This is a genomic window from Halomonas sp. GD1P12 (assembly GCF_025725645.1).
Classification (GTDB): domain Bacteria; phylum Pseudomonadota; class Gammaproteobacteria; order Pseudomonadales; family Halomonadaceae; genus Vreelandella.
The window spans coordinates 3,351,031-3,408,701 of sequence record NZ_CP107007.1; the positions used below are offsets into that span (position 1 = coordinate 3,351,031).

Genomic DNA, 57,671 nt, shown 5'->3' on the forward strand with positions numbered 1-57,671 from the left:
GCACTTCGCGAAAGCGTGGGAAGGCCCGATCGAGCCCGCTGTCGACCTTTTTATCGCCAGTATCGTTGCGGCTCAAAAACTCCGTATCCTTCAGCAGCTGCGAGAAAGCAAACAACCCAACGATCACCGCGAGCAAGCTTACGCCAGTTAACAGCGACATCTGACCAAACGTAAGGCGCAGTGTCCCTGTCACCTGATCAGCGCCCACGGTCGAGAGCAACATACCGATCAGACCCACGATGAGCCCCTTGATCAACGACTGCCCCGACAGTGACACGATGATCATCAGCCCCAGAATACTCAGGGAGAAATACTCCGCAGGGCCAAAGGTTAGCGCAATGGCGGCGATGAGCGGCGATACCAGAATCAGAATCACGCCACTGATGATGCCTCCTAAAAAGGAAGCCGCCACCGAAAGCCCTAGCGCCTTGCCAGCCTGGCCATTCTGGGCCATGGGGTAAGCATCGAAAGTGGTGGCGATCGACCCCGGCGTACCTGGCATGTTCAGTAGAATAGCGGGCACAGAGCCACCGGCTACAGCGCCACAAAAGGCGCCCAGCAACAAGCCGATACCAGCGACCGTATCCAGGGAGTACGTCAGCGGTAGCAACAGCGCCACCGCCATGGCAGCAGAAAGCCCTGGCAGCGCCCCCAGTATGATGCCGAGAACGGTCCCGACAAAAATCGCCACGAAAGCCATGGGGCTAAACATGGACACTACTTCCATCAAAGGAGACATAATTCCACCTATTTAGCTCATTAGAACCGCACGTTCAGCAGTTCCACGAAGACCCCGTACAAAAGCGCGGTGCTTGCACCCGACACAATCAGCGATATCACCAGTCTCCTAAGCGTCAGGTCGTGTCCCGTAATTAGCGAGATGGCCAGTGAAATGACAAACAGGTAAACGACCGTCGTAACCACAAACCCCAGCGTGGCGAGGGACATGACATAGACGATACTGGCGATCACGAAAGCTGACACGTTGAAGATACCGCGCAGCGACATGCCACTTTTGTCCGCCTCATCGACACTCTCTGCACTGCCGCTATGCTTACTGATCTGCCACCCACAGCGAAGCGTGTTGCCTAGTGCCAGTAAAACGATCAAGGCGGACAACACGCTGGGGAAAGCCCCGGGAGAAACGGATCGAACGACCATTCCTCCAATCTGCAGCGAAAAGTAAAAAACAGCGGCGGCAGAGAGGGTCAGAAAGGCACTAAACACCAGTTCTTGCTTGGTCCTCTGCATATCTCACCCTCTCCTGTTGATTACCGATTCATTTCCGCGACCTGTTGAGCCGCCGGAATGATCGTATCGGCCAGGCTGTCGACATATTCATCGAACTCGGGTCCGGCCATGAAATCCACTTCAAGACCAATGTTGTTGACTGCGTTGATAAAACGCGGATCTTCAGAGGCGATTCGCAATGCCTCGACCCACTGTTGCTTCGTTTCTTCATCCAACCCCGCAGGCGCGGCAATACCCCGCCAGTTGGAAACGGTTACATCAAAGCCTTTTTCTTTCATGGTGGGTACATCCGGTAGCGCGCCGCTGCGCTCGGCACTGGTTTGAACCAGCGGAGTGACGGCGCCGGATTCCAAAGGCCCTTTAAGATCCGTTGGGTCCATCACCATGCCGTCGATATGCCCCCCCATAACGGCCGCAATCGCATCCGGCGCACCGCTGTAAGCGACATATTCGAAGTTGGCATCCATTTCGGAGCCCACCAGTACGCTCATGATGTGCGTGGAGGAGCCGACACCCGCAAACGCAATTTTCAGGTTATCGCCGCTCTCCAGGGCTTCTTCCAGCGTATCGAAGCCAAGGTCGCTATTTAGAGCCAGCACGTAAGGAACCGAATACATCTGAGCGAGATAATCGAAGTCTTCATACTCAAAGTTCACGTTACCCAGACCCTGCTGAGTAAAGACCTTGTTGTCGATGGCCACCACGCTTTGACCATCGGGTCTGGCTTGCAACGCTCTCATGAAACCGATCGCCCCACCGCCTCCGGGCACGTATTGCGGAACGATACTGACATCGAAGGTTTCTTCGAGAGAGGGCTGAAGAGAGCGCACCAGGTAGTCGGACCCGCCGCCTGCGGTCGCCGGCACGAAGAAGCTGATATCGTCACTGGGAAAATTACTTTGGCCGTTTGAAGCGCCCGCCGCCATCGCCAGACTCAATGCAGAAACCCACAGCGTCACTTTTTTTCTGGTCATCATGGTTAACTCCTCATGTCTTTATAGATTTTATTTCATTGATATTGCTGCATAAAAATCAGCACATGCCAGCAAAAAACCAGATATTATGTAATACATCATACAAACAAAATAACGAGCGGCGGCAGTACTGACAACTCATAACATTGGAAACAAGACTAAAGTTTAAACCACCATGGTTTCATATATTGATCAACTAAAGTCTTATAGAAAGAAGATCAAAAATTCTCTATTAAAGCCAATTATTAACTTTTAAAAAATGAAAAATAATTACACCAATAGAAAAAAAGCGGATCTTCATACATTGAACAACTCAGATTAAAACCAAATAAAATAGAACTTATTGATTCACACTTAAGTAGTTAAGTTAATTTTTCCTGAAGCCTAAAACCTTTAAAATACTTTAATAAATATGTATTAAAACTAAACGCATGCAAAAAACTCAACCTCTACCATTTCTTTTAACTAAAAAGGCAGTTAGCGACAGTTAGCGACAGTTAGCGATCGAGTCTTACCTGATTGATTACTCGCTTAACGAATATTTCGGGATACCTTGGACTGCTACTTCTTCGTCACTACGACTCGCGACGAGTGATGAAACACTCTTTGCAACACACGATGACTGTATAACCAGGTTTGACGCTTGAACATGTGCTCCATGTCTTCGCCTGCGCCATAGCGCTAAATCACCACCGCATCGTCAATCGGGCTATTAGATTGTTGCCACGCACTGTTCATCGTCGGCTTTGCCGTTTGATAAGCCCATAATCAAAACCATAGGCCGGACATCTGGTGCCTGGGGTGGGCAGTTACCGAGCGTGAGCTCATCTACTTACAAGGAACTATCGGAAAAAGGCTGGTCTCTATCGGCCAGCATAAACTGATATATGAAGAGCGCCGCTCTTGCCACACGCCTATTGAACGCCTGCGCATTTTTCGTGAACTACTTACAGCGAACTACCAGACGAACCCGGTCTGTTGGACAATTGATGAAAACCCAATGATGTGTCGCCCGAAAGCTATTTACCGGGGTGGTCGACCGGCTCACCGTTGGCGTACTTGACCCAGGTTTTCCCCAAGTGGTTACGCAACTCGTCTCCGACTCGCTTGCCGTCGCGCGCCTCCAGCGCCGCCAGAATCGCTTCGTGCTCCTCCATGGCGGTTGCCCACTTTTCGTTTCTTTGATTCGACAGATAGCGAACACGGTACAGCTGACGACTCAAATTCGCGTGCATATCGATCAGTGTCGAGTTACCTGAAAGCGATACGATCCGGTTGTGGATATCCTGGTTCAAGCGAAAGTAGTTCTGCCGGTCCCGCCTCACGAACGCTGCTTTCATCTCGTAATGCAGCGCTTGAAATTCGGCAATGTCGTCATCGGTTGCCACCGCGCAAGTGAGTTCCGCCGCCGCTTGCTCCAGTACGCTCAAAACGTAGGCTTTCTCTTTCATGTCCGCCGCACTGACATCGGCCACCACGGCACCGCGGTTGGGCGAGATCACCACAAGACCCTCGGCCGCCAGGATTTTCAGCGCTTCGCGCAGCGGCGTACGCGACACATTCAGCTCGACGGCGAGTGTACGCTCGGGCAGGCGCTGACCCGGCTGAAAGTGATCCATCACGATGTGCTCGCGCAGGTAGTGAGCCACCTTCTCTACCAGGCCGGCATGAGTAGTCTGAGCGGTCTCTTCCATGGCGTTATTCACTTTTGTTAGGGATGAGCAAGATTGGCATACCAGACAAGTCCTTTCAAATTTAACCGACGACCAGATATCTTTTAAATATCTTTCTATTCATAAGCTTACACAAACAAAAAGCGACTCAATACTAAAGTAGTAGCCCTGCTTCATTGACCTCTCAAATGGTATACCACAACATTCCTTCAACCAAATCATCGTCTGATTTGCGGCCAAATAATCGATTCGCATTCGACCGCATATGAATTCTTCACTGCCCTGCCAGGAAATAATCTTTAACCATGAACTACTTGAACCATTTTGAAAGCAATAGAACAGTAGAAGCCTGTATTGCCGGGGCAGGCGACTTTGGCCGTGGCGTGCTGCGTCAAGCCCGCCAAATGAAGGCACTTTCCGCTCGTATCGCGATCGATATCAATCCCGAACGTGCGGCGCAAGCCTTCAAACAAGCGGGCATCGCCGATAGCGATATAATGGTATGCCATTCTCGTCATGAAGCTGAAATCGCGTGGTCGCAGGGCTTTTTCATTGCCACCTCGGCGTTCGATACGGTGCAAACGCTACCCTTCGACATCCTCGTCGAATCGACCGGCATTCCGGATGTGGGCGCACGGTATGCCGAGAGCGCGATTCTGGCGGGTAAACATGTCGGTATCGCCACCAAGGAAACCGAGTCGGTCGTCGGGCCGTATCTTACGCGATTGGCTCAACAGCACGGCGTGCTTTTCACTCCTCTCGATGGTGACCAGCCCAGCCTTTTGGTCGGTCTATTGACCTGGGCTGAAACGCTTGGGTTTGAAATTATTTCGGCTGGCAAGAGTAGCGAGTACGACTTCATCTGGGATGAAGCGAAAGCAACGGTCACCTGCAATGGAAACGAGTACAGCGCCGCCGACATGACCTCTCTTTGGGCACTGGATGAAAGCGATGCTCGCGCAACGGTCAGCGCACGCAGCGATGTGCTCTCGGACATTCCCCAAATCTCAGTGCCGGATCTATGCGAAATGGTCAACGTGGCCAACGCCACCGGCCTGCAGCCCGACCTACCCGAATTTCATGCCATGGTGCTGCGTACCATCGAAGTGCCCTCGCTGCTGGATACCGAGTCTCACGGCGGTGTCCTTCAAGGCAATCGACGTTTGGAGGTGTTCAACTGTCTGCGCCGCCCGGATGAGCTGAGCTTCGCCGGCGGTGTTTTCGTGGTGGTGCGCTGCGAGGACCCCCACGTCTGGCAACTGCTTCGCGACAAGGGCCACGTGTTGAGCCAAAGCGGCGATAGCGCCATGGTGTATCTGCCGCGCCACCTACTGGGTCTCGAAGCCCCCATTTCGCTTCTCGATGCGGTACTCAACGGCTTGCCCTCGGGCGGCGGTAATGCCACCACGCCCAAGTTCGATCTGACGGCGCGCGCCACTCAGGCCATCGCCGCCGGTCAGCTGCTCGAAATGAAGGGTCATCACCGCCACATCGAAGGTCTGCGCCCTGAAATTCATCCCGCCGAAGCGCTGGCCGGTAGTGCCAACGTACCGTTTTATCTGCTTCCCGGTGCAAAAATCATCCGTGATATCGATGCTGGCCAACCGATCACGCTGACCGATGTGGAGCTACCGGAGAGCAAGCTGAAGGAAATTCGCCTCAAGCAGGACGAGCTTTTTGCCGGATAACCTTCCGAATCGCCATCGGGGTAGCGATCCTTGCTGCCCTTGTTCCATGTAGATAACCGCTAAAAGCAACAATAACCGCTTTGGAGAAAAACATGCCGACTCAACTTCGTTTCAAGTACGCCGCCCTTGGCCTCGCGCTCGTGGGAACTGTCACTACCGTTCAGGCTGATGAAGTGGCAGAGGCCTATCCCAGCAAGGCCATCCAGTTTCTGGTGGCCGCCGGCGCCGGCGGCGGCACCGATAACTTCGCCCGCGTCGTTCGCCCCATGTTCGAAGAGGCGGTAGACGGTGCACGCATCACTGTCATCAACCTGCCAGCCGCCTCGGGTGCGCTTGCCCACCAGCGCGCGGCGAACGGTGACCCCGATGGCCATACGCTGGACTTTGCCTCGACAACGTTCATTACCTCTCTGGCGGCGGGTCAAAACCCGGTGGGTCTGGATCAATTGACCCCCGTTGCTCGTATGCAGTCCGATGTCATGGCCCTGTTCGTTAACCCGGAGCGGTTCGAGAGCTTCGAGGAATTCAAACAGTACGCCGAGGAAAATCCGGGCGAGGTCACGGTTGGCGGGACGCACACCGCAAGTCCCGATCACATGGCGTTTCTCTCGCTGGCGGATGCCTCGGGTCTGGACATGAACTTCATTCCCTACGACAGCACGGGCAATGCAACGGCCAACGTACTGGGCGGCAATATCGACGCCACCACGACATCGCTCAGCCCGCTTTTGAGCTATATCGATGCAGGTCAAATGGCCCCCATTCTGGTCTTCAGCGATGAGCGCCTCGAGGATTACCCGGACGTTCCGACCACGATGGAGCACAACTGGGATCTGACCGACGGCAACGACCGAGCGGTGTTCGTCAACGCTGAAACGCCACAGCCGATCGTTGCGCGTCTGGAAGAGATCCTCAAGGAGGTCTACGACTCCGAGGAATACCAGGAGTACGCCGAGCGGGTCAATCTCGACTATCGCGAAGGCTGGATGAACGGTGATGAGTACCGCGAGCGTCTGGAAAACAACTTCACGCTTTACTCGCGCCTGCTTGAAAACGAGTGATGCGCCCAGGCTTGCCTGACGCGCCACTCTTCATTCGCATCAAGGACCGGCCTTTCGAGGCCGGTCTTCCCATGTCCGCTCAGGATTTACCATGCACGCCAGAATCTCTATTTTTGCTCTGGGGATCGTGTTACTCGCAGTCGTGGGGCTCTACCCCACCCTGCAATTCCCAAGCTCTGCTCAAGTCTCTACCTTCATCGGCCCGCGGGTCTGGCCCCTGACGCTGCTTATCATTCTGTTCGTACTGGGTATCGCGCTGCTGGCGCTGACATGGCGCGACCGCGACCGCGCCCGTGCCCGTGCCAACGTCGATATTGAAGAAAAGTGTCCCAGCGATAATAGCGGTGCCTTCTCGATAGGACGTACGCGCCACTGGTGGTTCATCGCCGCCGCCGTCGGATACACCCTGTTGATGCAGGTCGCCGGCTTTTTGATTGCGAGCGTGGTGTTCACGCTCGCCGGCACGCTGCTGCTGGGCGCCCGCTCTTGGATCACCATTGCCATCACGCTGGTCGTGGCCGTCGTGTTGATGCAGGGCGTCTTCGTCTCCCTGCTCGGCATCCCCATGCCCTGAGACTGCTTCACTACCCCTTAATTGTTCCGGGAGTCGATCATGCTAGAAAATTTCCTGGCCGGGTTAGCCGTGGTGATGCAACCACTGAACCTGCTGCTGTTAACCTCCGCCGTTTTCATCGGCTTCATCGGCGGCGCGCTGCCGGGTATCAGCGGCGTAATTCTGGTCGTCATACTACTGCCGGTGACCTACGGCATGGAGCCGACCACCGCTTTCATGGTACTGACCGCGATCTATGGGGCTACGGTGTTCTCAGGACTGATCACCGCCATTCTCTACCGCGCGCCAGGCACGCCAGAAGCGGTCATGACCGCCTTCGATGGCTACCCGATGACCCAGCGCGGTGAAGCGGGCAAGTCGCTGGGGATCGGCGTGCTAAGCTCGGCCATTGGCGGCATCGTCGGCACCATCGCACTTATCATCTTTACGCCCCTTCTGGCGAACATGGCGATCAAGTTCTCGTCGCCGGAGTACTTTGCGCTGGCCGTGCTGGGTTTGACCGTCGTGGCATCATTAGGCGGACGCCTCATCTTTGGCTTGATCGGTGCGGCACTTGGGCTTTTCATCGCCACCATCGGCATCGACCCGCTCACCGGCACCAGCCGCTACACCTTTGGCAACCTCAACCTGGCGGAAGGCGTGGGCTTGATTCCGGTCATCGTGGGACTTTTTGCGGTGTCCGAAGTCATGAAGCGGACCCTGGATCACGAAAGCCACCAGCCGCTCACGAAAGTGAAGGTCAAAATCTTCGATATGCCCATTCTGCGCCAGATCGGCGCCACGCTGTCGCGCTCCTCGATCATCGGCGTCATCATCGGCATTCTGCCCGGCATCGGGGCGAGCACGGCGGCCATGGTCAGCTATAGCGAAACGGTGCGCTGGTCCAAGCATCCGGAAAAATTCGGCAAGGGTGCCCCGGAAGGTATCGCAGCCCCGGAATCCGCCAACAACGCGGCCGCCATGGGGGCTTTGGTGCCTCTTTTCGCACTGGGTATTCCCGGAAGCGGTACCACCGCCGTCATTCTGGGCGCCTTCATCATGCACGGCCTGCAGCCGGGGCCGATGTTCATGCTCACCAGTAGCGATTTGATCTACGCGGTATTCGCCGGGCTTTTCATCGTCAACTTCATGATCCTGCTTTTTTCCAAACCGTTCATCGTGTTGTTCACAAAACTTCTGAACGTACCCTACTCGGCACTCGGCCCGATTATCATCATGTGTTGCGTGGTGGGCACCTACTCGGTACGTAACTCCATGTTCGATGTCTGGCTAATGTTAGGCTTTGGGGTCATGGGTTATCTGCTCGAAAAGATCAACTTTCCCATGGTATCGATCATTCTGGGGCTGGTACTTGGCCCTATCGCCGAAAGCGAGCTGCGCCGGTCGCTATCGATGTCGCAAGGGAGCTTCGACATCTTTCTGGATCGTCCGATCAGTGCCACGCTGCTGGCGGTGGCACTGGTGCTGCTGACAGCTACGCTCGTCATGCCACTCATCAAACGCGCACGGCGCCGCACAGCGACTCAAGGAGAAGCAACATGACCATCGTACTGGGCGCCATCGCCGACGATTTTACCGGGGCGACCGACCTGGCCAACAACCTGGTTCGCGGCGGCATGCGCTGCGTGCAGGTAATCGGGGTGCCGGACTCGCTGCCTGATCTGTCCGATGTCGATGCCGTCGTAGTGGCGCTCAAATCGCGCTCCTGCGCCGCAGAGGAGGCCATCGCCGACTCCGTCGCCGCCCTGGATTGGCTGCGCGAACTGGGCGCGCGTCAGATTTTTTTCAAGTACTGCTCGACCTTCGATTCGACCGATCAGGGCAATATCGGCCCGGTGGCGGATGCCTTGCTCGATCATTTGGGCGCCGTGCAGACCATAATGGTGCCAGCGTTTCCGATCAACGGTCGTACGGTCTACCAGGGCCACCTGTTCGTCGGTGATCGTCTCTTGAACGACAGCGGCATGCAGCACCATCCGCTCACGCCCATGACTGATGCGGATCTCGTGCGCGTTCTCGCTCGCCAGACCCCGCACACAGTGGGTCTCATCAACCGCGCCGTACTGACCCAGGGCCCGGAAGCCACGCGCCAGCGCTTGGCTGACCTGAAAGCTGATGAAGTGCGTCACGTCATTTGCGATAGCGTGGACGAAAGCGACCTTGAAACGCTGGCCGGTGCCACCGTCGACTTGCCACTGGTCACAGGTGGCTCTGGGCTAGGTCAGGCCCTGCCCGCGCAGTATCGTCACAAGGGCTGGCTTGCAGATATTTCCAAGCCCGGCCGGCTCGAGCCTGCCTCCGGCAGTGCGCTGGTGCTGTCGGGAAGCTGCTCGCGCGCCACTTTGGCCCAGGTCGATGACTTTTTGACGCGTTCTCCAGAAGGCGGTTTTGCCATCGACCCGCTGGCGCTGTCACGGGATAACACTCACTGGCAAGATGCTCATGATTTTGCGCTGTCGCGTATCGAGCAAAACGCGCCGGTGCTGATTTACGCCTCCGCCGACCCGGAAAAAGTAAAGACTGCCCAGGCAAAACTCGGCGTGGCGAAGGCCGGCCACCTCGTTGAGCAAGCGCTCAGCCAGTTGGCCGTCTCGCTAGTCGACAAGGGCGTGGGGCGCCTGCTGGTCGCCGGGGGCGAAACCTCGGGGGCGGTGGTATCCGCGTTGGAAATTACCGCGCTTCGCATTGGCGAACAAATCGACCCGGGCGTGCCCTGGACCCAGGCACAGCTGGAAGGCCACGCCACGCCGCTTTCGCTTGCCTTGAAGTCGGGCAATTTCGGCGGCGTCGACTTTTTCACGCGCGCTTTCGAGGTGTTGCCATGAGTATTCACGAGCACAACCAGCTGCGCGAGCAGATCAGCATGCTGGGAAAATCGCTGTTCGACCGCGGCCTGACCATGGGCTCGAGCGGCAATATCAGCGTGCGCCTGGAAAGCGGCGGCTGGCTCATGACGCCGACCAACGCCTGCCTTGGCCGACTGGACCCGGCGCGCATATCGCACCTGGATCAAAACGGGCAGTTATTGAGCGGTGACAAGCCGACCAAGGAGCACTTCTTGCACACCGCCATGTACGACGAGCGCCCGCAGTCCGGTGCGATCGTCCACCTGCACTCCACTCATTCGGTCGCGGTCTCCTGCCTGCCCGGTATCGACCCTTGTGACTGCATTCCTCCCATCACCGCCTACTACGCCATGCGCGTAGGCAAACTGCCGCTGGTGCCCTACCACGTGCCGGGCGATGAAAAATTGGGGGATGCCGTGCGCGGCCTGGCGGGCCAGCATAGCGCCGTGCTGCTGGCCAATCACGGCCCGGTCGTGGCGGGAAAGAATCTGGAAGCGGCGGTCTACGCCACCGAGGAGCTCGAAGAAACCGCGAAGCTGTTTTTGCTGCTGCGCGGTGAAAATCCGCGCATTCTGACGCCAGAGCAGGTCGCCGAACTCGAAGCGCGCTATCCGCGCGACTAAAAAACTCATCGCTCAAACGCCTCGATCACAAGCCCTCTTTAAAAAGCGAAGCTGCACACTTCGCTTTTTTTGTTTTCAGGTACTTCTCTCTTCGCGCTCTCGTCATTCTCAGCATCCCATCACCCAAACCGTATGGCTTTCAAGCCGTTCGAGCCATAAACTGATGTGAATGCCATCCGCCCACGACGTGAGTGGCTTCCACCCGCCAGTGCCCAGGGAGGGACCCTATGGACGAGGAAGAAAAATACACCAACGCCGAGGAACAGCTGCTCTATCTGCAGCAGCGCCTCGACGATGATGACACCGAAGCGCTAAGCGCGCTGTTTAACGAGCTCGACGCGTGGGACATTGCGCGGCTGCTCGAGTCCTTTCCTGCCAAAACCCGCAATCTGTTATGGGCCTATATTCCCGAGGCGCTGCTCGGTGAGGTGCTGGCGAGTGTTGATGAGGACATTCGCGCCGACTACGTGGAAGACCTGTCGGTCAGCGATATCGAAAATCTCGTCCGGGGGCTGGATGCCCAGGACGTGGCCGAGGTGCTCGAGGTCGCCGACGAAGACGTCAAGACGACCGTTTATGCCAGCCTGGATGACAACATTCGCGCCCAGGTAGAGAACCTGCATGCCTACGAAGAGGACGTCGTGGGCCGCTACATGGATCCGGAAACGGTGAATGTGAAGCAAGGGGTGTCGCTGGAGGCGGTGCAGCGCTATATCCGGATTCATCACCTGCTCGACGAGGAGTCGCAGCAGATCATGGTGACCGATAAGGATAAGCGACTGCTGGGGACGGTGACGCTGATCGATCTGATCAAGCAGCCCCAGGAAGCGATCGTCGATGAGTTCATGGATGACTTCTTCACCCTGAACGATCAGATGAAAATCAGCGACGCAGCGACGCTACTGCGCTCCAAGGAACTCCCCTTCGCGCCGGTGTGCGACAGCGACGGTCTGCTGGTGGGTCAGCTCAACACCGCCGACGTGCTGGAAATCACCCAGGACGACGCGGACATGACGCTGAAACACATGTCCGGGGTCAGCGATGAGGAGGAGGTGTTCACCCCGATCGTGCGCAGTGCCAAAAGCCGCGGCATTTGGCTCGGCATCAACCTGATGACCGCCTTTTTGGCCGCCTTCGTCATCGGCCAGTTCGAGGCGGTGCTGGATCAGATCGTGGCGCTGGCGATTTTGATGCCGGTGGTTGCCAGTATGGGCGGTATTGCCGGTAGCCAAACGCTCACGGTGGTGATACGCGGCTTGGCGCTGGGTCAGCTGGCCGGTAACAACAAGCGCTGGCTCTACAACAAGGAATTATGGGTCGGCATGAGCAACGGCTTGGTCTGGGCGCTGGTGGTCGGTGCGATCTCGTATCTCTGGTTTGGCGAGGTGCTCATCACGCTGGTCATCACGCTGGCGATTTTCATTAACATGAGCCTGGCGAATCTCTCGGGCGTGCTGATTCCGCTCATTCTCAAGCGCCTGAGCATCGACCCAGCGCTTTCGGGTGCCGTCATTCTGACCACCGTGACCGACGTGGTGGGCTTTCTATCGTTTCTGGGCCTGGCGACGGTGATCATTCTTTAAGCGATCGCCGTTAATAAGGCGCTCAGGTCCTGCCACGTGCGGGTCTGATTCGATGTGAACAGGCCGCCTCGGCATGCGTTCCAAGCTGGAATAGGGGCCTGGAAGGCAGTACTGGCATACGAGGCGAGCCGATAGCATATTTATCGTTTTTCAATGGACGCGCGATCCTGGGGTCGCGCTCAACCGTCAAGGCTTTCATGCTCCCCGATTTTTCACTTCTCGCTTGGCTGCTCATCATTTTTTCGGTCTATCTGACCGGCGTTTCCAAGGGCGGGTTTGCCGGCGGCTTTGGTACGCTGTCGGTGCCGCTGATGGCGCTCGTGATCAGCCCGACCCAGGCGGCAGGGCTCTTGCTGCCGCTGCTTCTGGTGATGGACGTGTTCGCGGTGAAAGCGTGGTGGGGCAAGCACGACATGGCGGAAGTGTGGCGCTTTCTGCCGGGGCTTTTCATCGGCGTGGCGGTAGGCACGCTGTTGTTCGGCAGTCTCAGCGATCAGGGCGTGCGGCTGGTGCTGGGGGGATTATCGCTGGTATTCGCGGTGTACATGCTGTTCAAGCCCGTCGCCAAAAAGCCCATTTCGACGCGCTGGGCGCTACCGGCGGCCAGCGTCTGCGGCTTCACAAGTTTCATCGCCCACGCCGGCGCACCCCCGCTCAACGTGTACCTTTTACCGCGCAAGCTTGCCAAGGAGACCTTTATCGCTACCTGCGCGGTGGCCTTCGCCATCGTCAACGCCATCAAACTGGGGCCTTACGTGTGGCTGGGGGAGGTCAACCTGACCAGTGCCTGGGCGTCGCTTTTACTGGTACCCGTGGCGTGGATAGGCGTGCGTAGCGGACTCTGGCTGCAAAGTCGCGTCAACGACGTACTGTTCTATCGGCTGGTCATCATCGCCATGCTGCTGGTGGGCGCCAATCTGATCGGTCAGGCGCTTGGAGCTTTCTAAAAAAGCTTATTCGTCGCTTGGCTCAGGCGCCCAGCCACCGCCGGGCAAACGTATCGCCATCAAGCGGCTCGCCCAGCCAGTCCCCCTGCCCCTGGTGACACCCCATCTCGGTGAGTAGCCGTGCCTGGGCCTCACTTTCGATCCCTTCAGCCAGCGGCTTGATCCCCAGGGTTTTGGCGATATCGATGATGGTTTGGGTGATGGCCCGGTCCTGCGGATTATCGACGATATGGCGCACGAACGAGATGTCGATCTTGAGCACGTCTGCGGCAAAGCGGCGCAGGTAGGAGAGCGAGGAGTAGCCGGTGCCGAAATCGTCGATGGCAATGGTATAGCCCGCCTCGCGCAGCGCTTGCGTTGTCAAAACGGCCTGATCCGGGCTGCGCATGACGGCACTTTCCGTCAGCTCCAGACCCAGCGCTTGCGGCGCAACGCCCTGGGTCAATCGCTTAACTTTCTCCAACAGCTGCGGGTTGGCGAACTGCTGAGCGGAGACGTTGACCGACAGGCGCCCCGTCAGCGGTGTGCCCGCACTCGCCCAGGCTTTTAGCTGGGTGGCGGCCTGAGCCAGCACCCACTCACCCAGCAGATTGATCAGCCCACGCTCTTCGGCCAGCGCGATGAATTCGCAAGGATTGATAAAGCCCCACTGGACGTCGTGCCAGCGGCACAGCGCTTCTGCCCCGGCCAGCTCGCCACTCACAAGATCCAGCTGCGGCTGAAAATAAAGCTTCAGCGTTTGCTCGCTGATGGCCAGCCGTAGCCGCTCGGTGAGTTCCTGGCGGCGCTGGATATCGAGACGCAGCGCCGGCTGATAGCGACAGCGCGTCTGGGCCGTGCGCTTGGCGTGATGCAGCGCCAGGGTGGCGGCATTGAAAAGATCGTCAGGCGCCTCGACCGTGTCGGGGTAATGCGCCAGGCCGATATTGACCCCGATCAACAGCGTTAGGTGATCAAGGCATACGGGCTGACACACCGCGTTTTCCAGCTGCAGGGCGGTCGCGTCGAGCGCCTTGCCCTTCGCTTTATCAAAAAGCACCGCAAACTCATTACTCGATAGTCGCGCGATGAACGCTCCAGACGGCGCGGCCGCCTGAAGCCGCCTTGCGACGGCGATCAATAGCTCATCGCCCACCGCGTGACCGTGAAGATCGTTAATCTCACGAAAATCCTTGATATCCAGCAGCACGAGGGACAGGGCATGAACGCGCGCGGCGAAGGCGGCCAAACGCTCCATGAACCTGGCCCGATTGGGTAGGCCCGTAGTGGTATCGATATAGGCCAGATACTCGATGCGACGATGATCGCGCTGACGCTCGAGCTCCGCGGCGGCACCGTTGGAGAGAATTCGCAGCACCGAGGTGGCAAAAGCGTTGGCGCTGAGCGGCGTCTGGTAAAACACCATCATGACGCCGATGGCCTCGCCCGCGGCGTTATCGAGCCGCCGCCCGATCCAGGCCTTGGCACAGAGCTCGACCGCTGGCAGCGCCATGGCGCCGCTGTCCTGAACGACCGCCTCCTGGTCGCGCACGACCCGCTCGCAGGGCGAACCGCGAAGACCAAAGGCGTGCGCCGGTAGCGAAATACCTCGCACGACCAGACTTTCCGTGGTGATCCTCGCCCGACCAATGTGCTCGTCAAGCGCCTGGGCATCAAGCGTTTTAAGGCTCAGCGGCTTATCGAGCAGCGCAATGAAGCCGCCATCCGCCTCCAGCAGCGTAATGAGCGTGGCGATCAGTTGCTGGCAATAGTGCCCGTTCACCCGTGAGGTGACCGACGAGGCGACCTGGACGACCGTATTTTGTACGCGCTCGAATTCGTGCTGCTCGGTAATATCGCAAATGAAGCCTTCCAGACAAACGGTCGCGCCCTGGATATCGAATACGCCCTGGCCCTGCTCCCATACCCAGCGGTAGCAGCCATCTCGATGGCGAAGCCGGTACACGAGCCGGTAGGGGTTACGCGCCTTGAGCGCGTTATAAAGCTCGGTAAATACCCGCTCGCGATCCTCGTCATGAATCAAATGGCCCAGCGTGACGCTCTGACCCGCTTTTAGCGCCTCGATCGAATAGCCAGTCAATGCCCGAGCGCCCAGGCTTACGAGCTGCAGGTCACGGCGGCGATTGTCGAGGCAGCGGTAAGCCATGCCCGGCAGATGATTAAGCAGCGTGTTCAAACGCCGCTCGCTTTCCCGGGAGAGCCGCTCGCTTTTTTTCAACGCGAGCGCGGTTTTCTGACGCTCGAGCTCCGTCCCCAGCTGGGCCGCGGCGATCATCAGTATGTCGTTTTCGAACGCCCCCCAGGTAATTGCGCGGTTCGCCAGTACTGCCACGAACCCGAGCAGCGCGCTGTTTGAGCCAAACACGGGAAAGCCGACATAGCTTTGCGCGTTGAGCGACGTCAACAGCTCGTCCCGGGGGAAAAGCGTCTGCACCTTTTCCAGATAGTGGCAGGGGGCATGCTCACTGATGGTCTCGCAGGGCGTGCCCTTGAGCGAGTAGGTGAAGTGACTGCTGGATTGTCCCTGTGACCAGAAGGCAAGGGCCTGGGCGCTACGCGCGCCCACATATTCGGCGATCAGCACATGATCCATGTGTAAAAGCTGCGCCAGCTTTTCTGCCATTAAAAGATAAAACCGCCTGGCGTCTTCGCGCCCAAATCCTTTCGCCAGTGGACGAAAAGTCTCTGCCGTCTCATCCTTTTTTTGCATGAGCAAACCCGCCCTTGGAATTAGCGCAGTCGAAACAACGTTTTTATCTTATAACGTTAATAATTTCAGCTGTATAAATAGACGCTTCACGCATATTGACCCAGCGTGCAGGGCGACGAGAAGCGTTTAAAAGTATATGCTTTGTCCATGCAGTCATAATAACCGCTTATTGCGCTGAGGCAGTGTCCATGGAGAAAAAATGAAGAGCCACCCGGCTCCGGAGCAGCCGCTTTATCACTCCCTGACCGACAAGCTGCCCCATTTTCTAAGCCGGTCGCTGCGAAAGACCGCCTCGCTCCCATCGCTTCCGGCCGTGGTGATGCAGGTGCTGGAAATCGCGCGCGCGCCCAATGCCTCGCTCAAGGAGTATGCCGGGGTGATCGAACACGATCCGGCCCTGACGGCGCGCCTGATCGCCGTGGCGAACACCGCGCACCACGTGCGCTCGCCCAACCCCGCCATCACGAGTCTCGAGGCGACGCAGCGGCTGGGCACCGACGCCACGCTTGCCACCGTTTTGAGCTTTGCGCTGTTCAAGGATGAGCAGACCAGCGACATCGCTCTGCCGACCTGGCAGCGAGCGATCGCCTCGGCGGCGATCGCGAGCCAACTTGCACAAAAGTGCTGCCCTGAGCGCCTGGGGCAGGTGTTCACCGCAGCGCTTTTACAGGATATCGGCATTCTGGCACTTCAACTGGCCTACCCCGAAGAGGCAGCGACGCTTTACACCCAGCGTGATCTGTCCCACATGGAATTGGCCAAGGAGGAGCGTCAGCGATTTGGCTGTGATCATACGCTCATCGGTGCCTGGCTTGCGGCCAAGTGGGGGCTTCCAGAGAGCCTGGTTCAGATGATCGACGAAAGCCATGACACTGTTTTCACCGACGACCCGGTGGCGCTGTGCGTGCGCTTTTCCGGGCCGCTGGCAGATGCCTGGCTGTCACCCAACGCGCCTCAATCCTTCTCCACGCTGCTGTTTGAGCTCTCCTCGGCGCAGTCGGAGCACGTCGCCCTGCTTGAATCGCTTTTTCATCGCATGCATCAGCAAATTGAGCTTTTAAGCGACCTTCTCAAACTGGCGGTACCGCTGCCCATCGACAGTCAGGCCGTGCTGAGCGAGGCCAAGCAGCTACTGTTTCAGCACGCGCTGGCCATCAGCGCTCGACTCGAAGCGCAGCAGCAGCGTTTTCACAAGCTCGAGCAGCAGCATGACGCCCTGCTCGAGCATAGCCGCCTTGATCCTCTGACCCAGCTGGCCAATCGCGCCTGGCTCGAAGAGCAGCTCAAGGAGCGCTTTGCAAAGTGCCGTCAAAAAAAGCGCACCATGTCGGTCGTTTTCATCGATCTTGACCACTTCAAGACGCTCAACGACCGCTACGGCCACCGGGTCGGCGATGAGGTGCTGCAGTGCTTTGGCAAGGCGCTGTTGGCGCTGGTGGATGCCTCCGATGTGGCGGGACGCTACGGTGGTGAAGAGTTCTTGATCATCATGCCCGATGAAACGGCGCAGAGCGCGCTGCGCCTCGCTCAGCGCATCATGACGCTGCTGGAAAAAGAGGCCATGGCCTACCACGATACCAAGCCGCTTTACATCACCGTGTCCATCGGCATCGCCTGCCTGTCAGACGGCGTATTCGAAAGCGAACACGAGCTGATCGCCGCCGCCGATCAAAGCATGTACTACATCAAGCGCTCGGGGCGCAGCGGCGTGTCGATCTACGGCCAATGATCAAGGCGTTACGCTGACTACCCCGTCATGACACGAGGCAAGTAGAGCGCGATCGCGGGAAACAGATGCATCAGCGCGATGGCCAGCAGCATCAGCAGGAAAAACGGCAGCGTTGCGCGTGTGATCGTGAGAATATCCTTGCCCGTCAGGCTCTGGATCACGAATAGATTGAAGCCTACCGGCGGGGTGATCTGCGACATTTCCACCACGATCACCAGATAGATACCAAACCAGATCAAATCGAACCCGGCTGCGCTGATGACCGGCATGATGATCGATGTCACCAGCAGGATCAGCGAGATCCCGTCCAGAAAGCATCCCATTACCAGCAGTAAAAGCGTCAATGCGACCAGTAGCTGCGTCGGTGAGAGGCCCATATCGCCGATCGCCTGTGCCAGGCGCATGGGGACTTGAGTAAACCCCATCGCCGAGGTCAAGAACGAGGCGCCAGCGATGATGAAGGCGATCATGCACGCCGTGCGCACCGCGGCGAACAGCGAATCGGCAAAGATTTGACGGTCGAAATGGCCGTTGATGCGCGCGATGACGATCGAAAGCGTCACGCCCACCGCCGCCGCCTCCGTGGGTGAGGCAAGACCTGCGTAGATCGAGGCGATGATGCCGCCGATCAGCAGTAGAATCGGCATCAGCGCCAGGGTGTTGCGTAGCTTTTGGGAAAGCGGCATATCGGCTTCATCGGCGCCGGTCAACCCGTCCCTGCGCCCCTTGATCAGCGCCCAGAGCACCAGATAGCTCATGAACAGCGCCAGAATCATCAGCCCCGGCCCGATGCCGGCCATGAAGAGCCGCGAAATCGACTGCTCCGTCACGACCCCGTAGACAATCAACACGATGGAAGGCGGAATCAATAGTCCCAGCGTCGAGGCACTGGCGAGTGTGCCGATCGCCATGTGGCTATCGTAGCCGCGCCGTTCGAGTTCCGGCAGCGTCATCTTGCCAACGGTCGCGCAGGTCGCCGCCGAGGAGCCGCAGACGGCGGCGAACAGGCCGCTGCCGATGATGTTGGTATGCAAAAGGCGCCCGGGCAGCCGGTTCAGCCAGGGCGAGAGGCCGCGAAACATGTTGTCGGCAAGCCCGGAGCGAAAGAGGATTTCCCCCATCCAGATGAACATCGGAAGCGCAGTCAAATCCCAGCCGTAACTGGCGCCCCAGAAATCCGAGGCCAGTATCGGGTTAGGGTCGAAGGGGCTGAAAAACGCCAGCGCGATCCAGGCCGTTCCCATGAGCGCAAAGGCCACCCAAACGCCGCTTCCCAGCAGCGCAAAGAGCGTGACCAGCGTTATCAGGCTGAGTAATAGCACGAGCGCGTCTCCCACTCTGTATCGTTCTCGATCATGCGTGCTCGTCGCCTTGAACCTGCCTGGTAGGGTCGTGACAAATGCCAAGCCATGATCAGTGCATCTCGCTGTCGTCAGTGGCCGTCGCCTCGCGAAAGCTTGCCGGATCACGTACGCCGATGTGCACGGCCATGAGCAACGCCTCCAGAAGCGCCAGGCACAGAAGTGCTACGCCCAGAATCAGCACGCTTTGGGGTATCCACAGTGGCAGCGACAAAAAGCCCGACGAGACATCGTTGTACTGAAGGCTTTCGCGGGCGAGGCTCACCAGCCCGTAACACAGCATCACGCTGATGATCAGCGCCACGAGCAGCCCAAACACCTCAAACCATACGCGCAGCCGTGAAGGCAGCCGGGCAATCACCAGCGTCACGCGAATGTGTGCGTGGTGGGTGAAGGTGTAGGCCAGCCCTAGAAACGTGGCCCCCACCAGCAGATACGCCGCCATCTCGGAAACGCCGGTAATACTGATGCCGAGCCGGCTCTGCCCAACCAGCACCAGCAGCGCATCCAGCAGGCGAAACAGCACCTGAAAGGTGATCAGCGTGCAGATCGCGATCATGCACGCCGCCGCCCCCCAGGCGCCAAGCCGGTAAAGCCTATCGAGTTTGAACACCATCGTAGCGCCTCGTAAAAACGCCGACGCCGGGCACCGGCGTAAAGCTCATGCCTGGCTCGTCGGTTGAGCGACCCGTTCGCTTTCAACGGGTTTGTTCTCGACCGATTTATTCGCGACCGGCCTGTTCACGACCGACCTGTTCACGATAGTCGCTCAGCGCCTGCTCGGCCTCGTCATCCGCCCGTGAGCGCCAATCTTCGAACAGTGCGTCGCCCGCGCGCTGCAGCGCCGCCGAGACCTCTTCATTGGGCGTTGAAACCGCGATGCCGTTCTCCTCGAGCGCTTCGAGGCTCATTTGATTGTCTTCACGGCTCGCCTCCCAGCCCCGCTCTTCGGCCCGGGCCGCCGCGTCCATCAGTGCGCTTTGCGTCTCTTCGTCCAGGCGGTCGAAGCTTCGCTGGCTGATAAACACGATATTTTTCGGCAGCCACAGGTTGGCGTCGGTGTAGTCCGAGACGTAGTCCCAGGCCGTCATGGCGTTGCCCGTCGAACTCGAGGTGATCATCGCATCCACTCGGCCGGTGCTGAAGGCAGTGGGAATGTCCGACTCCTCGGTTTCGGTGGGGCTGCCGCCCAAATTGCTGACGAAGCGTTGGGTATTGATGTTCGGTGCGCGCACCCTGAGTCCTTCGAACTGCGCCGGGTCGGTCAACGGCTCGCTGGTGTAAATCCCCTGAGACGGCCAGGCAACGGCATAGAGCGGAATCAGGCCCTCCTCGGCAAAGAGCTCGGTGATCATCGGCCTGGTTGCCTGCCAAAGCGAAAAGGCCTCATCGTAGCTGCCGGCCACACCGGGCAGCGTATCCACTTCAAAAATCGGGTTATCGTTGGAGAGCACCGACAGGAAAACTTCGCCGGCATCGATGGTGCCGCGACGCACCGACGGTTTGATCTCGCCGTGGGCCACCAGCGAACCGCCGCTGTGAACGGTGATGGTCAACTCGCCGTCGGTTGTTTCGGCGACATCCTCGGCAAACTGTTTGGTGTTTTGGGTATGGAAGCTGGCATCGCCGTAAGGCGTCGCCATGGTCCACTGCGCCGCCTGTACACTCGAGGCGAAGGCGCAAGCAGATATCAGCAGCAGCGATTGGGTGGCACGAATACGCATGGAGAGTTCCTCTTGTTCCCTATCGGGTCGTTGTTTTTGAAGCAGACACTCGAATGTGAATGCGCTATCGATGCAACATCAAGGCCAAACAGCACTGCCGTCTGGCAGCTCGCTTGCATCGCGCCATAAAACGCACCAAAGGGTTCGAAAACCCTCGTCAAAATCCTCGTCGATCCCATGGCGGCGAATATCGCGGCTCAAACGGGCAGCCCGGTTTTCTCAGTGTAGGCGCTAATATCGTGCGTTATTTCAACGCTTCGCACCGCTGGCCAGCATTGTCCGGCGTTTCAATACGATAGCATTCGCAGAAAAATGGCTGGCAATCAAAAAAGCCTCTCCCCTATATTGGAAAGACGTCCAAAACGGCATTCACTGCCTTCAACACCGCGACAGGAGACATCATGGCCCTCCCCCTGCTCAACTGCGACATGGGCGAAAGTTTCGGCAACTGGCGCTTGGGGCTGGACGCCGAGGTGATGCCTTTCGTGGACTGCGCCAACATCGCCTGCGGCTACCACGCTTCTGATCCCCACGTGATGCGCCGCACCGTGGCGCTGGCCGCCGAGCATGGCGTGCGCATTGGCGCGCATCCGGGCTATCCGGACCTGATGGGATTCGGGCGGCGCTCCATGGCCTGCTCGCCCGCCGAGGTCGAGGACATGATTCTCTACCAGGCAGGGGCGCTAGCCGGCATCTGCCGCGCCGAAGGTGCCGAGCTTGCCTATATCAAACCCCATGGCGCGATGTACAACGACATGGCCGCCAACCTCGCGCTTCTCGAAGGCGCGCTTCGCGCCGCGAAAGCCTTCGACGCGACGCTCCCGTTCATGGTGATGTCCACCGCCGATACCCGGGGTCAGCGCGAGCTCGCCGAACGAATGGGCGTGACACTCTGGTTCGAAACGTTTGCCGACCGCGCCTACGAGGCCAACGGCCATCTCGCCTCGCGCCGTCTGGAAGGCGCCGTGCATCACGACCGCGCGACCATCGTCGCTCAGGCCACGGCGCTTGCCAGGGGTGAGCCCTTGACCGCCCGCGACGGCACCTCGCTCACGCTTGCCTGCGATACGCTCTGCGTACACGGTGACAACCCGGAATCCGTGGCCGCGGTGCGGGCCATTCGCGAGGCCTTCAACGCGTTGGAGTCGGTGTGAGGCCGCGTCTTGAAACCGCCGCCATGGACGCCATCACCGTGCGTCTTTTCGAGACCATCGATGAAGACAACATGGCGTGGATCATGGCGGCGGATAGCGCTCTGCGCCAGGCAATGGGCGGCGCTCTGATCGACCTCACGCCCTCCTACACGACGCTGCTGGTTCACTACGACTGCCGACAGCTGTCATTTGCCGACGCGCGCAAGGCCATCGAAAAGGCGCTGACCGATCTGGCACCGGCGGAGTCCCAAAGCGGCACGCTTCACGAGATCCCGGTCTGGTACGACGAAAGCGTCGGCCCGGAACTTCCCCTGGTAGCGCAGCGCGCCGGGCTGAATGTGGACGCGCTCATCGAGCGTCACTGCGCTCATGACTACTGCGTTTTTGCGCTGGGCTTCGCGCCGGGCTACGGCTTCATGGGGCTGGTGGACGAAGCGCTCGCCACACCGCGGCTGAAGACCCCGCGTCAGCGGGTGGCGGCGGGCAGTGTCGGCATCGCCGAGCGCCAAACCGCTATCTACCCGCTACGCTCCCCCGGCGGCTGGAACATACTGGGCCGCACCGCGGTGCCGCTGTTCGAGTACGCCAAAAAGGGCGAGCCGCTTTTACGCCCCGGCGACAAGGTGCGCTTCAAGGCCGTCACACGCGCCGAGTTCGAAGCCGCCGGCGGCGACAGCACCCCGCTGGAGGAGCGTTCGTGAGCAACAACGCGAACCACCAGGGCGTGATCGTACGCCAGGCAGGGCCGCTCGCGCTGATACAGGATACCGGACGCTTCGGCGTCAGCCACCTGGGCGTGACCCAGGGCGGTGCCGCCGACTGGATCTCCTATCGCTGGGCCAACTGGCTGCTCGGCAACGCCCCGGACAGCGCCGCGCTCGAAATCGTGCTGGGGGGCAACCTGACGCTCGAGGCCGAAAAAGAGGTGACGCTGGCGCTCGTCGGTGCTGACCTGGACGCGCGCCTCGACGACGCGCCGCTCGCGCCCAACGCCTGCTTTACGCTGCGCCCCGGCCAGCGCCTGGTCTTTCGTCAGCCAAAAACCGGACTACGCGCCTATCTCGCCTTTCCCGGCGGGCTCGATGCCCCCGAGATTCTCGGCAGCCGCGCCTGTACCGTGCGCGAACAGATGGGCGGGCTCCTGGATGACGGCAAGCCCTTGAAAACGGGCGACCGATTGACCTGGCACGGCGCCGGGGTCGCCTCGCGCGCGCTGCCCTCGAAGGCAGTGCTGCCGGTGAATACCCCCGGGCCGCTTTCCCTGGTGCTCGGCGCTCAGGCCTCGCGCTTCGCTGGCCAAAGCCTCTTTCACGCCTTTAACCAGCGCTGGAGCGTGGATGATCGCGCCGACCGCATGGGCATCCGCCTGACCGGCACGCCGCTTTTGAGCGGACCTTCTGGTATCGTTTCCGAAGGCATTCCGCTGGGCGCGATCCAGGTGCCTCCGGACGGCCAGCCGATCGTGCTGATGAACGACCGCCAGACCATCGGGGGCTATCCGCGCATCGGCGCGCTCACCCCCAGCGCCTGCGCGCGCCTGGCCCAGTGCCTGCCCGGCACCGAGGTACGGCTTCGACCAATCACCGCCACTCAAGCGCAGATGATTCACCGGCGCCAGCTCGGCGTTTGGGACTAACCCCGGGTGAACCGTTCACGTTAAGTTAAAGCGGCGCGCTTATGCTGTTGCCCTTCATGGATGTAAAGGATTTCGCGACATGGTCGTCAAGTACGCCGTTTTACCCCTGGTCGCACTGCTAACCGTGAGCACGTCGAGCGCCAGCGCCGAGAACCCGCTTCGCATCGAAAGGCTTCAGCCCTGTGGCGAGCGCTTCAGCCAGCCGACACAAACGTTTTGTCTGGTGGCCAGCGGGCTTGAAGACGATGACGTTCAGCTCATGCTGAGCGGTTCACCCCTTGTGCCCTCTCGCATCGAGCGTCAAGGGCAAAGGCTTCGCGTCACGGTTGACGGCGAGACACAAAGCGCCCCGCTGTGGCTCGAACAGCGCCAACGTCAAAGCAACCCGGTCTGGCTGAGCCTTCAGGGGAGTCATGTGATCGCCGCCACCGACGACGAAGTCGCCGAGAACATGGACGGTGTCACAAGCTACGTCGATCTGATCAGCCTGATCATCGAAGAGGAGTACGACGGCCTGGAGGAGGCGCAGCGACTGGCCGAGAAGTACGGCGCCGAGGTCGTCGGCCAGATCCCGCCGCTCAACACCTACCAGCTGCGCCTGCCCGTAGAGGACCTGGTTGCCCGCGACGCGCTGGTGCTCAGGCTCGGCAGCGAGCTCAGCGTGGATGCCGTGGTGGTGGAAGAGTCGAACGCCGAAGAGAGTACTGAAGACGGTATCGAGCAGGACGCCAGCCCCCCGCCCGAGGCTCACGACCAGGAGTGGGCGGCGAACCGTTTTCTGGACGCGGTGAACTTTTATCAGCGGCGCCTGAATCCGGATCACGACGATATCGACACCCACCCCGTGCGTATCGGCGTCATCGAGCGCAACGTCGATTTCGATACCCCGGACTTCGCCGATTACCTGGGCGACTGCCGCCAGAGCGCAACGCGCACCTGCGTTTACGCCACCGACGCCGCTGAACCCGACGGCCACGGCACCACGGTGGCGGGCATTCTGGCCGCCGCCTGGAACGAGGGTGGCAACAGCGGTTTTTTACGCGGGCTCGACAGCGTCGGCCCCGGCTTCGATGTCATCGTCGACCGCGGTTCGGATGCCGGCATCACCGCCAACGTGGCCGCCTCGGTCAACCTGGTGGAGGACGGCGCCCGCCTCCTCAACTGGAGCTTTGGCATTCACCGCGTGGGGACCGTCGATATCCACGGTGACGAGGTCGACTCGCTGGTGCGCTCCGGCATCGCCATGGACGGCTATGAGGAGCTGCTCGAGGAGTTCTTCTTGTGGCTACGCCGCGAGCACCCGGACGTGGTCGTGGTGAACTCGGCGGGTAACGCCTCGTCGTTCTCCGGGCGCGACGACTACCGCCTGCCCTCCTCCTTCGTCACCGACCAGCTGTTCGTGGTCGGCGGTCACGAGCGAAGCGGCGAAGAGGTCGCCATCGAGGACGTCCGCTACGCGATCAAGCGCGACGCCTCGAACATCGACATGCGCGTGGATATCACCGCCGCCGCCTGCGTGCGCGCCTCCACGGCCCGCGAGGGCGAGCAGGGTGAGCCGCACTGCGGCACCTCTTACTCCACACCGCTGGTGACGGGCCTGCTGGCAGCCATGATGTCGATCGACCCGACCCTGACGCCAGCGCAGCTACGAATCCTGTTACGCCGCAGCGCCCTGCCGATCGGCGAGGAGTTCGATTTCGAACCCACCGACGCCGACGATCTAACCGCCCCGATCCTGCCCTCCGAGCGCGCCCACGATCTCAACCACCCGGATATCGGCCTGTCCGCCCGGCTCGACATGTACAAGGCGCTGGATCTGACGGTGCAGAGCTTGGAGCGGGCGCGCTGAACGGTAGTACTCAAAACGCAAAAGGCACCCTTGAGTGCCTTTTGCGTACTGCTTCAAGCGTCAGTGCCCGGGCATTTGCATTTCTTTGACCACGATATCGCCATCAACCACGATCGGCTCATCGTCAAGAAACAGCGAACAGCCTCGCATGGGGATATCCAAATGACAGGCCGTATCGTTGGGGCCGCCAAGCTCGTTATTGGGGCCGGTAGAGAACATCACATTACCGTAGAAGCTGCGCGGCTCCATGCCCATACCGCCGGGAAATTCGCCGGGCACCATACGATGCCACTTGGCATTCGGGTTCATCCCCCAGCCCACATGGCTCATGCCGAGCCCGCGCTTGTCGTCGAAACTCTCCATGTAGGATTTGACCAGCTCGGCATCCAAGCCGCCGCGAATATCAGTGATCCAACCCTTTTCGATGGTATAGGTAATCGGCTCACGAACGTACATATTCTGAGGCAATAGAATGTCGCCAGGGGCCACCACGATCGTGCCGTCGACACCGTCATCGTCGCCGCCAGTGAACACAAAGCCCGAGGGCCAGTGGTCCCACCGCCCCGGTTCATCAGTACAGGCGTATTCGGCAACCGTTGGATAAGTGTTCAACTTATAGGTTACGTCCGTGCCGTGGGGCGAGGTAATGCGCATGACCTTGGCTTTTTCAAGCATCGCTGCGCCAATCTCGACTTTCTCTCTGAGCTCCCTGGAAGGCAGCATGCGCGCCAGCAATTCCGGCGGTTCCACCGCCGTGAGCACGCGCGTCCCCGCGTCCTGAATAGCCATCTGCTCCGGTGAAAAAAGCAAAAAGATACAGTCGATGAGCATATCGCAGTTTTTCAGCGCTTCAACGGCATCCGGCATGGCGGCGAGACCGGTGGTTCCCACGTTCCAGCCACCCATCACGGAGGGTGGAGGCAGGCGCATATGATACATATTGGCGCCCAAGCGCCGGCCGGCGGCCATGAACGCATCGGCGTAATCAAGACGCTCGTTGCCTTGGGTGAGCACGATGAGCCGTTCGTCAGATTTGACCCCGGACATTTTCAATTGGTGAATACAAATTTCGGTAAAGCTTGCGTGATCCATAACGCCTCCTGAAGAGCGTCGATGAGGGTGCGCCCTCTGCGTCAGCGCAGAGGGCGGTTAAGCCCCGTTCAATGCATCAGACGGTGGCTTTGCTGTCAGCGCTGCTCGAAGTATTAGCCGACATGCGCTTTTTACGGCCCAGTTCGTCGGTAATCGCGCCCAGAAAGGCATCTGCGGAAGCCTGGTCGGGTTGAGTGGCGAGGCTCACGCCAATGAACAAGACCGTAGAGACGACGATGCCCCAGATGCCCGAGGGTAGGCCAAGCAGAGAGTTACCGGTGGCATACATGCCAAGTACGAAAACGCTGGTACCTACCACGCTCGCCAGAGCGCCAGCGCCGGTACCGCGTTTCCAGAAGAAGGCGCCGATGATCGCAGGCACCATAGCGACCAGCCCGGAAGAGGCGGCCACCGACAATACGGCGATCAAATCCAGCTGCAGTTCGGCAAAGCCCAGCGCAAGCAGTGCAATGATCGGTACGACGATTTTCCCCATCATCAATTGACGCTTCTCGTCGACACCGGGCTTGGCATTGGCATAGACGTCACGCGAGAGCATCGAGGCTAGCGTGAGCATGATCGAGTCAATGGTCGACACCGCCGCGGCCATGATGCCGATCATGACGATCACACCCAGCAAAGGCGGCACGAACTCGGAGGCCAGCAGCGAGGGCGTGGCCAAGTCCGCTCGCTCGAGCCCCGGAAAGGCAGCGAGCGCGGAGAAGCCCCAAAGCACCGAGACCAGTGTGTAGATGAAGCCGAACCCCAAAAAGCCAATCAGCATCTGGCGCATCGAGCGCAGCGAAGACGGCATGAACAGGCGCTGGCTCACCTGCGGGTTGGAAAGACTAAAAAAGAACCAGGGAATGCATAGCCCCATGAAGGTAACGAAGCTGAAAAGCCCGGATCCCGGCACGCTGAGCGAGGCAGGATGATCGGCTTGAAGCGTGCCGAACAGTCCGCTAAAGCCGCCCAGCCCCTGGATGACCAGAAACGCCACCAGAGTCGATGCCACGATCATCATCAGCGCCTGTAATGAGTCGGTCCACATCACTGAACGGATGCCCGCTATATAGGAAAAGAAGATAGCGATCGCGGTCGCCATCACCACGCCCGTCGTGAAGTTGATCGCACCATCGGTCATGCCTTCCAGCAGATAGCCAACACCGGCAAGCTGTACGGCGGAATAGGGGATCAGGAAAATACAGCTGGCCACGGAAACGGCCATGGCTACCCGCTTGCTGTTATAACGGTGCCCCAGCATCTCGCTGGGGGTCACGAAGCCGAACTTCTTACCGACCGCCCAAAAACGCGGGCCGAAGATCGCCACCAACGAAACGCCGGCGAAATAGATAATCTCGAAGCCCAACGCCCCGACCCCGCCGGCGTAGGTAAGTCCGGCAAGGCCTACCATCATGAAAGCGCTATAGGTGGTGGCGCTGTAGCTCAGCGCCGAGACGAACCCGTTCATCTGCCGGTTGCCCAGAAAGTAACCCGACATGCTCTCCGCCGGGCCTTGGCGAGATAGAAAGGCGATACCGACCGCGATCAATAGATAAATGCCGATGGACCACCAAATCATCGATTCAGTCATTGTCGTGCTCCTCGAAATCCTTGGTGATATGAACATTCAGCACAATGATGGCGAGCCCTGCACAGCTCCACAGCAAAAAGCTGCCGTACCACGCGTTGATATTGGTCAGCAGGGTGTACGGCACAAGGCAGCTCAATAGCACCACCAGCCAGACGGCCCATATCCACTTGCTTCGTTTCATGATCCACCTCGTTTTGTATCGTTAGGAAGAAAGGTCGTGTTGTTTTAGTGAGGTTGGCGTGTTTCAGCGACGCGTTGTTCGAGTTGTTGCCACATGGGCGCCTCGGGCGCGAAGCGCGCCCGTAGATAAGCCGTTAACGTTGCGACCTGTGTATCGCTAAAGCTGTCGGCGAAACCAGGCATGCTGCCCGTACCGGGAACGGCGGTATCGTGTACACCGCCCATGATCGATTGAATGACGTTGTCAGGCCGGTCACTGTGCAGATTGGTATTGAGTGCAAGCGAGGTTGAAGCCTTGGTAAACCCAGGCACGCCGTTATCCACATGGCAGGCCGCGCAGGCGCCCTGGAAAAGCTGCGCCCCCTCTTCCATGCCTGCAGGCTCAGCGCTCGTGGCGGCGGTCAAGCGCTGGGCCTCGGCTCGAGCCGAAGAGGCGTCTTCGGCCGGCGCTTGCATCTGCTGCGCCACATAGTGGGCAATTGCGCGAACGTCGTACTCTGGCAGCTCGCCGAGCCCGGCTACCACCGGCGCCATCGGCCCTGAGGCAACGCCGTGCAGCTCGGAGCGCCCATGGCGCAGGTAATCGAAGAGCGAGCTTTCGCTCCAGGCCACCGGCGAGCGCGACAGTGTATTGAGCGCCGGCGCCTCCCACCCATCTACTACGGCGCCCGCCAGGTACTGCTCGCCCTGCTTCTCGGCGCCCATTGCATTGCGCGGGCTATGACAGGCGCTACAGTGTCCAAGCCCCTCGGTTAGGTAGGCGCCACGGTTGTATAGCTCGCTCTGGGTAGGGTCTGGCTGAAAGGGCGTGGGGTCATGATAGAGCGCCTGCCAAGGCGCCATGAGCGCACGCACATTGAAAGGAAACGTCAGCGCGTTTTTCGGTGCCGGTGCAGACACCGCCGGCTGTGCCATCAAGTAAGCGTAAAGCGCCTGGAGATCTGCATCACTGGTCTTGGCAAACGCGGTGTAGGGAAACGCCGGATAGAGGTGGCGCCCGTCGCGACCGACCCCCTCGCGCATGGCGCGCTCGAAGGCCGCAAAGGACCAGCTACCGATGCCCGTCGCTTCGTCTGGGGTAATGTTGGTGCTGTAAAGTGTGCCGAAGGGGGTCTCGAAGGCGTGTCCGCCGGCATTGGTGGCCCCACCCTCGGTCGTGTGGCAGGCGGCGCAGTCGCCCGCCGCCGCAACCAGCCGTCCCCGCTCGATGGTCTCGACAGAGTAGAGGTTGGCACCGGGCCGGGTGATCGGGGTGATCGCTCCTTTCCACGGCCAAGCCATGACCGCACTGCCCGCCACCGTCGTCAGCGCCGCCGCCGCGAGCCAGCGCCGCCGAGTCGCCTTCTTGCGCGGTGGCTTCGCACCGGGCGGTAAGCCTTTTCGACATTCGGGATCCTGTTCGTCAAGGGCCTGGCGCACGCGCCCGGCGGTGAAGGGGGGCTCGCGAAAACGCACGCCGGTGGCATCGAACAGCGCATTGGCGATAACGGCGACGCCGGGGGCAAATTCGGCGTCCTCCAGGACCAAGGGCAAGGTGGATGAATCCGCAGGCTTTGAGAACGATGACGTCGAAAGTTCTGTCGTGCGCGTCGCGAGCGCGTTTGAAGAAGTCTCCGGCGTCTGACCATCACCCCACTCATCGAAGGTCGGGGCGCGGCCGAGCAGCCCGCGCGATTCGCCCAGCACCCGCTCCTGGAGGGTTTGCTGAAGGTGTGCCGTGTCCACCTCGTCGCCGCTATCCTGTCCTACCACCAGCCGCGTCAGCCGGACATCGCCGGTCACGCGGTTGACGTCGACATCGGCAATCCAAGCGGAGCGCACACCGCTTTCCAAGCGCTGGTGGCGGTCGGGAAGCTGGGCGTAGGCCAAGCCTCGCCCTTTCAAGATGTCGCTCGCGGATGGCTCTGCTGGCTCTTTCTTCGGCCAGCCGGCCTGACGAGCCACAGAAGTAAGCAACTCGCTACCCCGGTCATCGTCCAGGTGATCCAAACGTAGCGTTAACGGGTCCTCCCCCCTCGCGTGGGCGAGCTCATCGACGAACGCCTCGCGAGCAAAGGTCTGCTGCACGTCCTGAAGCGTCATATTGGCCGCGGGCCGCTCACCGGTGTGCGCCGACAGGTGCGATTGTTCGAAACGGTAGGGGGTAAAAAGCAATGTTTTACGTTCAGTCTGCGCCCCGAGGGTCGCCCGCCCGCTCAGCAGTAGCCCAACGGCCGCGACTTCGCCGTTGGCGTAGGCCTGACGATACCGATAATGCGAAATGGTTGCGTCATTTTGGTGCGTCGCACTCAGCATCATACGCTGCGCCCGACCCAGCGCTTTCACGTCGGCTTCGTACGCCGCGCTAAGCCATACGGCCACCGGGGCGCCGACCGCCTTCGCCAGCAGCGCCGCATCCACGGCGGCGTCGTCACCACAGTGGCGACCCAGACCTGTCGCCAGTGCCTTGCCATCCGGGGCATGCAATGTGATCGCCGTACCATCGACCGATGTGGCCAGACTCAGATCGTGGCGCAGCGCCTCGGGGGTGGCGGTTCGCGTCCATACATTCAATGCAGCGTCGCGGCTTTCAGCGATCACCCATTCCGGTATCTCGCCCCAGCGCAAGCGGCTTGGCCAACCATAATCGCGGGCAAACGCGTCTTCTGTGTTTTGTTTTTCAAGAAGGGTTTCGCGCTGCGTATTAGCCACCGAGGCAGGCTTCTCCCAGCGAAGCACCAGGTGCTGGGCCGCATTGCGCGCGGACTCAAAGGTCGTTGCGACCACCCCGACAAAATTACCTTCAACGACAACACGTGTCTCGCACCCCAAAGCACCAATCGAAGTGTCATCGACGCTTATCAACCGGGCGCTTTCGAAGCGCTCGCCGGTCCAGCCATAGGTAGGCGGGCGAATCACCACGCCATAACGAAGCCCGGGCAATTGAGCGGGCAGCGTCTTTTGTGCTGAAGATGAAGCGCCCAGCGACTTACGCATCCAGGCCTCCCCGCCGGTCGGCCTCAAGCTCCACGGCCAGGTGCGCCGCCGACAGAATTTCCAGGTGAGTACCGCAGCGGCATAGGTTGTGATCGAGCGAGGCCAGTATCTGTTCGTCGGAAGGGGTGGCGGTATGGTTAAGCAACGAGCGAATACTAACGATCATACCGTTCAGACAATACCCGCACTGGGCGGCTTGGGCGTCGATAAAAGCCTGCTGCACCGGATCCAGGCGCTGATGTTCGGCAAGCCCTTCAAGCGTTGTGATCTCGAAGCCTTGCACCGCGGCTACCGTCAATACGCAGGCGCGCGCCGCGACGCCGTCGACCAGCACGCTGCACGCCCCGCACTCGCCGAGCCCACAGCCATACTTCGGCCCATTCAGCGCCAGGTCGTTGCGCAGAACGGCCAGCAACGGCGTATCCGGAGAAACGGCCAATGTATGGTGCTGGCCATTTACGTTTAACTTCAGCGTCATAGGGGATGACCATCGTTATTGTTGAAGTCGTCTGTCGTTGGTGGTGCGTCTTAAGCTCTACTGCTTAGCAGATCTGCGTTTTAGTGCAGCCAAGCGATGCCGCTATTCGCTTTTAAAGCAGCGTTTTTTCAAGCCGACCCGATGGTTGGGAAATCGACTCGGCACCATAGAAGTGCATACCTTTAAAGCCTGGGCATTAACAGTGCATACGTCTTAAATAATGCATATAAAACGTATATCATTCCCGCTGCATTACAATCAAGTCTTAATTAAAAAAACCTATAAATTAATTAATAATGTTTAAATTCATTAACTTATAAATTAAACACACTATACGAAGAGTTTATATAATTGACGTGCGTTTTTTCTTGACCAAAAAATAAATGGTGTATACGTTATTTAACAAGAGATAATGGCTACTTTTAAGAGGCCTTAGGCGCTCTCCTGGCGCCAGCCATACGCCAATAAAAAGCGAGGAAACGACTCCATGAACGATAAACCCACCATTGCCGTTATTGGTGCAGGCTTGGGCGGCGCCGCGGCGGGCGCCTTGCTGCAACAGGCTGGTTATCCCACCAAGGTGTACGAACAGGCCCCGTCCTTTTCTCGCTTGGGCGCAGGCATACACTTAGGGCCCAACGTGATGAAGGTCATGCGTCGCATCGGCATCGAAGACAAGCTCGATGCCATGGGGTCTCACCCGGATTACTGGTTCAGCCGTAACGGCATGACCGGCGAATATCAGTCGCGCATCCCCTTGGGCGAATACGCCCGGGAGCACTACGGGGCGTCTTATATCACCGTGCACCGCGGCGACTTACACGAACTCATGGTCGACACTCTTGATCAGGACCAGCTCTTTTTCGACAAGCGCGTGACCGACGTCGACGACAACGGCGACAAGGTCCGTTTAACCTTCGCCGACGGTACGGTCGAAGAGGCAGATCTGGTAATCGGCGCTGACGGCGTCAACTCGCAGATTCGCGAAAAGCTACTGGGTACGGAAGCACCGATTTACAGCGGCTGGGTCGCCCATCGGGCCATCATCTCTGCCGAGAAGCTCAAGGCGTATAACCTGGATTTCGAAGCCTGCGTAAAGTGGTGGTCCGAGGATCGCCACATGATGGTCTATTTCGTGACCGGCGATGAAAAAGAGTACTACTACGTGACCGGCGTGCCGGAGCCCGACTGGAATCACGGCACCTCGTTCGTCGATAGCTCTCAGGAAGAGATGTTCGAGGCCTTCAAGGGGTATCACCCGACCGTTCAAGCGCTGATCGAATGCACCGAGTCGGTCACCAAATGGCCGCTTCTGGAGCGTAACCCCTTGCCACTTTGGCACGACAACCGTCTGGTGCTATTGGGAGACGCTTGCCACCCCATGAAGCCGCACATGGCCCAAGGCGCCGCCATGGCCATTGAAGACGCCGCCATGCTGGTGCGTTGCCTGGAAGAAGTGGGCGCAGACGACTACCACGCGGCTTTCGAGCTTTACCGCGCCAACCGCTTCGAGCGCGCCTCTCGCGTGCAAAAGGTGTCCCACGACAATACCTGGCTTCGTGAAGAAGAGGACCCGGCGTGGGTCTTTGGTTACGACGTGTTTGAAACACCGCTGAAAACACCGAACACCGCCAACGAGGAGAATCCGGCATGACCGACACAATCTCCAACAGCGCATATCAGTACGGTGCCAACGTTCACGCCAACGGTATTCGTCAGCACTACCTGCGCTTTGGTGGCGAGGCCTCAAGCACCGGCCAACCGCTGGTGATCATCCCGGGCATCACCAGCCCCGCCATTACCTGGGCGTTCGTGGCTGATCGGCTGGGTCGCCATTTCGATACCTACGTGCTCGACGTTCGCGGGCGCGGGCTGTCCTCGACCGGCCCAGAGATCGCCTACGATACCAACACCTGCGCCGATGACGTCGTGGCCTTCGTCGAAGCCTTGGGTCTCAAGAACGTTGTTCTGGCCGGACACTCGATGGGCGCGCGCTTTGCGCTTCGCGCTATGAATCGCGGTGCCAGCGGTATCGACAAGCTGGTGTTGATCGACCCGCCGGTCTCCGGCCCTGGTCGACGAGAGTATCCCAGTAAGCTGCCTTGGTACGTGGACTCCATCAAGGACTGCACCGAAGGCGCCGACATCGACACCATGCGCACCTACTGCCCCACCTGGAGCGAAAAACAGCTTCGCCTACGCGCTGAGTGGCTGCATACCTGTTACACGCCCGCCATCGTGCAGACCTTCGAGGAGTTCCACACCGTCGATATCCATCAGGACTTTCCGAGTATCGAGGTACCAACGCTTTTGATCTGCGCGGGCAAAGGCGGGGTGATTCAGCCAGAGGATCGCGAAGAGATTCAGACCCTACTGCCGTCGATTCGCATCACCACCGCCGACAACGCCGGTCACATGATTCCATGGGACGATTTCGAGGGCTTCTTCACCGCCTTCGACGATTTTCTTGGCACTTCACTTTAAGAGAGCGCTGCCATGACTTCTGATAACAAGACCTACCGTATCGGCCAGATCGTGCCGAGCTCCAACATCACCATGGAGACGGAAATCCCTGCAATGCTGACCGCGCGTCAGTTGATCAGGCCGGAACGTTTCACGTTCCACTCCAGCCGTATGCGCATGAAAAACGTCAGCAAGGACGAGCTGGCCGCGATGGATGGCGAATCCGACCGCTGCGCACTGGAGCTTTCCGACGCCGCCGTAGACGTCATGGGGTACGCCTGTCTCGTGGCCATCATGTCCATGGGGCCGGGCTATCACCGCGAGTCTCAGAAACGCCTGCGCATCCGCACCCAGGAAAACGACAGCGATACGCCCATCGTAACCAGCGCCGGCGCGCTGGTCGACGGCCTGCACGTGATGAAAGCCAAGCGTGTGGTGGTCGTGGCGCCCTACATGAAGCCGCTCACCGAGATGGTGGTGGACTACATTCGCCAGGAGAACATCGAGGTCGTCGACTATCGGGCGCTGGAAATTCCCAATAACCTGGACGTGGCGCGCCACGACCCGGCCAACCTGCCGGATATCGTGGCCAGTCTCGATCTGACCGACATCGATGCCATCGTGCTATCGGCTTGTGTCCAGATGCCCTCGCTTGCGGCGGTGCCCAAGGTCGAGGCGCTGACCGGTAAGCCGGTGATCACCGCCGCTATCGCCACCACCTACGCCATGCTCAAGGCGCTGGATATCGAACCGATCGTGCCCGGCGCCGGGGCGCTGCTCTCGGGCGCTTATCAGGAGTAACGGTCATGGCGACACAGGACAGCTCGGTTCAGGACAACTACCGGGGCGTATGGGACGGCCGGATTGGCTTCGGGCGGAAAGCAGCGCTGCTGGTGGTGGACTTCATGAAAGGCTACGTGCTGGAAGAGTCGCCGCTCTACGCTCCCGGGGTGGTCGAGGCCGTGGCCAATATGCCGGCGCTGCTCGACGCCGCCCGGCAAAGCGCCACCCCCATCCTCCACACCAACATTCTTTACCACGCCCCCGAGCAGATCGACGGTGGTGTCTGGGTGAAGAAATCACCGGTGATGCGCGCCATGGTGGCGGGCAATCCGTTTGCCGAGTTTTGCGACGAAGTGACGCCCGCGCCGACGGAGCCGGTCATCACCAAGCAGTACGCCAGCGCTTTCTTCGGCACCTCGCTTGCCTCGATGCTGGTGGCGATGGAGGTCGACACGATTATCGTCACCGGCTGCTCGACCAGCGGCTGCATTCGCGCCACTGCCGTTGACGGGCTGCAATACGGCTTTCGCGTCATGGTCGTGCGCGACTGCGTGGGCGACCGCCACCCGGACCCACACGAGGCGAACCTGTTCGATATCGACAGCAAGTACGGCGACGTCATCGATCGGCAAACGGCCATCGATCATCTCCAGAAACGCTGACCAAAACGCCCGAGAGACCGCTATTTTTCGGGCGTTTCCGACCAACGACTCATTATTCACCACTTAAAAAAAGGAGCCCCCTCAACGCACGCCTTCACTCACCAACAACCACAACAAACGCTTCGCGTTGATCCCCCCTGACCCCTTGATAGGTAACCGACATGACCTTTCGCCGCTTGATCGTAGCTTCCACCCTGGGCCTGGCCCTGAGCTCCAGCATCCTGGCCGATGAATTTCCCGACCGCGCCCTCACTCTCGTCGTGCCTTGGCCCGCTGGCGGTGCGTATGACCTAGCCGCACGCCTGATGGCCGACCACGCTAGCCGCGTGCTTTCCGTGCCCGTGGTGGTGCAAAACGTAACCGGCGCCGCCGGCTCTACCGGGGTTCGCCACGTGGCCGAGTCCGCCGCCGATGGCTACACCCTGGGGATGATGGGCACCCATGCCATTGCCCAGAGTTACATGAACCCTAATGCGACGCCCCTGGACGAACTCGATCCGCTGGTCTTCATCGGCCCGGAACCCGCTGCCCTTGCGGTAGGAAGTGGCACTGGCATCGAGGACCTGGACGCCTACCTCGACATGCTCGAAGGCGCGCCGGGTGCGATCATCAACGGCAACGATTCCCCCGGCGGCTTCTCCTTTATCGCGGCCAGCATGCTCGAGGCGCAGTTCGACGTCGAACTGACCAAGATCCCTTATCAGGGCTACGCACCGACGCTTTCGGCGCTGCTTTCTGGTGAGGTGATGTCGGCACTTTTACCGATACCGCTGCTCGCTGACCAGCACGAGTCGGGTCAGCTCAAACTGCTGGGGGTCGCCGCCACCGAACGCCATCCCTTCGCCCCGGACATCCCTACCTTCCAGGAGCAGGGCTACGACTTCACGGCGGAGGACTTCTTCATGCTGTACCTGCCTCAAGATGTCTCGGATGAGCGCCGTGACGCCTTGGCTTCAGCCTTCTACACGCTGCTCGAGGATGACGATTTTCAAACAGCAGCCAGCGATGTGGGCCTGGTGATTGCTCCCAAGGACCGAGAGGCCACGAATCGCTACCTTAGTGACCGCGCCGACGAGGTCTACGGTATTCTCGAAGCCGCCGGGTTGGTGGATGCCGAGCTGACGCGCTAAGCACGCAAACTCTGGTTCGTCTTGTCTTGGGAGATAACACCATGCGTTCGTTTGCCTCTCGTATCGATCGCGTTGCACGGCGCGACCTGGCCTGCGGGCTCTTGTTCAGCACCGTCGCCCTGGCCGGTTTTTTCGACCTTTATACCAACCCGCAGTTGCTGGATAGCCTGGGCCGAGGCCCCGACCCGGGGCCGGCGCTTTTACCACTGGTCATACTGAGCCTAATTATGTTCGGCGGCGTGCTGCTGTTGCTCAAGGGTATGGCCGGCTGGGCGTCGAAACGCCGTTCACCTGCCGAGCGGCAAACGCCAGACGCCGCGTTCAGCCGCCACGCCCATGCCGCGGCGCTACTCGCCTCGCTGCTGGTATTGCCAAGCGTCGAGAGTTGGCTGGGCTTCATGGTAGCCGCCTGGCTGTTTGCCGCGCCGTGGCTGGTCTGGCTCGAGTATCGCCGCCATGCAAAGCGCCGCGCTCTACTGGTGGGTATCACCATGGCCGCGATGCTCGCGCTTTCGCTGCACCTTATCTTCATCACACTGCTCGGGGTGGCGCTATGATGCCCAAGCCAGGAGACGATTATGCTGATCGATAGTTTCTTCACGGCGCTATTGACGACGCTGCTATCCCCTTGGGGGTTGACGCTGGCGGTGCTGGGCACCCTGCTGGGCATCGTGCTTGGTGCGCTGCCCGGGGTAAGCTCTACCATGGCGCTGGCCATTTTATTGCCATTAAGCTTTGGCATGGACCCAGCATTTGCCATTCTGTTTTTGCTCTGTGTCTTCGTTGCCAGTGTCTATGGCGGCTCGATCTCGGCCATTTTGATCAATATTCCCGGCACGCCCGGCGCCATCGTTACCCAGTTGGACGGGCATCCGCTGGCGCGCGCAGGCCGGGCCAAGGAAGCTCTGGTCTATGCACTGGTGGCCTCCTCCATTGGCGGGGTCGTTGGTTTGGTGCTTTTGGTGCTCATCGCACCGCTGCTTGCCTCGATCGCCATGAGCTTTAGAAGCCCGGAGTTTACGGCGATCGCGGTATTCGGTCTGGTGCTTTTAGCTTACGCTTCGCCAGGTTCGACGGTGCGCGGACTTTTGGTCGGTGCCATCGGACTCTTATGTGGCATGGTCGGCTTTGACGCCTTAACGGACGTATCGCGCTTCACCTTCGACACGCGCGGCCTGCAAGGCGGCATCGAGCTGGTGCCGCTGTGCGTGGGGCTATTTGGTCTTGCCGAGGTGCTCAGGCACTTGCACGGAACTCACCGCCCCACCCCGGAGGTCGACGCAAGCGCCACGGCCATGCCGCTGCCCGGAATTGGCCAGATCGCCAAGCGCTGGGCATCGATGCTGCGCGGCTCGTTGATTGGCGCGCTGGTCGGCGCCGTTCCCGCTGCCGGCTCGGCGATTGCGGTGGCCATCGCCTATGCCCAGGAAATACGCTTTTCCAAACACCCGGAGCGCTTTGGCCATGGCGCCATCGAAGGTGTGGTGGCGCCCGAAGCCGCCAATAGCTCGAGCATCGGCGGTACATTGATCCCCATGATAACCCTGGGCGTACCGGGGGACGCGATCACGGCGGTGTTGATGGGGTCACTGCTGATCCATGGCCTGCGCCCGGGGCCGATGCTGTTTGCCAACAACCCGGAGTTCGTCTCGAGCCTTTACGCCGGATTCTTTATCGCGCTGCTGCTCACACTGGTCATCGGCCTTTTGCTGATGCGCTGGCTGCCTTGGGTGCTGCGCATTCCTTCTCATACGCTGCTCATCGGCATCGCGTTACTCTGTGTGGTGGGATCCTATGCGATTCGCAGCAGCATGGCGGACGTCTACATCATGCTGGCATTCGGCGCGGTGGGGTACGTGCTGTATCTGTTATCCCTGCCTGCCGCGCCGCTGGCGTTCGGTTTGATTCTCGGGCCTTTACTCGAGGAGAACCTGCGTCGCAGTTTGCTGCTGGGACGGGGCTCCTGGGAGGTGTTTCTACACAGCCCGATCGCACTGGGCCTGATCGGCCTATCGATTCTGGCCATCGCCTTGCCGCTACTGGCCCCGCTTTGGGTGCGCCTTGGCAAGGATATCAAGCGCGCGAAGCTACCGTGACGCAGTGCGGTGCGGACAGGCAAAGCGCGGTCTTAGGGCAGCGTATCGGCATTCATTTTTTCCAGCAGGTGCATCAGCGCGATACGCTCGGCCGGGTTGAGGTTCGCCATGGTGGCGTCGCTGGTCTCTTTGGCCTTGGGCACCATCGCTTCCACCAGCTCCTCACCCGCCTCGCTAATCACGACCATCACCTTGCGCTGATCAGAAGGATCCGTGCTCAAGCTCACCCAGCCACGTGCCTTGAGCCGTTTGATCACGCCTCGAATGGTCGCGGGATCGATGGCCGTCGCATTGACGATATCGGTCAAGGAGCTAGGACCGCGCTCCATGACCGTACATAGCGTCACGAACTGAATGGCGGTGAGCTGCTTATCGGTGGTATGACGCTGAAAGATCGCAATGTGGCGCTGATACGCCTTGCGCAATAAATGTCCGACCTGCTCGGAGAAGTCGTATCCCTGTTGCGATGGCGTGGCATGGTCGTGGTGTGTGCCATCGTGCGCTGAACGATCCGATGTCATTCAAACTCCCTGGAGTAAACGTTGATTTTTAAACGATGTGAAAAGTAAGCGGTGGCACTGAAAAGCCGGGGCTTATAAAGAAAATTCTTTTCACGCAAGGCAAACATACGACATATGCCAACTATTTATGGTGTGTACATTATAATTTCCTATTAAATGCAAGCAACCCTTGATCCCCAGCCGAGCATTTCATCAAGGTTCTCAATAATGGTTTTAACGGCGTTTCAATGACAATAACGCGGGAGGCTCCCTTGAGCAGCAACGACCACAGTGGCGTTCATTACGACCGTCAAGCACTCTTGAACGATAATGACCTGCTCATCGTTTATCGAGACGCGCTGCCCTCGCCCATACCGGCGCCCGGCCAACCAGGTACCCACTCGGATTTCGTACCGACCGAGCCGGAGCTCTTCATCGCCATCCTGGCCGATGGTCGCGTGCTGGCGTTCAACGGGCATGTGGATCTAGGCACGGGGATTCGCACCGCACTGGCCCAAATCGTCGCCGAGGAGCTCGGTACGCCACTCAACGCGGTCACCATGGTGCTGGGCAACCCTTTTGAAGTGCCCAATCAGGGCCCAACGCTTGCCAGCGCCACCATCCAGATCACCGCCGAACCCTTGCGCCGTGCCGCCGCTCAAGCGCGCGAACACCTGCTGGATCTTGCAACGCGGTATTTCGGTGTCGAACGTGCACTTTTGGTCTGCCGCGATGGTTGCATTACGACTGAAGGAGGTGCCTTGCCAGCAGTAGCGTATGCCACACTGCTCGAAGGCGCCCGCCACGCCTTGAAACTCGATATCAACGCGCCGTTGAAATCCGCCGATACCTATCAACTGGTGGGTCACTCCTGCGCCCGTGTGGACATTCCCGGCAAAGCCACCGGGGCGCTGACCTTTGTACATGATGTGCGTGTGCCCGACATGCTGCATGGGCGGGTGATACGGCCACCCTACGCGGGCCATGACCGCGGGGCCTTCGTGGGCACTTCGCTAATCTCCGTCGACGTTGCCTCGGTCAAGCTCATGCCCGGCGTCATCGAGGTCGTCGTGATCGGCGATTTCGTTGGCGTGGTGGCTGAGCGCGAAGAGCAGGCAGCCAGGGCCGCCCGCCGGCTCAAGGTGACCTGGCGCACGCCCGAGTCGTTACCCGACCTGGAGAATGTCGAGCAGGCACTTGTCGGGCTCAAGGCCACCCGGCGCGTACTGCTCGAAGAAGGCGAGGTAGACGCGGCGCTAAACACGGCAACGCATCGCGTGCAGCGCCGTTATCTCTGGCCCTTTCAGCTTCACGGCTCGATCGGCCCATCGTGTTCGGTGGCCGATTACCGTGAGGGCAAAATCGAAGTCTGGTCCGGCACCCAGAACCCGCACAGCCTGCGCGCGGATCTGTCGCGCCTAATGGGTTTGGACGAAGGCGTCATCACCGTGACCCGCATGGAGGCGTCGGGCTGCTACGGGCGCAACTGCGCCGACGATGTGGGCGCCGACGCAGCGCTCCTTTCCCGGGCCGTCGGCAAGCCGGTGCGCGTTCAGCTCACACGCGAACAGGAGCATCTATGGGAACCCAAGGGCGCGGCTCAATGCATGGAGGTCGATACCGGCATCAATGACTACGGCGAACTTGAAGGCTATCGGTTCGTTACCCGCTATCCTTCCAATAACGCGCCGACGCTGGCGCTTTTGCTGACGGGCACCCAAGCGCCGAGCGACGTACCGTTTCAAATGGGCGATCGTACCTCGGTTCCCCCGTACCGCTACCGCCATCGCTATATCGCCTCTGACGACGTGCCTACACTGGTACGCGCCTCCTGGTTACGAGGCGTCTCCGCCATGCCCAACGCCTTCGCCCACGAAAGCGCCATCGATGAATTGGCCTACAAAGCGGGCGAAGATCCGGTGACCTTTCGAGTACGCCACTTGAACGATCCAAGAGCGGTGGAGCTAGTGAGCGCTCTGGCCGAGCGCGCGCATTGGGATGCTCGACCGGCATTCAGCACGCCGCGCTCGAACGACGGCTGGCACTACGGCCGGGGTTTCGCCTACGCCCAGTATGTGCACAGCAAGTTTCCGGGATTTGGAGCAGCACTCGCTGCCTGGGTCGTCGAACTCAAGGTTCACCCTGCTAGCGGTCGTATCGTCATCGAGCGCTTGTACGTCGCCCAAGACGCTGGGCTGATAGTGAATCCGGCGGGAGTACGTCATCAGGTACAAGGCAACATCATTCAAACGCTCAGCCGCACCCTCAAGGAGTACGTTTCTTTCGAGCAAGGCATGCCGGTCAATCGTGAATGGGGAAGCTACCCCATTTTGCGCTTTTCAGAGTTACCCGACATACAGCTTTTGATGATTGAGCAGCCCCACCAGCCGCCGCTCGGAGTGGGCGAGTCTACATCGCTGCCCGGCGCTCCGGCGATTGCCAACGCGCTGTTTGACGCAACCGGTGTTCGTTTTACTCGCCCGCCCTTCACCGCCGAGTCGGTTAGAAGGCTTCTTAAAGAGCCGATTACGGTATAAACCATATCGGCACGATCGATGAACAAGGAAGGCGGTGTTATGAGAGTAGATGTACCGACGGTTGGATCGAGTCCACTGTCTCCAGCGCCAATATACTTTTAAGCCAAAAAACAACAACGATCTTTAAACGAAAATAAAGCAAGATGCCGACCTTTTAGCTCAAGTTACCCACGGATCCGCCGTTATCAGTTAAGTAAAAACACTAACAATGTATCTATGCTCGCGCCGGCTCGGCGGCGCCCGACTTTTTTTCTACTGGGGATATCAATGAGTAAGTTTGCTCGTCTTTCGTTAACGCAAAAGCTGCTTTTCGCGGTCGCGTTACCCTTGCTGGCCGTGGCGCTCGTGCTGGGCGTGGTGGTCAATTTTCAGCTTAATCAGGCGATACCGTCGCTGATCAACAATACTGCCGCTCGTCAGGTAGACGCGCGTGCCGACGAGATAGGTCGCTGGATCAATGGGCTGCGAAGCTGGAATGCAACGCTTGCTCAGGATGAGCGGCTGGCCGAAGACGTTCCACTCTCTTCCCATCTCGAGTGGCTTGCCAAACGCTATCCCGACAATGGCGCTATCGAGTCACTGTTTTTTGCCAACGCTCAGGGGGATACGCTGACTCACGCCGGCGTGCGCCTGGATATTTCCGAGCGGGGTTATTTTCGCGAGCTGGTCGTCGACGGCACCGCGGATACGCTGCTGGCAGATCCGGTGGTTTCCATGGTGAGCGGACTACCCACCGCGCTGATCGTCGATACCGTGTTCGATGATAGCGGCAACCGCATCGGCCTTTTGGGTATTACCGTGGCCATGTCCGCCGTTTCCGATATCACGACGAACATCAATGTCGGCGAAGGCAGCTACGGCTGGATGATCGATAGCCAAGGCCAGGTCATTGCCCACCCGGAAGCGTCATATCGCCTGGCACTCAACTACACCGAAGGCGATCAGACCCACGGCTATGAAGGGCTGAGTGCCTTGAGTGCGCAAATGCTTGATGGCACGCCAGGTGCCGGCGAGATCACCATGCCAAACGGTGAGCACAAGCGACTGATGTGGAACCCCGTCGACGGCACGTCCTGGGTCGTGGGTACGACCATCCCCATGACGGTGTTCACCTCGGTGACCCACGGGCTTTTGCTTTCGCTGCTGATTGTCGGGCTGGTGCTCTTCGGGCTCTTGCTGGTCGTGGTGGCGCTGGCTGCACGCCGCGCGCTGGCGCCCATCAAACATACCGCCAGCGCCATGGCGGATATCGCCCAGGGCAAGGGTGACTTGACGCGCCGGCTGGAGGTCAAGACGCAGGATGAAGTGGGTGATCTGGCGAAGGGCTTCAACGCCTTCGTCGAGCGCATGCAGGGCACGTTGCTGGAAGTGCGTAATAACGCGCAGACGGTGCTGATCGGCGCCGGCGACATCGCCGATGGCACCCGGGAGCTTTCGTCGCGGACCGAGCAGGCGGCGGCCAATTTGCAGGAAACTTCCGCGTCGATGGAGGAAATTCATTCGACGGTCGCGCATACCTCGCAAGCGTCCGAGCAGGCCAATGGCCTCGCCTTCGAAGCCGCCGGCGCCTCCCAGCGCGGTAACGAGTCGATGCGCCAGATGCAGACCAAGATGCAGGCGATCAACGAATCCTCACACAAGATCAGCGACATCATCGGCCTGATCGACTCGATCGCCTTCCAGACCAATATCCTGGCGCTCAACGCCTCGGTCGAGGCGGCGCGCGCCGGCGAGCAGGGTCGCGGCTTCGCCGTCGTCGCCAACGAGGTGCGCACCCTGGCCAGCCGTTCGGCCACCGCCGCTCAGGATATCCGCGCGCTGATCGACGTCTCGGTCAGCCACACCCAGGAAGGCAACCAGATCGTCGATGCGGTCGCCCAGCAGATGGGCGCGATCCACAAGAGCATCACTCAGGTCACGGACGTGATGGGCGAAATCGCCGCTAGTGCGCGCGAGCAGACCTCGGGGATCGATCAGGTCAACACCGCGGTAGCAGAGATGGACACCATGACCCAGCAAAACGCCAGCATGGTCAGCCAGAACGCCTCGCTCGCCGCGCAGATGCGCGAAAACGCCGAGCGCCTGGACCGGCTGATGAGCGAGTTCGTGCTGGGCAACGAGTCGCCTTCGTTCGCCTCTGCGCTCTCCTCTACCGGACGCGCTTCAGCAGGGCCTTCTGCGTCTCAGGGCACCTCCGCGCTGCCCTCGCCGGCCAAGCCCGTCGCGCCGCGCAAACCACAGCCGGAAGTGGCGGAGTGGGAAGAGTTCTAACGCCTCGGACCGACGTCACGTTTACCCTTGAAGGGCTGTCCGTCAACAGCGGCCCATAAAAAAACCCGCGATCCTGGATCGCGGGTTTTTCGTTCCGGCCCGGTGAACTCAGTCCACCAGCGGCAACAGCGTATTCAGGCTTCCCCGCGCATCGCCGTAGAACATGCGACTGTTCTCCTTGTAGAACAGCGGGTTCTCGATGCCGGAGTAGCCGGTGCCCTGGCCGCGCTTGGAGATGAACACCTGCTTGGCCTCCCAGACCTTCAACACCGGCATGCCGGCGATCGGGCTGTTCGGGTCTTCCTGCGCCGCCGGGTTGACGATGTCGTTGGAGCCGATGACGATCACCACGTCCGTCGAGGCGAAATCGTCGTTGATTTCGTCCATCTCCAGCACGATGTCGTAGGGCACTTTCGCCTCTGCCAGCAGCACGTTCATGTGCCCCGGCAGACGGCCGGCGACCGGGTGGATGGCAAAGCGCACCTCCTTGCCGGCGGCGCGCAGCTTGCGCACCAGGTCGCTCACCGCGCTCTGTGCCTGGGCCACCGCCATGCCGTAACCCGGCACGATGATGACGCTATCGGCATCGTTCAAGGCGCTGGCCACGCCGCCGGCGTCGATCGCCACCTGCTCGCCCTCGATCTCCGCCGCCGGGCCCTGGCTTCCACCGAAGCCGCCGAGGATAACGTTGACGAAGTTGCGGTTCATCGCCTTGCACATGATGTAGGAGAGAATCGCGCCCGACGACCCCACCAGCGCCCCGGTCACGATCAGCAGGTCGTTGGAGAGCGTGAAGCCGATCGCCGCCGCCGCCCAGCCGGAGTAGCTGTTGAGCATCGATACCACCACCGGCATGTCGGCGCCGCCGATGCCCATGATCAGGTGGTAGCCGATGAAGAACGCCAAACCCGCCAGTACCAACAGCGTCCAGAAGCCGGCGCCGTTGAGATACAAAATGGCCAGCAGTAGCGAGAGCACCGCCGCACCCGCGTTGAGCAGATGCCCGCCGGGCAGCTGGCGCGGCTTGCCATCGACCTTGCCGGCGAGCTTGCCGAACGCGATCACCGAGCCGGTAAAGGTCACCGCGCCGATGAAGATGCCGAGCACTACCTCGACCTGCAAGAACGTCAGCTCGTCCGGCGCCTTGGTGGCCACCAGCGCGGCGAACGCCGAAAACTCCTGCATCACGCCGTCGGCAGCGCGCGCCGCCAGCACCCGGCGACGCTCGAGATCCGCGCTCCAGGCGACGAACACCGCCGCCAGGCCCACGAAGCTGTGCAGCGCCGCCACCAGCTGGGGCATCTCGGTCATCTCGACCTTGCGCGCCAGATACGCCCCGATCGCCGCCCCGATCGCGATCATCGGAATCAGCCAGCCATAGCCGCCGATACCGGGGCCGAAGGCGGTGAACAGCACTGCCACCGCCATGCCGACGATACCGTACCAGACGGCGCGCTTGGCTTTTTCCTGATTACTCAACCCGCCCAGCGAGAGGATGAACAACACACTCGCCGCGATCGCCGCGGCGGATACGAACCCTTGACTCAGCATACCGTTTCTCCGCCGCTCAGGACTTCTGGAACATGGCGAGCATCCGGCGTGTCACCAGAAAGCCCCCCACGATGTTGATGGTCGCGATCAGCACCGAGATCGCCGCCATGAGCGTGACGATCGCGCTGCCCGAACCGATCTGCAGCACCGCCCCCAAAATGATGATGCCGGAAATCGCGTTGGTCACCGCCATCAGGGGCGTGTGCAGCGAGTGGCTCACTTTCCAGATCACCTGGAAGCCGATGAAGCACGCCAGCACGAAGACGATAAAGTGCTGCATGAACGAGGCCGGTGCGACCTGGCCGAGCAGCAGCATCAGTGCCCCGCCCACGGCCAGAAGCGTGACCTGGCGTTTGGTCTGGGATTTGAAGGCGGCGGTCTCTAGAGCCTTCTTCTCCTCGGCGGTGGGCTCTTTCTCCTTTGGCTTGGGCTTGGACGCGCCGATCGCTTTCACCTTCGGCGGCGGCGGCGGGAAGGTGACGTCATTCTGGTGCGTGACCGTAGCCCCGCGAATGACGTCATCGTCCATGTTGTGATCGATCACGCCGTCCTTTTCAGGCGTCAGGTCGGTCAGCATGTGGCGAATGTTGGTGGCGTACAAAAGCGATGACTGTGTGGCCATGCGCGAGGGAAAATCGGTGTAGCCGACCACGATCACGCCGTTATCAGACACCACCCGCTCATCGGGCTTCGTCAGATCGCAGTTGCCGCCCTTCTCGGCGGCGAGATCGATGACTACCGAGCCCGGCTTCATGGCCGCGACCATGTCCTCGAGCCAGAGCTTCGGCGCAGGCCTGCCGGGAATCAGCGCGGTGGTGATGACGATGTCGACATCGGATGCCTGCTCGCGGAAGCACTCGAGCTGCTTCTCGCGAAATTCCGGGCTCGAGGGCGCAGCGTAGCCGCCGCTTTCCGAACCGTCCTGGGCGTTGTCGAAGTCGAGAAACAGAAACTCCGCCCCCATCGATTCGATCTGCTCGGAGACTTCCGGGCGCACGTCAAAGGCGCGTACCACGGCACCCAGACTCGTGGCGGTGCCGATGGCAGCAAGCCCGGCCACGCCGGCGCCGATCACCAGCACCTTGGCCGGCGGCACCTTGCCCGCGGCGGTCACCTGGCCTGTGAAGAAGCGCCCGAAGTTGTTGCCCGCCTCGATCACCGCGCGGTAGCCGGCGATGTTGGCCATCGACGAGAGCGCGTCCATCTTCTGCGCCCGCGAGATCCGCGGCACCATGTCCATGGCGATGACCGTCGCGCCCTTGGCGCGGCACTTCTCGAGCATCGCCTCGTTCTGGGCCGGCCAGAAGAAGGAAATCAACGTCTGGCCCTCGCGCAGGCGCTCGGCCTCCTCATCAGAAGGCTCGCGCACCTTGATCACGACCTCGGCGGCCTCGAAAATCGCTTGGGCGGTGTCGACCACCGTCACCCCGGCGTCGCGGTAAACCTGATCGTCGAAGCCTGCGGCCACACCGGCCCCGGTCTCGATCAGGCACTCGTGGCCCAGCTTTTGAATCTGCCCCGCGCTCTCCGGGGTGAGCGCGACCCGCGCCTCGCCCCGGCTGCTCTCTTTTAGTGCGCCTATTTTCACTCGTCGTCTCCCCTGAATGAGAAAGCCCCGCCGCGCCTACTCGCCAAGCGTCGGCGCGGCATCGAAACGCGGCCCGGTACAGAGCCGCCTCTTGTTGTCCAGCAAGTGTTATCTACCCAGGCACCGGTAATTTCAAAACCACCCGCAATCTCAAAACCAGCCACTATGTAGTAATATTACGTTCATCACTATTCGCATTTCGGCTAAGACGCTTAAACCGTCGTCCTGTCACCCATCGATCTATCACCCATAGCCCTATCACCTATAGCCCTATCGCCCGCTGCCTTGGGCGCTTCTCGCAAAGTATAAGGACTGCGGGTTAGCGTCTTTTGGTCAGTACGTCGTTCACCGCGTCTAAAAACGCCACCCGGGACGGCTCGTGGGGCGTGGTCAAAAGGCTCCCACCAACGAACAACAGCGTTGCGACGGCGATGCCCCAGATACCCGCCGGTAGCCCCCAAAGCGCGTTGCCGGTCGCGTACATCGTGAGAACGAACGCGCTGGTGCCCAGAATGCTTAAAAGCGCGCCGAACGCCGTACCGCTCTGCCAGAAAAACGCGCCAATGATCGCCGGCACCACGGCGACCAGCCCCGACGAGGCAGCCACAGAGAGCACCGCGATCAAATCGAGCTGAAGCTCGGCAAAGCCCAGCGCCAATAGCGCGATCACCGGGACGACGAACTTGCCGACCAGCAGCTGGCGCTTTTCGCTCACATCATTTTTTACGTGCGCATACACGTCCCGCGAGAGCATCGAGGCCAGCGTCAGCATGATGGAGTCGATGGTAGAGACCGCCGCCGCCAGAATACCGACCATGACGATCACGCCCAGAAGCGGCGGAATGAAGTCGGAGCCCAAAAGCGTGGGGGTGGCGAGATCCGCTCGCTCGAGCCCTGGAAAGGCCGTCAGCGCGGAAAAGCCCCATAGGATGGACACCAGGGTATAAACGAAGCCAAACACCATGAAGCCGATCAGCATCTGGCGCATGGCCGAAAGCGACGCCGGCATGAACAGCCGCTGGCTCACCTGAGGGTTGGAGAGGCTAAAGAAAAACCACGGGATACTCAGCCCCAGAAACGTGGTCAGGCTGAAAAGTCCGGAACCGGGGACGGTCAAGGCGTCAGGGTGTTCGCGGGCGAGGGTATCGAACAGCTCGCCAAAACCGCCCAGCGCCTGAATGACCAACAGCGCGACCAGCGTCGAGGCGACGATCATCACCAGCGCCTGCAGCGAATCGGTCCACATGACCGAGCGGATGCCCGCCACATAAGAGAAGAAAATCGCGATCGCGGTGGCCAGCAATACCCCGGTGGTAAAACCGATCGCCCCGTTGGTCATGCCCTCCAGCAGATACCCCACCCCCGCGAGCTGCACCGCGCAGTAGGGAATCAAAAAGATACAGCTGGCGATCGACATCGACAGCGCCACGGCCTTGCTGTGATAGCGAAAACCGAGCATTTCGCTGGGCGTGACGAAGCCGAACGCGCGGCCGACCGCCCAGAAGCGCGGCCCGAAAATCGCCACCAGCGACACCCCGGCGAAGTAGATGATCTCGAAACCGAGCGCGCCCACGCCGCCGGCGTAGGTCAGCCCGGCAAGCCCTACCATCATGAAGGCGCTGTAGGTCGTCGCGCTGTAGCTCAGCGCCGAGACGAAGCCGTTCATCTGCCGGTTGCCCAAAAAGAAGCCCGACATGCTCTCCACGCCCTTCTGGCGGGAGAGAAAGGCGATCATCACCGATACCGCAAGATAAGCGACAATGGCCATCCAGATCATCGATTCAGTCACGATCGTGCTCCTTGAACCCCTTGGTAATGAACACGTTCAGCGCAATCACGACGACGCCCGCCACGCTCCAAAAAAGAAAGCTGCCGTACCAGGCCGCCACGTTTGAAAGCAGGGTATAGGGTACCAGGCAGCACAGCACTACCAGCATCGCGATAGCCCCTATCCACTTGTCCCGCGCCATAGGTCACCTCGTTGTGTTGTTTTTAAGTCCAGCGAGCAAGCATACACGCCAGATCGCCGTAAACGCTTCCCTGATACTCAGGTAAACGCCGAAATCCCATAACATAATGCAAAATTTCGCCATTTTAATTAAATGCGAACATTTTTATTAAAGTCGTCGCCTCGTGAGTCGTTATTACAACGGGTGCCGTAGCCCTGGGCAAGCTTCTCCGCTCGACCGATTCGCCAGCGTACGAGGTCGTGTTGCGCCCTGGTCGTAAAACGATGCCGTAAAACGATTCGTGACAACCACGCCGTCAAATAATGTCGTAAAAACCGAGGCCATCAATGCGCAAGCTTTCTCACCTGTCGTTGACCCAAAAGCTGCTGTTCGCCGTGGCGCTGCCGCTATGCGGGGTGGCTATCGTGCTGGGCATCATCGTTCAAGCCCAGTTGAGCCGGGCCATTCCATCGCTGATCGACAACACGGCCATGCGTCAGGTGGACGCCCGGGCCGACGAAGTCAGCCAGTGGCTGAACGGCTATCGCAAATGGCTGAACGTACTCGCCCAGGACGAGCGCCTGAGCCGGGGCGCACCGCTGGAGAGACATGTGGACTGGCTTGCCAAACGCTATCAAACCGACGGCACGATCGAGTCCCTGTTCGTTTCTGACGCGCAGGGCAATACCATCAACCAGGAAGGGATGGTGCTCAATATCGCCGAGCGCCCCTATTTCCAGGCGCTGATGACCGATGCCACGGCGGATCGCATGCTGCTCGACCCCTTCGTCTCCAAGGCAACCAACGAGCCCGCCGCGCTCATGGTGGAAACACTCTTTAACGAGCAGGGCCAGCGCGTGGGGATCATCGGCATCGCCCTATCGCTCGATACCCTCTCGAGCGTGACCACCGATATCGATGTCGGAAAAGGCAGCTACGGCTGGCTCATCGACAGCCAGGGCCGCGTGATTGCACACCCCAACGCGGATTACCGGCTCACACTCAACTACGCCGATGGCGATGAAACCCACGATTACGAAGGGTTGAGCGCGCTCAGCGGCGATATTCTCAGCGGCGAGCCGGGCACCGGCGAGATCGTCATGCCCAGCGGCGAGCGCAAAACGCTGATCTGGAGCCCGGTCGATGAGACGTCCTGGGTGGTCGGCACCACGGTGCCGATGTCGGTCTTTACCGGCGTCACCCACCAGCTTTTGATGTCGCTGTTGATCGCAGGCGTCGTGCTGTTCGGCCTGCTGCTGATCGTGGTGGCGTTCGCCGCGCGCCGCGCGCTCGCCCCCATCAAGCACACCGCACGGGCCATGAAGGATATCGCCCAGGGCAAGGGTGATTTGACCCGCCGCTTGAGCGTCGACACCCAGGATGAAGTGGGCGATCTGGCCCAGGGCTTCAACGCCTTCGCCGAGCGCATGCAGGCCACGCTTTCAGAAGTACGCCACAACGCCCAGACGGTGCTGGGCACCGCCGTGGACATGGCCGATAGCACCCAGGAGCTTTCCACGCGCACCGACCAGGCGGCCGCCAATCTTCAGGAGACCTCGGCCTCGATGGAGCAAATTCATTCGACGGTCGCCCATACCTCCCAGGCCTCCGAACAGGCCAGCGGACTCGCCGTGGAGGCGGCCAGTGCGTCCCAGCGGGGCACCGAGTCGATGGCGCGCATGGAAGAGAAGATGGCCTCCATCAGCGAGTCCTCGACGAAAATCAGCGACATTATCGGACTGATTGATTCCATCGCCTTTCAAACCAACATTCTGGCGCTCAACGCCTCGGTAGAAGCCGCTCGCGCCGGTGAACAGGGCCGCGGGTTCGCGGTGGTGGCCAACGAGGTTCGCACCCTGGCCAGCCGCTCGGCCAGCGCGGCTCAGGAGATTCGCACACTGATCGACGTCTCGGTCGATCACGCCCAGCAGGGTAACGATATCGTCCGCCACGCCGCCCAGCAGATGCGCGAGATTCACCGCAGCATCACCCAGGTCTCCGACGTGGTCGGCGAAATCACCGCGGGCGCTCGCGAGCAGACAGCAGGCATCGAGCAGGTGAATACGGCAGTAGCGGAAATGGACACCATGACCCAGCAAAACGCCGCCATGGTCAGCCAGAGCGCCTCGCTTGCAGCAGGCATGCGTGAAAATGCCGAGCAGCTGGATCGGTTGATGGGTGAGTTCATTCTCGATCACACCACCCACGTCGCAACCCGGCACCCGGCCAAACCCTCTTCATCGATACCACCTCAAACACCGGCAGCGCCCAAAGCGCTTGCCAAACCCTCGGTGGCCGAACCGGAGTGGGAAGCGTTTTGATATCGCTCTCCTGGTAAAAGAGAGCACCTGAGACAACCGGGGCCGCACTGGCTGCCCCGGTCACATGACGTCAAGAGGTGATGAACAAGTCGGTATCAGTAATGCGGGATACCGTAAGGCTAGTGAACGTATCGACGCAAATGGGCCTATTCACCCCGGGTATTTCAACGCTACCCTTGATCTTCATCTGGTACTTTAATGCTAGAAGCGAATTAACTATTTCATATCGATCAATGGCAGCCCTCTGCACAGTGGCTCTGCTCGGTCCGATAGCGAGTATGCCATGGCCCGTAACCGTTACCTGAAAGGATTTACGCTGTTGGAGCTTTTAGTGGCGCTGGCTCTCATGGGGATTCTGCTGGGCGTCGGATTTCCCAATTTCCTGCGCATGATCGAGATCAACCGTGTCGTGAGCGCCACCAATGAGTTCAAGACCGCCATGAATTACGCGCGAAGCGAGGCGGTTCGCCGCAATCAAAGCGTGACGCTTACGCCCTTGCCCGAAGGATGGAGTGCGGGTTGGCAGGTCGCGTCCGGAAGCCAAGCGCTACGCTACTGGCCGCAGTCCACCCGGGGGCTTGAGATTCAAGTTCTCGATGCGGCCAAAAAACCCATTTCGGGGGGGCTGGCGTTCAACAGCCTGGGGCGCTTGCAACGAAGCCGCCCCGAGACCGTCTGGATATCGATCTGGCTGGGTGAGCAAGCCGATGGAAAAGGCCGCTGTATCCGCCTTGAACCCAGCGGCCTTTCGCGCGTACAGGACACCCCCAGGGCGTGCACGACCTGATGCGAGGCTGAAGCCATATGAGACGGACACAGCAGGGTATTTCGCTCATCGAGTCGCTGGTGGCCATGCTGATCATGTCGGTGGGCCTTCTGGGCGTGGTGGCGCTGCAAACCAATGCACTGACTCAGCAGCGAAGCGCCTACCTGGAAACTCAAGCCACCAACATGGCTCAGGACATGATGGACCGGATTCGCGCCAACCCCGATGAGGCTAGCGCCTATAACCTGGACTTTGACGAAGACGTGGGCGAAGACTGCAGTGGCCCGGGGCTTGTGGCCAACGATACCGCCACGTGGATATGCGACCTCGAGGCGGTGCTGCCCGAAGGCGAGGGCAAGATCGAAGTGAATGGTCAGGTCAGCGTCGCGGTGCGCTTCAACAATCCTTTCTCGAGCGGCAAACGCACGATCGAGTTGGCCACGGAGCTGTGAAATGAATACCGCTCGTGGCGTCTTCCAAAAACAAACAGGCTTTACACTCATCGAGCTTCTGGTCGCCATGGTCATCGGGGTGCTGGTGATTCTGGGTGCCACCCAGCTGTTCATCGCCTCGCAGCAGAATTATCGCGTGACCACGGCACTGGCCAACATGCAGGATACCGGGCGCTTCGCGCTGGAGACACTGGCCCGCGAACTTCGTCAGGCAGACTTCAGAGGTGGCTGCGCGCCGGGCCAGATCAACGTGAGCATTCCAAGCCTTGCGCGCACGACGAACATCGCGCCCGCCCCTGGCCTGCAGGGGTTTACCTCTCCCCAGAACACGACGCTCTCGAGTACCTTTGAGCAGCCCCTCGCCAACGCTCAAGTGATCGCTTATCGCGCGGCGGGCACACCGATAAAAGGCCGTATTACGGGCGTATCCAACCAGACATTCAGCTTCGCGCCCGCTCATAACGCGGCTGGCCAAATGCTGCTGCTTCAAAGCGCGCAGCGCTGCGAGCTCTTTCTCAATGCGGCCAGCCAGCCCGACCAGCTACAAAAAAGTACCATGGGCTGGCCCACGGGCAGCGCGCAGGCGGCGCCCTTGCCCTATACCCAGAACCAGGCTGTCACACTGACAGCGCTGACCAGCGGCGTTTACTACCTGGGCCGCGATCCGACCAACGCCGATAGACCCTCGCTAATGCGTTTGGATACGAGTACCGCCACGCCGGTCAACGAAGTGCTCGCCAGCCACGTGGTCGCGCTGCGCGCCCGCTTTTTGAAAAACGATGCTTACGTCACCGTCAATGACGTGGACGCCAACGAGTGGCAGAACGTACGCGCGGTGCGCGTAAGCCTGATCGTGCAGAGCGAGCGCACCGACTTGCGCCAAACCCCGACGACTATCGAAACCGGTAACTTCCGTTCGAACCCGTTCACCGCCAACGATGGACGCCTGTATCAGGTATTTACGACCACCATCGACCTGAGGAATCGGTCGTGAAAAACGATGACTTCTATCCGGTGGCCCAGCGCGGCATGGCGCTGATACTCAGCCTGATCTTTCTCACGATCGTGACGCTGGTGAGCCTCTCGTCGATGCAGGGCGCCATGACTCAGGGAAGCATGGCTCTCAATCAGCAGGATTACAGCGTGGCGTTGCAGGCCGCCGAGGCCGCGCTGCAGGAGGCCGAGCGCGTACTGGAAAGAGGCAATAAGCCCCCAGCGACGTGGACGTCCTACACGGCAGATAGCGCAAGTGCCACCATCGAAGGGCAGTATCAAATGCCTCAGCAAACTGGCGAAGTGATCGGCTCACGCGTTACCAGCCAAGGGGTCGAAACACTCGAGGTCCTCTATCGTCTCGAAGCTCGAGGAAGTGGCCGCTTGACGGATACCAGCGTCAGGCTCGAAGCCTTTTACGTTCGCGTGGAGTAATCGATCATGTCCCAACATAGCGGTACTCGGCTTTTACTTACGCGCTGGCTGACACTGTTAATGTGTCTGGCTACGGCACCGGCATGGGGCGGTACGACCTACAACCCGCCGCCACCGACAGAGCCCACGCCGACCCAGCCGACGCCACAGGAACCCACCCAGCCCGCCCCTACACCGGCTACGCCGATCAGCGGCGGCGAAGGGACGGTAGACGAGAACTACGTGGTTCCCGCGGACAGAACCGGGCTCTCCAACGCGCCGCTCAACGTGGTCAGCCAGGTTCCGCCCAACATTCTGCTTATTCTGGATAACTCCGAAAGCGGTCAGGAAGGGCTCGATGGGCGCGTGGCGATTGGTAACGCCTTGGGCGATCGTGAAACGTTAGCCGCCTGTCAGACCAATACCTTTGATGCCTCCAGGTGTCCAGCAGGGGCTCGTTCACCGCTGAGCAAATCGAGCATCATGAAAAGTGTTGGGCGCGAGCTCATCAACCGTTATCGCGGGGAGATCAATCTAGGGCTGATGGCTTATCAGCAGAACCAGGCGTCCAGAGACCGTAACAGCTTTGCCAATAATACCGTTCTTTGGCGTTTGACCGAGCGAGCGCTAGATGTGCGCTACTCAACGGATGCGAGCCCCAGTTGGTACAACCCGAGTTTCGAGGGCGCCTGGAATGCGACTACCAAGCGTTATCGGACGCGGCTACCCAATAGCAGCATACATGCGTTTTTCAATGTCGGCCTACCCGGCTATTACGTCATCAACCGAACCAGCCTGCTGCCACCGGACGCAAGCGACGATCGCACCGAGTACTGGGCGAATACCGGCGTGAGCGCGAGCGGCGACCAGAGCATCAATCGTTACCTGCGTCTTCTCCAGGGCTCGAACGGTTTGTACTACTCGGACTATGATGGTGCCGCTCAAATTGCGCTGGTCGATAGCATGCGCCAGCGCGGCATTCCCAACTGGGGTCAAAACATTCTTTCCTTGCAGCTCAATCAGCTGGAGTGGCGCACCACCTCCTCCCCCGGGCTTGGCTATTTGCATGTTCCGATCGGCGGGCTCAATACGGACGGCTCGATTAATGATGCACACTGGAGCCGGATTCTCACAAAGCTACAGCCCCAACGCCACGACTGGAGCAGCCTTGGCAACCCGATGATCGACCCCGCTTGGCCTTTGCTGGCCACCGGTCTAACGCCTATCGAAGGCACCATGTACACCGTGCGGGACTACTTTCTCAACAACACCAGCAGTGGCACATCGTTTAGCAGCGCGCAGGGGCGCCAATCAGGTATTACGATTCCGAACATGAGCAACGCGACGGCTCGCCAGTGCCTGGTTAACGCCAACATCTGGCTCACCGACGGCCTGCCTTCGGTAGACCGTACCGGTCGCTCGCTTGGCAATAACGTAAGCCAGGCACTAACCGATGCCCAGAACGCCATTCGCCGCCTTTACAGCGATACCGCAAGCGCCTTGCCTAACCCGGTGCGCACCTACGTAGTGGGCTTCAACCTGCCGCCGGACATCAATAATCTGCCGGGCGTGCCCACCGACCCGTTGGGCGAGCTGGCTAAAGCCGGCGGCACCGAGCGCGCCTATTTTGCCAACGACGAGGCCTCGCTCAACCAGGTCATGCGTCAGGTGCTGGGTCGCATCATCAGCTCGTCGCAGTCGAGCACCGCCTCGGCGGTCAGTAGCGACACCTTCGACCTGCAAGGCAACAACCTGCTCTACAGCGCGGGCTACCGAAGCGGCGACTGGTCGGGGCGGCTGGTCGCCTCCGCTGTAAACGAGCGCGGTCAGCGCACCCCACGCTGGGATGCCGAAACGATGCTTGCGCAACAGGTCGGGAGCCGACGTCTGCTGACCTCGCACCAGCCTACAGGCCAGCGCAAGGCCGGCGCTTTACTCTCGACAAGCACCAGCGGCCTTACTCAAGCCGAAATCAATTGGTTACAAGGTTCCAACCAGCCCGGACTGCGTACCCGGCAGTCACCGCTGGGCGACATCATCAACGCAAGCCCCGTGCTGCTGCCCGGGCGCGAGTCGCGCCCGCCACTTCTACTGGTCGCCGCCAACGACGGCATGCTGCACGGCTTTAACGCCGATACCGGCCGCGAACTTTTCGCCTACCTGCCCGCCGAGCTTACCCAAGGCACTTCACCCCCACTTCGCGAGCTGACCCGCACGGGCTACAGCCACCGCTACTTCATGGACGGCACGCCAGCGGCACGAGAGATCACGCTGCCAAACGGCAATAGACGCGCCATTGCGGTCGGGACCATGGGTGCCGGCGGGCGTACGGTGTTTGCGCTGGATGTGAGCAACCCGACTAATATGGGCGCGCAAAACGTGCTGTGGGAGTTCCGCCGACCAGAGCTTGGCAGTCGCGTCAGCGAGCCCACCATCACCCAGCTAAGCGACGGCCGCTGGGTGGCCATTTTCGGCAACGGTTACAACAGCACAAGCTACAAGGCCGCGCTTTACGTAGTCGACCTGCAGACAGGCGCGCTCGTCGCCCGACTCGACACCGGCGAAGGCAGTCTGGATACCCCCAATGGACTGGCCACGCCCACGGTCACCGCATGGCCCACGTTCAACGGCGGCGCCCGCTTTGCCTACGCCGGGGATTTGAACGGCAATCTGTGGCGCTTCCCGCTTACCCAAAATGGCACGATCACCAAACTCTATACCGGCGCGCGTACCCAGCCGATCACATCAGCGCCGGCGGTCACCTTGAGCGGCGGGGCCGATAACCGGTTGATGGTCATCTTCGGCACCGGCAGCTACTTCAGAACCCAGGACGGCAACGATCAGAGCGTGCAGCAGCTGATCGGTATTCGTGATCAGGAGAGTCGCACGACGTCAGTCGCATCCGGACAGCTTTTGGTGCAAGAAATCAGTGCGACCGGCACTCAGAGCGGTATGACCGTGCGTGCCACGACCAATAAACCACTGACGACCCAGTTGGGCTGGCGCATGGTGCTGCCAGCGGGTGAGCGCGTCATTGCCTCGCCATCGTTCTCGAGCGGCTTGCCCCGTCGGGTGCGTTTTTCAACCATGCGGCCCGACACCACGAATCCGTGTAACGTGCGCCGCGTGGGCTATTTTCTCTCGCTTGTAGCCGAAACCGGCGGCAGCGGCGGCGGCACTATCTTCGATTTCAACAGGGATGGCGAAATCGATACCGGCCTCTTGCTCAACGGTGATGCGATCGTTGGGCTTCAGCTAGGCAGCGGCGAGCGCCTGGTGGGCATTAAAAACGGTGACGGGGAAGAGACGCTGTTCACCGGCAACCCGGATGCCGGCGACACCGGCGTGATTACCGTCGAACTCAATGAGGCGCCGCTTGGTCGGCGCTCCTGGCGGCAGGTCAACGATTGATGCATCCAGCGGGCTACACCGAGCGCACGGTCCACTGCACCAGCCGGGCGACTACCGGGCGCACGATCAGGATACACACGA

47 protein-coding genes (2 of these 47 only partly in view) are annotated in these 57,671 nt (G+C 60.1%); 28 read left to right on the forward strand and 19 right to left on the reverse strand.

The genetic code is table 11. The features are described from left to right. The 4 genes from OCT39_RS15450 to OCT39_RS15465 all read right to left on the reverse strand — a co-directional run. Positions 1 to 712 carry the 5' portion of a tripartite tricarboxylate transporter permease gene (locus tag OCT39_RS15450; protein ID WP_263585325.1) on the reverse strand. 749 nt of this gene lie to the left of the window's left edge, so 712 of the gene's 1,461 nt are visible here — the first part of the coding sequence; its start codon is at positions 710 to 712; its stop codon lies off the left edge, out of view. A gap of 47 nt (positions 713 to 759) precedes the next feature. After that, entirely contained in the window at positions 760 to 1,251 is a 492-nt protein-coding gene (locus OCT39_RS15455) for a tripartite tricarboxylate transporter TctB family protein (protein WP_263585326.1), read from the reverse strand. A 20-nt stretch (positions 1,252 to 1,271) separates the two neighbouring features. Then, positions 1,272 to 2,228: a Bug family tripartite tricarboxylate transporter substrate binding protein gene (locus OCT39_RS15460; RefSeq protein WP_263585327.1), complete on the reverse strand. Its 957-nt coding sequence runs from the start codon at positions 2,226 to 2,228 to the stop codon at positions 1,272 to 1,274. A gap of 1,016 nt (positions 2,229 to 3,244) precedes the next feature. Then, positions 3,245 to 3,919: a GntR family transcriptional regulator gene (locus tag OCT39_RS15465; protein WP_263585328.1), complete on the reverse strand. Its 675-nt coding sequence runs from the start codon at positions 3,917 to 3,919 to the stop codon at positions 3,245 to 3,247. 284 nt (positions 3,920 to 4,203) lie between these two features. On the opposite strand from OCT39_RS15465, the gene OCT39_RS15470 reads away from it, so the two are divergent. The 8 genes from OCT39_RS15470 (at position 4,204) to OCT39_RS15505 (ending at position 13,220) form a co-directional block, all read left to right on the forward strand. Further along, positions 4,204 to 5,586 carry a flagellar biosynthesis protein FlgA gene (locus OCT39_RS15470; RefSeq protein WP_263585329.1) on the forward strand — a complete coding sequence of 461 codons (1,383 nt, stop codon included), beginning with the start codon at positions 4,204 to 4,206 and terminating at the stop codon, positions 5,584 to 5,586. A 92-nt stretch (positions 5,587 to 5,678) separates the two neighbouring features. Beyond that, positions 5,679 to 6,647, forward strand: coding sequence for a Bug family tripartite tricarboxylate transporter substrate binding protein (locus OCT39_RS15475; RefSeq protein ID WP_263585330.1), 969 nt, complete (start codon positions 5,679 to 5,681; stop codon positions 6,645 to 6,647). Positions 6,648 to 6,738: 91 nt separating this feature from the next. Continuing rightward, entirely contained in the window at positions 6,739 to 7,221 is a 483-nt protein-coding gene (locus OCT39_RS15480) for a tripartite tricarboxylate transporter TctB family protein (protein WP_263585331.1), read from the forward strand. Positions 7,222 to 7,260: 39 nt separating this feature from the next. Then, positions 7,261 to 8,763 carry a tripartite tricarboxylate transporter permease gene (locus OCT39_RS15485; RefSeq protein WP_263585332.1) on the forward strand — a complete coding sequence of 501 codons (1,503 nt, stop codon included), beginning with the start codon at positions 7,261 to 7,263 and terminating at the stop codon, positions 8,761 to 8,763. Continuing rightward, positions 8,760 to 10,046 (forward strand): 3-oxo-tetronate kinase, encoded by a 1,287-nt coding sequence (gene otnK, locus OCT39_RS15490; RefSeq protein WP_263585333.1) that lies wholly within the window; start codon positions 8,760 to 8,762, stop codon positions 10,044 to 10,046. Before OCT39_RS15485 ends, otnK begins: the two co-directional genes overlap by 4 nt. Next, positions 10,043 to 10,690 carry a 3-oxo-tetronate 4-phosphate decarboxylase gene (otnC, locus tag OCT39_RS15495; RefSeq protein ID WP_263585334.1) on the forward strand — a complete coding sequence of 216 codons (648 nt, stop codon included), beginning with the start codon at positions 10,043 to 10,045 and terminating at the stop codon, positions 10,688 to 10,690. Before otnK ends, otnC begins: the two co-directional genes overlap by 4 nt. A 227-nt stretch (positions 10,691 to 10,917) precedes the next feature. After that, a complete protein-coding gene (gene mgtE / locus OCT39_RS15500; protein ID WP_263585335.1) occupies positions 10,918 to 12,273 on the forward strand; it encodes a magnesium transporter in 1,356 nt (451 codons plus the stop codon). 197 nt (positions 12,274 to 12,470) lie between these two features. Beyond that, a complete protein-coding gene (locus tag OCT39_RS15505; RefSeq protein ID WP_263585336.1) occupies positions 12,471 to 13,220 on the forward strand; it encodes a sulfite exporter TauE/SafE family protein in 750 nt (249 codons plus the stop codon). A gap of 22 nt (positions 13,221 to 13,242) precedes the next feature. Here the strand turns inward: OCT39_RS15505 and OCT39_RS15510 are convergent, their stop codons facing one another. Then, positions 13,243 to 15,843, reverse strand: a complete 2,601-nt coding sequence (locus tag OCT39_RS15510) for a GGDEF domain-containing phosphodiesterase (protein ID WP_263585337.1) — start codon at positions 15,841 to 15,843, stop codon at positions 13,243 to 13,245. Between the two features lie 286 nt (positions 15,844 to 16,129). Here OCT39_RS15510 and OCT39_RS15515 point away from each other — a divergent pair, with 286 nt between their 5' ends. Next, positions 16,130 to 17,659 carry a GGDEF domain-containing protein gene (locus tag OCT39_RS15515; RefSeq protein WP_263585338.1) on the forward strand — a complete coding sequence of 510 codons (1,530 nt, stop codon included), beginning with the start codon at positions 16,130 to 16,132 and terminating at the stop codon, positions 17,657 to 17,659. 17 nt (positions 17,660 to 17,676) lie between these two features. Here the strand turns inward: OCT39_RS15515 and OCT39_RS15520 are convergent, their stop codons facing one another. The 3 genes from OCT39_RS15520 to OCT39_RS15530 all read right to left on the reverse strand — a co-directional run bounded on the left by OCT39_RS15520 (position 17,677) and on the right by OCT39_RS15530 (position 20,744). After that, on the reverse strand, positions 17,677 to 18,981 hold the full coding sequence (locus OCT39_RS15520; protein ID WP_263585339.1) for a TRAP transporter large permease: 1,305 nt from the start codon (positions 18,979 to 18,981) through the stop codon (positions 17,677 to 17,679). Positions 18,982 to 19,072: 91 nt separating this feature from the next. After that, entirely contained in the window at positions 19,073 to 19,636 is a 564-nt protein-coding gene (locus OCT39_RS15525; RefSeq protein WP_263585340.1) for a TRAP transporter small permease, read from the reverse strand. A 106-nt stretch (positions 19,637 to 19,742) separates the two neighbouring features. Next, complete coding sequence (locus tag OCT39_RS15530; RefSeq protein ID WP_263585341.1) at positions 19,743 to 20,744, reverse strand: TRAP transporter substrate-binding protein; 1,002 nt, start codon at positions 20,742 to 20,744, stop codon at positions 19,743 to 19,745. Positions 20,745 to 21,145: 401 nt separating this feature from the next. On the opposite strand from OCT39_RS15530, the gene OCT39_RS15535 reads away from it, so the two are divergent. The 4 genes from OCT39_RS15535 (at position 21,146) to OCT39_RS15550 (ending at position 25,383) form a co-directional block, all read left to right on the forward strand. Next, positions 21,146 to 21,898: a 5-oxoprolinase subunit PxpA gene (locus tag OCT39_RS15535; RefSeq protein ID WP_263585342.1), complete on the forward strand. Its 753-nt coding sequence runs from the start codon at positions 21,146 to 21,148 to the stop codon at positions 21,896 to 21,898. Continuing rightward, entirely contained in the window at positions 21,895 to 22,599 is a 705-nt protein-coding gene (locus tag OCT39_RS15540; protein ID WP_263585343.1) for a 5-oxoprolinase subunit B family protein, read from the forward strand. Before OCT39_RS15535 ends, OCT39_RS15540 begins: the two co-directional genes overlap by 4 nt. Further along, positions 22,596 to 23,534 (forward strand): biotin-dependent carboxyltransferase family protein, encoded by a 939-nt coding sequence (locus OCT39_RS15545; protein ID WP_263585344.1) that lies wholly within the window; start codon positions 22,596 to 22,598, stop codon positions 23,532 to 23,534. Before OCT39_RS15540 ends, OCT39_RS15545 begins: the two co-directional genes overlap by 4 nt. 79 nt (positions 23,535 to 23,613) lie before the next feature. Next, the gene (locus OCT39_RS15550; protein ID WP_263585345.1) at positions 23,614 to 25,383 is read left to right on the forward strand and encodes a S8/S53 family peptidase; all 1,770 of its coding nucleotides are present in this window, start codon (positions 23,614 to 23,616) and stop codon (positions 25,381 to 25,383) included. 60 nt (positions 25,384 to 25,443) lie between these two features. Here the strand turns inward: OCT39_RS15550 and OCT39_RS15555 are convergent, their stop codons facing one another. The 5 genes from OCT39_RS15555 to OCT39_RS15575 form a co-directional block, all read right to left on the reverse strand. Then, positions 25,444 to 26,475, reverse strand: coding sequence for a leucyl aminopeptidase (locus tag OCT39_RS15555; protein ID WP_263585346.1), 1,032 nt, complete (start codon positions 26,473 to 26,475; stop codon positions 25,444 to 25,446). A 76-nt stretch (positions 26,476 to 26,551) separates the two neighbouring features. Further along, positions 26,552 to 28,069 (reverse strand): sodium:solute symporter family protein, encoded by a 1,518-nt coding sequence (locus OCT39_RS15560; protein WP_263585347.1) that lies wholly within the window; start codon positions 28,067 to 28,069, stop codon positions 26,552 to 26,554. Then, positions 28,062 to 28,250, reverse strand: coding sequence for a hypothetical protein (locus tag OCT39_RS15565; RefSeq protein WP_263585348.1), 189 nt, complete (start codon positions 28,248 to 28,250; stop codon positions 28,062 to 28,064). Before OCT39_RS15565 ends, OCT39_RS15560 begins: the two co-directional genes overlap by 8 nt. A gap of 44 nt (positions 28,251 to 28,294) precedes the next feature. Next, the gene (locus OCT39_RS15570; protein ID WP_263585349.1) at positions 28,295 to 31,225 is read right to left on the reverse strand and encodes a c-type cytochrome; all 2,931 of its coding nucleotides are present in this window, start codon (positions 31,223 to 31,225) and stop codon (positions 28,295 to 28,297) included. Next, positions 31,218 to 31,703: a (2Fe-2S)-binding protein gene (locus OCT39_RS15575; RefSeq protein ID WP_263585350.1), complete on the reverse strand. Its 486-nt coding sequence runs from the start codon at positions 31,701 to 31,703 to the stop codon at positions 31,218 to 31,220. Before OCT39_RS15575 ends, OCT39_RS15570 begins: the two co-directional genes overlap by 8 nt. A gap of 487 nt (positions 31,704 to 32,190) precedes the next feature. On the opposite strand from OCT39_RS15575, the gene OCT39_RS15580 reads away from it, so the two are divergent. From OCT39_RS15580 to OCT39_RS15610, 7 genes are all read left to right on the forward strand, one after another. Next, positions 32,191 to 33,357, forward strand: a complete 1,167-nt coding sequence (locus OCT39_RS15580; protein ID WP_263585351.1) for an FAD-dependent monooxygenase — start codon at positions 32,191 to 32,193, stop codon at positions 33,355 to 33,357. Then, positions 33,354 to 34,187: an alpha/beta fold hydrolase gene (locus OCT39_RS15585; protein WP_263585352.1), complete on the forward strand. Its 834-nt coding sequence runs from the start codon at positions 33,354 to 33,356 to the stop codon at positions 34,185 to 34,187. Before OCT39_RS15580 ends, OCT39_RS15585 begins: the two co-directional genes overlap by 4 nt. 12 nt (positions 34,188 to 34,199) lie before the next feature. Beyond that, positions 34,200 to 34,967, forward strand: coding sequence for an Asp/Glu racemase (locus OCT39_RS15590; protein WP_318152971.1), 768 nt, complete (start codon positions 34,200 to 34,202; stop codon positions 34,965 to 34,967). A gap of 5 nt (positions 34,968 to 34,972) precedes the next feature. Beyond that, positions 34,973 to 35,611 carry an isochorismatase family protein gene (locus OCT39_RS15595; RefSeq protein WP_263585353.1) on the forward strand — a complete coding sequence of 213 codons (639 nt, stop codon included), beginning with the start codon at positions 34,973 to 34,975 and terminating at the stop codon, positions 35,609 to 35,611. A gap of 161 nt (positions 35,612 to 35,772) precedes the next feature. Further along, positions 35,773 to 36,741 carry a Bug family tripartite tricarboxylate transporter substrate binding protein gene (locus OCT39_RS15600; RefSeq protein WP_263585354.1) on the forward strand — a complete coding sequence of 323 codons (969 nt, stop codon included), beginning with the start codon at positions 35,773 to 35,775 and terminating at the stop codon, positions 36,739 to 36,741. A 41-nt stretch (positions 36,742 to 36,782) separates the two neighbouring features. After that, positions 36,783 to 37,298, forward strand: coding sequence for a tripartite tricarboxylate transporter TctB family protein (locus tag OCT39_RS15605; protein WP_263585355.1), 516 nt, complete (start codon positions 36,783 to 36,785; stop codon positions 37,296 to 37,298). 21 nt (positions 37,299 to 37,319) lie between these two features. After that, positions 37,320 to 38,837, forward strand: coding sequence for a tripartite tricarboxylate transporter permease (locus OCT39_RS15610; RefSeq protein WP_263585356.1), 1,518 nt, complete (start codon positions 37,320 to 37,322; stop codon positions 38,835 to 38,837). Between the two features lie 32 nt (positions 38,838 to 38,869). Here the strand turns inward: OCT39_RS15610 and OCT39_RS15615 are convergent, their stop codons facing one another. After that, entirely contained in the window at positions 38,870 to 39,358 is a 489-nt protein-coding gene (locus OCT39_RS15615; RefSeq protein ID WP_263585357.1) for a MarR family winged helix-turn-helix transcriptional regulator, read from the reverse strand. Positions 39,359 to 39,609: 251 nt separating this feature from the next. On the opposite strand from OCT39_RS15615, the gene OCT39_RS15620 reads away from it, so the two are divergent. Both OCT39_RS15620 and OCT39_RS15625 read left to right on the forward strand, forming a co-directional pair. Next, entirely contained in the window at positions 39,610 to 41,874 is a 2,265-nt protein-coding gene (locus tag OCT39_RS15620) for a xanthine dehydrogenase family protein molybdopterin-binding subunit (protein WP_263585358.1), read from the forward strand. A 267-nt stretch (positions 41,875 to 42,141) separates the two neighbouring features. Next, positions 42,142 to 44,145 carry a methyl-accepting chemotaxis protein gene (locus OCT39_RS15625; RefSeq protein ID WP_263585359.1) on the forward strand — a complete coding sequence of 668 codons (2,004 nt, stop codon included), beginning with the start codon at positions 42,142 to 42,144 and terminating at the stop codon, positions 44,143 to 44,145. A 108-nt stretch (positions 44,146 to 44,253) separates the two neighbouring features. Here OCT39_RS15625 and OCT39_RS15630 read toward each other — a convergent pair whose 3' ends face one another. From OCT39_RS15630 to OCT39_RS15645, 4 genes are all read right to left on the reverse strand, one after another. Continuing rightward, the gene (locus OCT39_RS15630) at positions 44,254 to 45,696 is read right to left on the reverse strand and encodes an NAD(P)(+) transhydrogenase (Re/Si-specific) subunit beta (RefSeq protein WP_263585360.1); all 1,443 of its coding nucleotides are present in this window, start codon (positions 45,694 to 45,696) and stop codon (positions 44,254 to 44,256) included. Positions 45,697 to 45,712: 16 nt separating this feature from the next. After that, complete coding sequence (locus OCT39_RS15635) at positions 45,713 to 47,284, reverse strand: Re/Si-specific NAD(P)(+) transhydrogenase subunit alpha (RefSeq protein WP_263585361.1); 1,572 nt, start codon at positions 47,282 to 47,284, stop codon at positions 45,713 to 45,715. Positions 47,285 to 47,603: 319 nt separating this feature from the next. Further along, a complete protein-coding gene (locus OCT39_RS15640) occupies positions 47,604 to 49,073 on the reverse strand; it encodes a sodium:solute symporter family protein (RefSeq protein WP_263585362.1) in 1,470 nt (489 codons plus the stop codon). Next, entirely contained in the window at positions 49,066 to 49,254 is a 189-nt protein-coding gene (locus OCT39_RS15645) for a hypothetical protein (protein WP_263585363.1), read from the reverse strand. The genes OCT39_RS15640 and OCT39_RS15645 overlap by 8 nt, the downstream gene beginning before the upstream one ends. 326 nt (positions 49,255 to 49,580) lie before the next feature. Here OCT39_RS15645 and OCT39_RS15650 point away from each other — a divergent pair, with 326 nt between their 5' ends. From OCT39_RS15650 to OCT39_RS15675, 6 genes are all read left to right on the forward strand, one after another. Then, a complete protein-coding gene (locus tag OCT39_RS15650) occupies positions 49,581 to 51,554 on the forward strand; it encodes a methyl-accepting chemotaxis protein (RefSeq protein ID WP_263585364.1) in 1,974 nt (657 codons plus the stop codon). A 283-nt stretch (positions 51,555 to 51,837) separates the two neighbouring features. Next, a complete protein-coding gene (locus tag OCT39_RS15655) occupies positions 51,838 to 52,341 on the forward strand; it encodes a GspH/FimT family pseudopilin (RefSeq protein ID WP_263585365.1) in 504 nt (167 codons plus the stop codon). A gap of 17 nt (positions 52,342 to 52,358) precedes the next feature. Next, complete coding sequence (pilV, locus tag OCT39_RS15660; protein ID WP_263585366.1) at positions 52,359 to 52,772, forward strand: type IV pilus modification protein PilV; 414 nt, start codon at positions 52,359 to 52,361, stop codon at positions 52,770 to 52,772. Position 52,773: 1 nt separating this feature from the next. Beyond that, on the forward strand, positions 52,774 to 53,766 hold the full coding sequence (locus OCT39_RS15665; RefSeq protein ID WP_263585367.1) for a PilW family protein: 993 nt from the start codon (positions 52,774 to 52,776) through the stop codon (positions 53,764 to 53,766). Beyond that, the gene (locus tag OCT39_RS15670) at positions 53,763 to 54,200 is read left to right on the forward strand and encodes a pilus assembly PilX N-terminal domain-containing protein (protein WP_263585368.1); all 438 of its coding nucleotides are present in this window, start codon (positions 53,763 to 53,765) and stop codon (positions 54,198 to 54,200) included. The genes OCT39_RS15665 and OCT39_RS15670 overlap by 4 nt, the downstream gene beginning before the upstream one ends. Before the next feature lie 6 nt (positions 54,201 to 54,206). Next, positions 54,207 to 57,590, forward strand: coding sequence for a pilus assembly protein (locus OCT39_RS15675; RefSeq protein ID WP_263585369.1), 3,384 nt, complete (start codon positions 54,207 to 54,209; stop codon positions 57,588 to 57,590). Between the two features lie 13 nt (positions 57,591 to 57,603). Here the strand turns inward: OCT39_RS15675 and OCT39_RS15680 are convergent, their stop codons facing one another. Next, positions 57,604 to 57,671, reverse strand: the 3' end of a protein-coding gene (locus OCT39_RS15680; RefSeq protein ID WP_263585370.1) for a DUF2798 domain-containing protein. The gene runs 205 nt beyond the window's last position; 68 of the gene's 273 nt are visible here — the last part of the coding sequence; its start codon lies beyond the right edge, outside the window; it ends in the stop codon at positions 57,604 to 57,606.

Excerpts from the sequence above, each read along its gene's own strand:
- OCT39_RS15455 (WP_263585326.1), bottom strand. The coding sequence starts at position 1,251 with ATGCAGAGGACCAAGCAAGAACTGGTGTTTAGTGCCTTTCTGACCCTC.
- OCT39_RS15460 (WP_263585327.1), bottom strand. The coding sequence starts at position 2,228 with ATGATGACCAGAAAAAAAGTGACGCTGTGGGTTTCTGCATTGAGTCTG.
- OCT39_RS15465 (WP_263585328.1), bottom strand. The coding sequence starts at position 3,919 with ATGGAAGAGACCGCTCAGACTACTCATGCCGGCCTGGTAGAGAAGGTG.
- OCT39_RS15470 (WP_263585329.1), top strand. The coding sequence starts at position 4,204 with ATGAACTACTTGAACCATTTTGAAAGCAATAGAACAGTAGAAGCCTGT.
- OCT39_RS15475 (WP_263585330.1), top strand. The coding sequence starts at position 5,679 with ATGCCGACTCAACTTCGTTTCAAGTACGCCGCCCTTGGCCTCGCGCTC.
- OCT39_RS15480 (WP_263585331.1), top strand. The coding sequence starts at position 6,739 with ATGCACGCCAGAATCTCTATTTTTGCTCTGGGGATCGTGTTACTCGCA.
- OCT39_RS15485 (WP_263585332.1), top strand. The coding sequence starts at position 7,261 with ATGCTAGAAAATTTCCTGGCCGGGTTAGCCGTGGTGATGCAACCACTG.
- otnK (WP_263585333.1), top strand. The coding sequence starts at position 8,760 with ATGACCATCGTACTGGGCGCCATCGCCGACGATTTTACCGGGGCGACC.
- otnC (WP_263585334.1), top strand. The coding sequence starts at position 10,043 with ATGAGTATTCACGAGCACAACCAGCTGCGCGAGCAGATCAGCATGCTG.
- mgtE (WP_263585335.1), top strand. The coding sequence starts at position 10,918 with ATGGACGAGGAAGAAAAATACACCAACGCCGAGGAACAGCTGCTCTAT.
- OCT39_RS15505 (WP_263585336.1), top strand. The coding sequence starts at position 12,471 with ATGCTCCCCGATTTTTCACTTCTCGCTTGGCTGCTCATCATTTTTTCG.
- OCT39_RS15510 (WP_263585337.1), bottom strand. The coding sequence starts at position 15,843 with ATGGCAGAAAAGCTGGCGCAGCTTTTACACATGGATCATGTGCTGATC.
- OCT39_RS15515 (WP_263585338.1), top strand. The coding sequence starts at position 16,130 with ATGAAGAGCCACCCGGCTCCGGAGCAGCCGCTTTATCACTCCCTGACC.
- OCT39_RS15525 (WP_263585340.1), bottom strand. The coding sequence starts at position 19,636 with ATGGTGTTCAAACTCGATAGGCTTTACCGGCTTGGCGCCTGGGGGGCG.
- OCT39_RS15530 (WP_263585341.1), bottom strand. The coding sequence starts at position 20,744 with ATGCGTATTCGTGCCACCCAATCGCTGCTGCTGATATCTGCTTGCGCC.
- OCT39_RS15535 (WP_263585342.1), top strand. The coding sequence starts at position 21,146 with ATGGCCCTCCCCCTGCTCAACTGCGACATGGGCGAAAGTTTCGGCAAC.
- OCT39_RS15550 (WP_263585345.1), top strand. The coding sequence starts at position 23,614 with ATGGTCGTCAAGTACGCCGTTTTACCCCTGGTCGCACTGCTAACCGTG.
- OCT39_RS15555 (WP_263585346.1), bottom strand. The coding sequence starts at position 26,475 with ATGGATCACGCAAGCTTTACCGAAATTTGTATTCACCAATTGAAAATG.
- OCT39_RS15560 (WP_263585347.1), bottom strand. The coding sequence starts at position 28,069 with ATGACTGAATCGATGATTTGGTGGTCCATCGGCATTTATCTATTGATC.
- OCT39_RS15565 (WP_263585348.1), bottom strand. The coding sequence starts at position 28,250 with ATGAAACGAAGCAAGTGGATATGGGCCGTCTGGCTGGTGGTGCTATTG.
- OCT39_RS15570 (WP_263585349.1), bottom strand. The coding sequence starts at position 31,225 with ATGCGTAAGTCGCTGGGCGCTTCATCTTCAGCACAAAAGACGCTGCCC.
- OCT39_RS15575 (WP_263585350.1), bottom strand. The coding sequence starts at position 31,703 with ATGACGCTGAAGTTAAACGTAAATGGCCAGCACCATACATTGGCCGTT.
- OCT39_RS15580 (WP_263585351.1), top strand. The coding sequence starts at position 32,191 with ATGAACGATAAACCCACCATTGCCGTTATTGGTGCAGGCTTGGGCGGC.
- OCT39_RS15585 (WP_263585352.1), top strand. The coding sequence starts at position 33,354 with ATGACCGACACAATCTCCAACAGCGCATATCAGTACGGTGCCAACGTT.
- OCT39_RS15590 (WP_318152971.1), top strand. The coding sequence starts at position 34,200 with ATGACTTCTGATAACAAGACCTACCGTATCGGCCAGATCGTGCCGAGC.
- OCT39_RS15595 (WP_263585353.1), top strand. The coding sequence starts at position 34,973 with ATGGCGACACAGGACAGCTCGGTTCAGGACAACTACCGGGGCGTATGG.
- OCT39_RS15600 (WP_263585354.1), top strand. The coding sequence starts at position 35,773 with ATGACCTTTCGCCGCTTGATCGTAGCTTCCACCCTGGGCCTGGCCCTG.
- OCT39_RS15605 (WP_263585355.1), top strand. The coding sequence starts at position 36,783 with ATGCGTTCGTTTGCCTCTCGTATCGATCGCGTTGCACGGCGCGACCTG.
- OCT39_RS15610 (WP_263585356.1), top strand. The coding sequence starts at position 37,320 with ATGCTGATCGATAGTTTCTTCACGGCGCTATTGACGACGCTGCTATCC.
- OCT39_RS15615 (WP_263585357.1), bottom strand. The coding sequence starts at position 39,358 with ATGACATCGGATCGTTCAGCGCACGATGGCACACACCACGACCATGCC.
- OCT39_RS15625 (WP_263585359.1), top strand. The coding sequence starts at position 42,142 with ATGAGTAAGTTTGCTCGTCTTTCGTTAACGCAAAAGCTGCTTTTCGCG.
- OCT39_RS15630 (WP_263585360.1), bottom strand. The coding sequence starts at position 45,696 with ATGCTGAGTCAAGGGTTCGTATCCGCCGCGGCGATCGCGGCGAGTGTG.
- OCT39_RS15645 (WP_263585363.1), bottom strand. The coding sequence starts at position 49,254 with ATGGCGCGGGACAAGTGGATAGGGGCTATCGCGATGCTGGTAGTGCTG.
- OCT39_RS15650 (WP_263585364.1), top strand. The coding sequence starts at position 49,581 with ATGCGCAAGCTTTCTCACCTGTCGTTGACCCAAAAGCTGCTGTTCGCC.
- OCT39_RS15655 (WP_263585365.1), top strand. The coding sequence starts at position 51,838 with ATGGCCCGTAACCGTTACCTGAAAGGATTTACGCTGTTGGAGCTTTTA.
- pilV (WP_263585366.1), top strand. The coding sequence starts at position 52,359 with ATGAGACGGACACAGCAGGGTATTTCGCTCATCGAGTCGCTGGTGGCC.
- OCT39_RS15665 (WP_263585367.1), top strand. The coding sequence starts at position 52,774 with ATGAATACCGCTCGTGGCGTCTTCCAAAAACAAACAGGCTTTACACTC.
- OCT39_RS15675 (WP_263585369.1), top strand. The coding sequence starts at position 54,207 with ATGTCCCAACATAGCGGTACTCGGCTTTTACTTACGCGCTGGCTGACA.